The 57,671-nt window shown below is 66.5% G+C and carries 46 protein-coding genes and 3 pseudogenes; 26 read left to right on the top strand and 23 right to left on the bottom strand.

What is annotated here, in order from left to right; all coding sequences use genetic code 11:
* Window positions 1-79 precede the first annotated feature (79 nt).
* Genes BMY19_RS12970 through BMY19_RS12960 form a run of 3 tightly spaced genes read right to left on the bottom strand, consistent with a single transcriptional unit; the run spans window position 80 to window position 2,537 of the window.
* A complete protein-coding gene (locus tag BMY19_RS12970; protein ID WP_100251975.1) occupies window positions 80-676 on the bottom strand; it encodes a rhodanese-like domain-containing protein in 597 nt (198 codons plus the stop codon).
* Window positions 677-678: 2 nt separating this feature from the next.
* A complete protein-coding gene (locus BMY19_RS12965; RefSeq protein WP_020092327.1) occupies window positions 679-1,533 on the bottom strand; it encodes a quinoprotein dehydrogenase-associated SoxYZ-like carrier in 855 nt (284 codons plus the stop codon).
* 41 nt (window positions 1,534-1,574) lie between these two features.
* The gene (locus tag BMY19_RS12960) at window positions 1,575-2,537 is read right to left on the bottom strand and encodes a quinoprotein relay system zinc metallohydrolase 2 (RefSeq protein ID WP_020092326.1); all 963 of its coding nucleotides are present in this window, start codon (window positions 2,535-2,537) and stop codon (window positions 1,575-1,577) included.
* Between the two features lie 160 nt (window positions 2,538-2,697).
* Between BMY19_RS12960 and BMY19_RS12955 the strand changes: the two genes are divergently transcribed.
* Window positions 2,698-3,264, top strand: a complete 567-nt coding sequence (locus BMY19_RS12955) for a TetR/AcrR family transcriptional regulator (protein WP_042673639.1) — start codon at window positions 2,698-2,700, stop codon at window positions 3,262-3,264.
* Here the strand turns inward: BMY19_RS12955 and queC are convergent.
* The 4 genes from queC to BMY19_RS12935 all read right to left on the bottom strand — a co-directional run bounded on the left by queC (window position 3,251) and on the right by BMY19_RS12935 (window position 6,150).
* On the bottom strand, window positions 3,251-3,970 hold the full coding sequence (queC, locus tag BMY19_RS12950; RefSeq protein WP_100251974.1) for a 7-cyano-7-deazaguanine synthase QueC: 720 nt from the start codon (window positions 3,968-3,970) through the stop codon (window positions 3,251-3,253). The genes BMY19_RS12955 and queC overlap by 14 nt on opposite strands.
* The gene (gene queD, locus BMY19_RS12945; protein ID WP_020092323.1) at window positions 3,960-4,316 is read right to left on the bottom strand and encodes a 6-carboxytetrahydropterin synthase QueD; all 357 of its coding nucleotides are present in this window, start codon (window positions 4,314-4,316) and stop codon (window positions 3,960-3,962) included. The genes queC and queD overlap by 11 nt, the downstream gene beginning before the upstream one ends.
* A gap of 100 nt (window positions 4,317-4,416) precedes the next feature.
* Window positions 4,417-5,370 carry a dihydrodipicolinate synthase family protein gene (locus BMY19_RS12940; protein WP_100251973.1) on the bottom strand — a complete coding sequence of 318 codons (954 nt, stop codon included), beginning with the start codon at window positions 5,368-5,370 and terminating at the stop codon, window positions 4,417-4,419.
* 102 nt (window positions 5,371-5,472) lie between these two features.
* The gene (locus tag BMY19_RS12935; protein ID WP_042673644.1) at window positions 5,473-6,150 is read right to left on the bottom strand and encodes a GntR family transcriptional regulator; all 678 of its coding nucleotides are present in this window, start codon (window positions 6,148-6,150) and stop codon (window positions 5,473-5,475) included.
* A 117-nt stretch (window positions 6,151-6,267) separates the two neighbouring features.
* On the opposite strand from BMY19_RS12935, the gene BMY19_RS12930 reads away from it, so the two are divergent.
* On the top strand, window positions 6,268-7,860 hold the full coding sequence (locus tag BMY19_RS12930; RefSeq protein WP_100251972.1) for an ABC transporter substrate-binding protein: 1,593 nt from the start codon (window positions 6,268-6,270) through the stop codon (window positions 7,858-7,860).
* Between the two features lie 139 nt (window positions 7,861-7,999).
* Here BMY19_RS12930 and cobT read toward each other — a convergent pair whose 3' ends face one another.
* Complete coding sequence (gene cobT, locus BMY19_RS12925; RefSeq protein ID WP_100251971.1) at window positions 8,000-9,040, bottom strand: nicotinate-nucleotide--dimethylbenzimidazole phosphoribosyltransferase; 1,041 nt, start codon at window positions 9,038-9,040, stop codon at window positions 8,000-8,002.
* 86 nt (window positions 9,041-9,126) lie between these two features.
* Here cobT and cobS point away from each other — a divergent pair, with 86 nt between their 5' ends.
* The 3 genes from cobS to BMY19_RS12910 are packed head-to-tail and all read left to right on the top strand — an operon-like array spanning window position 9,127 to window position 10,914.
* Window positions 9,127-9,960, top strand: coding sequence for an adenosylcobinamide-GDP ribazoletransferase (cobS, locus tag BMY19_RS12920; RefSeq protein WP_100251970.1), 834 nt, complete (start codon window positions 9,127-9,129; stop codon window positions 9,958-9,960).
* Between the two features lie 52 nt (window positions 9,961-10,012).
* Complete coding sequence (locus BMY19_RS12915) at window positions 10,013-10,225, top strand: DUF1289 domain-containing protein (RefSeq protein WP_100251969.1); 213 nt, start codon at window positions 10,013-10,015, stop codon at window positions 10,223-10,225.
* Window positions 10,222-10,914 (top strand): retropepsin-like aspartic protease family protein, encoded by a 693-nt coding sequence (locus tag BMY19_RS12910; RefSeq protein WP_100251968.1) that lies wholly within the window; start codon window positions 10,222-10,224, stop codon window positions 10,912-10,914. Before BMY19_RS12915 ends, BMY19_RS12910 begins: the two co-directional genes overlap by 4 nt.
* A 21-nt stretch (window positions 10,915-10,935) precedes the next feature.
* Here BMY19_RS12910 and dusA read toward each other — a convergent pair whose 3' ends face one another.
* Window positions 10,936-11,994: a tRNA dihydrouridine(20/20a) synthase DusA gene (dusA, locus tag BMY19_RS12905; protein WP_100251967.1), complete on the bottom strand. Its 1,059-nt coding sequence runs from the start codon at window positions 11,992-11,994 to the stop codon at window positions 10,936-10,938.
* A 291-nt stretch (window positions 11,995-12,285) separates the two neighbouring features.
* Between dusA and motA the strand changes: the two genes are divergently transcribed.
* The 4 genes from motA (at window position 12,286) to BMY19_RS30475 (ending at window position 16,682) form a co-directional block, all read left to right on the top strand.
* The gene (gene motA, locus BMY19_RS12900) at window positions 12,286-13,149 is read left to right on the top strand and encodes a flagellar motor stator protein MotA (RefSeq protein ID WP_020092314.1); all 864 of its coding nucleotides are present in this window, start codon (window positions 12,286-12,288) and stop codon (window positions 13,147-13,149) included.
* A gap of 22 nt (window positions 13,150-13,171) precedes the next feature.
* Window positions 13,172-14,032, top strand: a complete 861-nt coding sequence (locus BMY19_RS12895) for a flagellar motor protein MotB (protein WP_056532644.1) — start codon at window positions 13,172-13,174, stop codon at window positions 14,030-14,032.
* A gap of 934 nt (window positions 14,033-14,966) precedes the next feature.
* Window positions 14,967-15,518, top strand: a complete 552-nt coding sequence (locus BMY19_RS12890) for a cache domain-containing protein (protein ID WP_244534911.1) — start codon at window positions 14,967-14,969, stop codon at window positions 15,516-15,518.
* Window positions 15,519-16,091: 573 nt separating this feature from the next.
* Window positions 16,092-16,682 (top strand): hypothetical protein, encoded by a 591-nt coding sequence (locus BMY19_RS30475; RefSeq protein WP_139215640.1) that lies wholly within the window; start codon window positions 16,092-16,094, stop codon window positions 16,680-16,682.
* A 231-nt stretch (window positions 16,683-16,913) separates the two neighbouring features.
* Here the strand turns inward: BMY19_RS30475 and BMY19_RS12885 are convergent.
* Window positions 16,914-18,264 (bottom strand): IS3 family transposase gene (locus BMY19_RS12885; protein ID WP_244534910.1). Its coding sequence is split into 2 segments (ribosomal slippage): window positions 16,914-17,927 and window positions 17,929-18,264, totalling 1,350 coding nucleotides; the frame shifts between segments, so codons are not numbered across the junction.
* A 363-nt stretch (window positions 18,265-18,627) separates the two neighbouring features.
* The gene (locus BMY19_RS12880) at window positions 18,628-19,479 is read right to left on the bottom strand and encodes a class I SAM-dependent methyltransferase (RefSeq protein WP_244534909.1); all 852 of its coding nucleotides are present in this window, start codon (window positions 19,477-19,479) and stop codon (window positions 18,628-18,630) included.
* 375 nt (window positions 19,480-19,854) lie between these two features.
* Here BMY19_RS12880 and BMY19_RS12875 point away from each other — a divergent pair, with 375 nt between their 5' ends.
* Together BMY19_RS12875 and BMY19_RS12870 are read left to right on the top strand one after the other, a co-directional pair.
* Window positions 19,855-20,553, top strand: coding sequence for a glyoxalase superfamily protein (locus tag BMY19_RS12875; protein WP_100251965.1), 699 nt, complete (start codon window positions 19,855-19,857; stop codon window positions 20,551-20,553).
* Window positions 20,554-20,782: 229 nt separating this feature from the next.
* Window positions 20,783-21,694: a phosphotransferase gene (locus tag BMY19_RS12870; RefSeq protein WP_100251964.1), complete on the top strand. Its 912-nt coding sequence runs from the start codon at window positions 20,783-20,785 to the stop codon at window positions 21,692-21,694.
* A 210-nt stretch (window positions 21,695-21,904) separates the two neighbouring features.
* Here BMY19_RS12870 and BMY19_RS12865 read toward each other — a convergent pair whose 3' ends face one another.
* The 7 genes and pseudogenes from BMY19_RS12865 to BMY19_RS12830 form a co-directional block, all read right to left on the bottom strand.
* Complete coding sequence (locus tag BMY19_RS12865; RefSeq protein WP_100251963.1) at window positions 21,905-22,894, bottom strand: phosphatase PAP2 family protein; 990 nt, start codon at window positions 22,892-22,894, stop codon at window positions 21,905-21,907.
* 509 nt (window positions 22,895-23,403) lie between these two features.
* Window positions 23,404-25,344, bottom strand: a complete 1,941-nt coding sequence (locus BMY19_RS12860; protein ID WP_100252055.1) for a methyl-accepting chemotaxis protein — start codon at window positions 25,342-25,344, stop codon at window positions 23,404-23,406.
* Between the two features lie 468 nt (window positions 25,345-25,812).
* The gene (locus BMY19_RS12850) at window positions 25,813-26,352 is read right to left on the bottom strand and encodes an HD-GYP domain-containing protein (protein WP_100251961.1); all 540 of its coding nucleotides are present in this window, start codon (window positions 26,350-26,352) and stop codon (window positions 25,813-25,815) included.
* A gap of 4 nt (window positions 26,353-26,356) precedes the next feature.
* Window positions 26,357-27,354, bottom strand: a protein-coding gene (locus BMY19_RS12845) for an IS630 family transposase (protein WP_244534907.1) whose coding sequence is annotated in 2 segments (ribosomal slippage) — window positions 26,357-27,009 and window positions 27,009-27,354 — 999 coding nt in all. Because the reading frame shifts where the segments join, the coding sequence is not laid out codon by codon here.
* 128 nt (window positions 27,355-27,482) lie between these two features.
* Window positions 27,483-27,944, bottom strand: a complete 462-nt coding sequence (locus BMY19_RS12840; RefSeq protein ID WP_100251960.1) for a Ros/MucR family transcriptional regulator — start codon at window positions 27,942-27,944, stop codon at window positions 27,483-27,485.
* 609 nt (window positions 27,945-28,553) lie between these two features.
* Complete coding sequence (locus BMY19_RS12835; RefSeq protein ID WP_100251959.1) at window positions 28,554-29,366, bottom strand: IS5 family transposase; 813 nt, start codon at window positions 29,364-29,366, stop codon at window positions 28,554-28,556.
* Window positions 29,367-29,456: 90 nt separating this feature from the next.
* Window positions 29,457-29,705: pseudogene (locus BMY19_RS12830) on the bottom strand (transposase); the annotation flags it as partial.
* 90 nt (window positions 29,706-29,795) lie between these two features.
* On the opposite strand from BMY19_RS12830, the gene BMY19_RS12825 reads away from it, so the two are divergent.
* From BMY19_RS12825 to BMY19_RS30880, 3 genes are all read left to right on the top strand, one after another.
* Window positions 29,796-30,722, top strand: a complete 927-nt coding sequence (locus BMY19_RS12825) for a GSU2403 family nucleotidyltransferase fold protein (RefSeq protein ID WP_139215639.1) — start codon at window positions 29,796-29,798, stop codon at window positions 30,720-30,722.
* Between the two features lie 651 nt (window positions 30,723-31,373).
* Complete coding sequence (locus tag BMY19_RS12820; protein ID WP_170862967.1) at window positions 31,374-35,504, top strand: peptidoglycan-binding protein; 4,131 nt, start codon at window positions 31,374-31,376, stop codon at window positions 35,502-35,504.
* The gene (locus BMY19_RS30880) at window positions 35,501-35,662 is read left to right on the top strand and encodes a hypothetical protein (protein WP_170862966.1); all 162 of its coding nucleotides are present in this window, start codon (window positions 35,501-35,503) and stop codon (window positions 35,660-35,662) included. The genes BMY19_RS12820 and BMY19_RS30880 overlap by 4 nt, the downstream gene beginning before the upstream one ends.
* A 22-nt stretch (window positions 35,663-35,684) precedes the next feature.
* On the opposite strand, the gene BMY19_RS12815 is transcribed toward BMY19_RS30880, so the two are convergent.
* Window positions 35,685-36,185, bottom strand: coding sequence for a P-loop NTPase family protein (locus BMY19_RS12815; RefSeq protein ID WP_100251956.1), 501 nt, complete (start codon window positions 36,183-36,185; stop codon window positions 35,685-35,687).
* 162 nt (window positions 36,186-36,347) lie between these two features.
* On the opposite strand from BMY19_RS12815, the gene BMY19_RS12810 reads away from it, so the two are divergent.
* The 10 genes and pseudogenes from BMY19_RS12810 to BMY19_RS31315 all read left to right on the top strand — a co-directional run bounded on the left by BMY19_RS12810 (window position 36,348) and on the right by BMY19_RS31315 (window position 51,860).
* Window positions 36,348-37,004, top strand: coding sequence for a sigma-70 family RNA polymerase sigma factor (locus tag BMY19_RS12810; RefSeq protein WP_139215637.1), 657 nt, complete (start codon window positions 36,348-36,350; stop codon window positions 37,002-37,004).
* Entirely contained in the window at window positions 37,001-37,600 is a 600-nt protein-coding gene (locus tag BMY19_RS12805; RefSeq protein ID WP_100251954.1) for a hypothetical protein, read from the top strand. Before BMY19_RS12810 ends, BMY19_RS12805 begins: the two co-directional genes overlap by 4 nt.
* A 4-nt stretch (window positions 37,601-37,604) precedes the next feature.
* Window positions 37,605-40,970 (top strand): UvrD-helicase domain-containing protein, encoded by a 3,366-nt coding sequence (locus BMY19_RS12800; RefSeq protein ID WP_100251953.1) that lies wholly within the window; start codon window positions 37,605-37,607, stop codon window positions 40,968-40,970.
* A gap of 86 nt (window positions 40,971-41,056) precedes the next feature.
* Window positions 41,057-41,782 carry a multiubiquitin domain-containing protein gene (locus BMY19_RS12795; protein WP_170862965.1) on the top strand — a complete coding sequence of 242 codons (726 nt, stop codon included), beginning with the start codon at window positions 41,057-41,059 and terminating at the stop codon, window positions 41,780-41,782.
* On the top strand, window positions 41,775-42,401 hold the full coding sequence (locus BMY19_RS12790) for a putative metal-binding protein (RefSeq protein WP_100251951.1): 627 nt from the start codon (window positions 41,775-41,777) through the stop codon (window positions 42,399-42,401). The genes BMY19_RS12795 and BMY19_RS12790 overlap by 8 nt, the downstream gene beginning before the upstream one ends.
* Window positions 42,402-42,466: 65 nt before the next feature.
* Window positions 42,467-42,886: a Mov34/MPN/PAD-1 family protein gene (locus tag BMY19_RS12785; protein WP_244534906.1), complete on the top strand. Its 420-nt coding sequence runs from the start codon at window positions 42,467-42,469 to the stop codon at window positions 42,884-42,886.
* A 2-nt stretch (window positions 42,887-42,888) separates the two neighbouring features.
* On the top strand, window positions 42,889-44,415 hold the full coding sequence (locus tag BMY19_RS12780) for an E2 ligase fold family C protein (protein WP_100251949.1): 1,527 nt from the start codon (window positions 42,889-42,891) through the stop codon (window positions 44,413-44,415).
* Between the two features lie 187 nt (window positions 44,416-44,602).
* Window positions 44,603-44,755: pseudogene (locus BMY19_RS30470) on the top strand (hypothetical protein); the annotation flags it as partial.
* Window positions 44,756-44,941: 186 nt separating this feature from the next.
* Entirely contained in the window at window positions 44,942-50,884 is a 5,943-nt protein-coding gene (locus BMY19_RS12775) for a DUF3320 domain-containing protein (protein WP_100251948.1), read from the top strand.
* A 7-nt stretch (window positions 50,885-50,891) separates the two neighbouring features.
* Window positions 50,892-51,860, top strand: coding sequence for a hypothetical protein (locus BMY19_RS31315; RefSeq protein ID WP_244534905.1), 969 nt, complete (start codon window positions 50,892-50,894; stop codon window positions 51,858-51,860).
* Window positions 51,861-52,338: 478 nt separating this feature from the next.
* Here the strand turns inward: BMY19_RS31315 and BMY19_RS12765 are convergent, their stop codons facing one another.
* The 4 genes from BMY19_RS12765 to BMY19_RS12755 form a co-directional block, all read right to left on the bottom strand.
* Complete coding sequence (locus BMY19_RS12765) at window positions 52,339-53,154, bottom strand: IS5 family transposase (protein ID WP_100251947.1); 816 nt, start codon at window positions 53,152-53,154, stop codon at window positions 52,339-52,341.
* Between the two features lie 48 nt (window positions 53,155-53,202).
* On the bottom strand, window positions 53,203-53,523 hold the full coding sequence (locus BMY19_RS30465) for a hypothetical protein (RefSeq protein ID WP_139215634.1): 321 nt from the start codon (window positions 53,521-53,523) through the stop codon (window positions 53,203-53,205).
* Between the two features lie 127 nt (window positions 53,524-53,650).
* On the bottom strand, window positions 53,651-55,183 hold the full coding sequence (locus tag BMY19_RS12760; protein ID WP_100251946.1) for a flagellin N-terminal helical domain-containing protein: 1,533 nt from the start codon (window positions 55,181-55,183) through the stop codon (window positions 53,651-53,653).
* Between the two features lie 718 nt (window positions 55,184-55,901).
* A protein-coding gene (locus BMY19_RS12755) for an IS3 family transposase (RefSeq protein WP_100251945.1) occupies window positions 55,902-57,139 on the bottom strand; the annotation gives its coding sequence in 2 pieces (ribosomal slippage) (window positions 55,902-56,779 and window positions 56,779-57,139; 1,239 coding nt in all).
* Window positions 57,140-57,239: 100 nt separating this feature from the next.
* On the opposite strand from BMY19_RS12755, the pseudogene BMY19_RS12750 reads away from it, so the two are divergent.
* Together BMY19_RS12750 and BMY19_RS30460 are read left to right on the top strand one after the other, a co-directional pair.
* Window positions 57,240-57,329, top strand: a pseudogene (locus BMY19_RS12750) (IS5/IS1182 family transposase); the annotation flags it as partial.
* Between the two features lie 5 nt (window positions 57,330-57,334).
* The coding region (locus tag BMY19_RS30460; protein WP_139215633.1) for an IS66-like element accessory protein TnpA at window positions 57,335-57,671 on the top strand (337 nt) is incomplete at its 3' end.

Here is a 57,671-nt window from a genome sequence, read left to right as displayed (position 1 = left end):
CTCTCCCGCCCGGGAGAGCGCGCGCCCCGCCACGCGAGCCTCGTTCCGCGGCGTCTCTTACAATGCCCGGCGATGCGGGTCAGCGCCCCGCCTGCGGCTCGGCGCCCGCCTTCCAGTCCGGATCGACCGTCAGGTTCGCGGTCTCGTGCATCTCCTGCCAGCCCTCGACGCCCTCGGGGAACCAGCGCACGCCGGTATAGCCCTTCAGCACCAGCCGCTTGGCGGCGTTCCAGCTGCCCCAGCACTCGACGTGGCAGAACACCACGACGGGCTTCGCCTTGTCGCCCCCGGTCAGCGCCGCGACGCGGGCGTAGAAGAGCGCCTCGCGCGCCGGCGCCAGGGGCTCGGCGCCGGCCTCCGGCATCCAGACGGCGCCGGGGATCGACGGATGCACCGGCAGCCAGAGGCGGCTCTCCGGGAAGTTCGACGGCTTGCGGTCCGGCGCCGCCACGTCGAGCAGCACCGGCTTGTCGGGGCCGGCGATCAGGGCGGCGACGGCGTCGGCGTCGACCACCGCGGCACCCTTGAGGGTCTGCGGCGTGTAGCCCTTCGGAGGGCCGGCGTAGAGCCCCTCCGGCTCGGGCACGTTCACCGGCGAATCGGCCGGCGCCGCGGCGAGGCAGAGGAGCGCGGCGCAGGCCGCCGCGGCCCGGCCGGTCAGGAGGAGGCGCCGCATGGTCAGTTCGTCGGGCTCGGCGCGGTGAAGCTGTGCTGCCACTGGCCGCCCTGGTTGTCGGAGGCCGCCACCTGGATCGGCTTGCCGTCCGGCTTGAACGCGAAGTTGATCACCGGGTTCGAGGCGATCGAGATGTCGCCCGTCATGGTGAAGACCTTCCGGTCGCCCGCCGAGACGGTGAGCTTGTCGATGTAGCGCGCCGGCGTGTAGTCGCGGGTCACCTGGTTCATCTGCATGCCGGAGAAGTTCGGGTGGCGGATCATCAGCGTCGCCTCCACGGGCTTGCCGGCCGCCGTCTCGGCGAACTTCATGCGCATGTCGCCCATGCCCTTCATGGCCTCCTCGTCGCTCATCCCCATCGGGGCCGAGCAGCCGCCGGAGGCCTTCACGAACTGCTTGGCCTCGTAGAGCTTGCCGTCCGTGGTCTCCACCACGGCGTGCATGTCGGTGTAGTTGTTGACCCGCACGCGCAGCTTCAGCTCGGCCGGGTCGGCGGCCGGCCCGAACTCGAACTTGGCCGCGTAGGGCGCCGGGTTGTCGTCGATGATCAGCGAGACCGCCTTGATCTGCCCGTCCTTGGGCATGGTCAGGGTGATCGGAACCAGGGCGGCGTCGAGCGCCCGGGCGGGCGCCTCGATCTTCACGAGGCTGTCGGTCGGGGCAATCTGGCGGTCGCCGAAGATCGACTTGGCGATCTCCTGCCAGCGGGCCGCCCGCTCCTGATCGGTGTCGGAGGCGCCGGCCGCCCGCGCGGCGCCGGCGAGCGGTCCCGACAGCGCCGTCGTCGCCAGGACGAGGCCGAGGGCGAGGCTGGAGAAGGTCTGTCCGATGAAGGTCTGTCCGATCCTGTGCGTCATGGCGTGCCTCCCGATTGGCTTGGATATGGGGATTCTGAAACCTATTCCCACTCGAGTTCCTGGTAGGCCACGGTGACGTTGCGGCCGTTGTAGGTGTCGAACAGGGCCCACTTGTCGCGCTGGTCCGCCGCGACGCTGGTCACGGCCTTCTCGATGGGCACGTCCTTGGCGATCGCCGCCCGGGTGCCGTCGCGCAGGGCGGCCAGGTAGCCGGAGAGGTCGGCGAGCGCCGGGGCGAGGTCGACCGCGACGGGGCCGTGGCCCGGGACGGCCCGGGCGGGACCCATGGCCTTCAGCCGCTCGATCTCGGCGAGCCAGCCCTTGAGGCTGCCGTCGAGGGAGGGGATCCGGTTCACGAACAGCAGGTCGGCGGGGAACAGCAGGCCGCTGCCGGAATCGATCATCGACAGGTCCGAGGTGGTGTGCGCCGGACCGTGCGCCGTGAAGGTCAGGCGGCGGTCGCCGAGGTCGATCTCGGCCGTGTCGGCGACGGTCATGGTCGGGTAGACCACAGGCCCGGTCCGGTCCTCGCCGAGCAGGTCGATCAGCCGCTTGCGGTAGAACTCGCCCCGGGCCGCCAGGGCCTCGGTGAGCTTGGCGTGGCCGATGAAGACCGGCTTGTCCTGGACGAAGGCCCCCGCCCCGAAGACGTGGTCCGGGTGGACGTGGGTCAGAACCACGTGAGTGATCGGCTTGTCCGTGCGCTTGGCGATCTCGGCGCGCAGCCACTGGCCGTCGGCGAGGCTGCCGCCGGACTCGGTCACCACCACGCCGGTCCTGCCGACGAGGAAGCCGATATTGGCGATGGCGTCGGCGTTGTCGGGGGTGGCGTCGGCGATCAGGCCCTTGCGCACGTACAGGCCCGGCCCGACCTCCTCCATCGTGAAGCTCTCGGCGGCGCGGCCCAGCGTCGGCAGGCAGCACAGGCAGAGCCCCGCGAAGAGGGCGTGCCGTCGCGTCGGCCCGGCGGTCTGCACCCGCGGATGGACGGCGCGTGCCGTCATGCCGAAACCTCCCGATCTTGCCCGTTCTTGATTGTCTACCATTAAGTAGGTAGATTGATCGTCCGTCAAGGGGTCGCCGGGAGCCGGTCCCCGCCGCGGCCGCACGTTCGCGTGACTTCGTGCGATGACGGGGGTGAGTTTTGGAGCGACGTTCGCCGCGATGAGGGATACCCGCGCCGAGTTGCTGATGCAGGCCGAGACCCTGGTGCGGGGCCGCGGCTTCGCCGGCTTCAGCTACGCCGACCTCGCGGCGGCGGTGGGCATCCGCAAGGCGAGCATCCACCACCACTTCCCCACCAAGGTCGATCTCGGCGCCGCCCTGGTGGCGGCCTACGCGGCGCGCTACGCCGCGGCCCTGGAGGCGATCCGCCGGGACGTGCCGGACGGGCCGGGCCGGGTCGAGGCCTACGGGCGGCTCTATCTCGGCGGCGTCGAGCAGGGGCTCGGCTGCCTCTGCGCGGCGCTGGCCATCGAGGGCGAGGCCCTGCCCGAGCGCCTGCGCCGGGACGTCGCGGCCTTCTTCGCGGACCATCTCGCGTGGCTGGAAGGCATCCTGCGCGCGGGCCAGGCGGATGGCAGCGTGCGCGGCGGCGCGGATCCGGCGGCGCTCGCCCGCTACGTCGTCGCCACCCTGGAGGGCGCGCTCCTGATGGAGCGCCTGTTCGCGAGCCCCGACGCCTTCCGGGGGACGCTGGCGGTCCTGGTCGACGGCCTCAGGCCGCAGTGAACCGGGCGTAGCCGTCCGCCCGCAGGCGGCAGGCCGGGCAGGTGCCGCAGCCGTAGCCCCAGGCATGCCGCTGCCCGCGCTCGCCGAGGTAGCAGGTGTGGCTCTCCTCGACGATCAGGTCGACCAGCGGCTGCCCGCCGAGGCTCTCGGCCAGCTCCCAGGTCTGCGCCTTGTCGAGCCACATCAGCGGCGTGTGCAGCACGAAGCGCCGCTCCATGCCGAGATTGAGCGCCACCTGCAGGGCCTTGATCGTGTCGTCGCGGCAATCCGGGTAGCCGGAATAGTCGGTCTCGCACATGCCGCCGACCACGTGCCGGAGCCCGCGCCGGTAGGCGAGCGCCGCCGCGAAGGTCAGGAACACGAGGTTGCGGCCGGGCACGAAGGTGTTGGGCAGGCCCGACGCCTCGTAGCCGATCGCGGCCTCCCGGGTCAGCGCCGTCTCGGAGACCTGCCCGAGGGCGTCGAGGGCGAGCGTGTGGTCCTCGCCGAGGCGGCCCGCCCAGGCTGGATCGAGGGCGGTCGTGCCCGCCCGCAGGGCCGCGCGGCGGTCGAGCTCGACCCGGTGGCGCTGGCCGTAGTCGAAGCCGAGGGTCTCGACGTGGTCGAACCGGTCCAGCGCCCAGGCCAGGCAGGTGGCCGAATCCTGGCCCCCGGAGAACAGCACCAGCGCGGCGCGGTCCCCCGGGATGGCGGCGTCACTCGCCATCGTACTCGGCCCAGGACATCGGGGTCTCGGCGACCCGCACGAGCGCGAGGCCCGGCAGGTCCGGCCGGAGGCGCTGCCAGATCCAGGCCGCGATGTTCTCGGCGGTCGGGTTCTCCAGCCCCTCGATCTCGTTGAGGCAGTGGTGGTCGAGCCGGGCGAGCAGCGGCCCGAAGATCGACTCGATGTCGTAGAAGTCGATCACCCAGCCGGTGTGGGGATCGACCGGGCCGGCGACCGTCAGCTCGACCCGGTAGGAATGCCCGTGCATCCGGTGGCAGCGGTGTGTCTCGGGCACGTTCGGCAGCCGGTGGGCCGCCTCGAAGGTGAAGGCTTGGGTGATCTTCATGGACGGTTCGCGGGTGTGGCCGATCTCGCCCCCGCCATAGCGCCGACGGGCGGTCCCGCGCAAAGGCGGGCTGCCCTGCGTTCGGCGGCGCGGCCGGGGATCAGGCCCCGGCGCCGGCTTCCGACCACTGCGCGTACCACGCCTTGAACAGGCGCAGCTGCGTCTCCGCGTAGTGGCGCTGACCGGCGCTGAGCGCGTCGGTGGCATTGAAGTGCAGCGCGTATTCCGGGTTCCCCTCCAGCACCATCAGGTGCTTGTAGTAGAGGACGAGGTCGGTCCCCTCGTCGAAGCTCGACAGGATCGCCAGCGCGGCGTCGAGTTCCTCGGCCCGGCGCCGGGCCCGGACGTCGCCCGCGGCGGCCTTCTCGCACAGGGCGACGAGGTGGAGCACTTCCCGCGGCAGGACGTTGCCGATGCCCGTGATGGCGCCCCGGGCGCCGCAATTGACGTAGCCGTGTACCACCTGGGTATCCACCCCGACCATCAGGGTGATGTCGGGCGACTGGCCGGTGATGTGCTCGGCCGCGTAGGTGAGCGAGGCCGCGCCGCCGAACTCCTTGAAGCCGACGAGGTGCGGGTGGCGGGCGCGCAGGCGGAAGAACAGGTCCGCCCGGGTCTCGAACCCGTAATAGGGGCTGTTGTAGATCACCGACGGCAGGTCGACGGCCGCCTCCAGGATGCCGCCGAAATGCGCCTCCTGGGCCGCGGCCGAGCTGCCGCGCGACAGGACCCGCGGGATGATCATCAGGCCGTGGGCGCCGGCCGCCTTGGCGTGCGCCGCGAGCGCCGCGGCCCGCTTCGGGTTCTGGGCGCCGGTCCCGACGATCACCGGGACGCCGGCGGCGAGCAGCCGCTCGACGCCCGCCATCCGCTCCTCGTCGGTGAGCAGCGGCCAGTCGCCCATCGAGCCGCAGTAGACGACCGCCGACATGCCGGCATCGACGAGCTCCCGCCCCTTGCGCGCCAGGGCGTCGAGGTCGGGCGTCCGGTCCGGCCGGCAGGGCGTCATCAGGGCCGGGATCGTGCCGGAGAAGATGTGTCGATCGGAGGCCATCGCCGGCTCGCCTGCTGGGGGTGGGATCGTCCCGGGCGGCCTTGGGGCCTCGCGGGGCGGCACGCCTCTCCATGGCAGCGCCGCGCGAGTCTGGCAAGGATTTTATACAATCGCCGTCATGGGGGCCGCGCCGGGCGCCGTGCCGAGGAACGCCATCAGCGCGGCGGCGACGTGGTCGATATGGTCGGTCAGGAGGGCACAGGCGGCCGAGACGTGGCCGTTCCGGCACAGCCGGACGATCTCGCGGTGCTCGCGGTCGGCCCGCTCCAGCTCGGCGCTGTCGGTGGAGAGCTGGAGGCGGGTGTAGCGGTCGCACTCGGCCAGCAGCGAGCCGACCAGACCGAGGGCGCGGGGCCGCTCCGCCCGGCCGTAGAGGAGGAGGTGCAGCTCCGTGTTGAGAGCGCCCCAGCGCGCTGTCGCGCCCGCTCGCAGGGCCGCGGCGTACTCCTCCAGCAGGGCGTCGGCCCGGGCGTAGTCGTCGTCGGTCAGGCGGGGCGCCGAGAGGGCCAGGAGGCGCGGCTCGAGGGCGGCCCGGAGCTCGAGGGCCTCGGCCGCGTCGGCCGCCGAGAGCGGCGCCACCATGGCCCCGCGATGGGGCAGGATCCGCACGAGGCCCTCGGCCTCGAGCTGGAACAGCGCCTCCCGCACCGGGATCCGGCTGGCGCCGAACTCCGCCGCGAGACCGTCCTGGCGGAGCTGCGAGCCGGCCGGATAGCGGCCGTCGAGGATGCGCCGCCGGATCTCGGTCCCGATCGAGCCCGCGATGGTCCGGTTCTTCATCGCCTCGCTCCCGGTCGACCCCGGATGCCCCGCAGGACCCTTGACGGCGGAGCTCCGGTGTTGAAATTGTATAAAATCAATCGGGCAACGGGCTCGATCACGACAAGGGTGCCCGCGATGACGCTCTCCCGCCGCCAGATCCTGGCCGGTACCGCAGGCGCGGCCGCCGGCCTCGGCCTCCCGCACCTGGTCCGGGCCCAGCCCGGCGGCGGCAGCGTGCTGCGCTTCATCCCGTCGACGCCCCTGCCGTCCCTCGATCCGATCGTCGCCACGAGCTACGTCATCCGCAATCACGGCTATCTCGTCTACGACACGCTGTTCGCCACCGACGAGAATTTCCGCATCCAACCGCAGATGGTGAGCGAGTGGCAGACCGCGCCCGACGGCCTGCGCTGGACCTTCCATCTCCGCGACGGCCTCACGTTCCATGACGGCTCCCCCGTCGAGGCCAAGGACTGCATCGCGTCCATCGCGCGCTGGTCCAAGCGGGACGCGTTCGGCCAGACCCTGGCGGGCTTCGTGGAGGGGTACGGCCAGGAGGACGCGCGGACCTTCACCATCGCGCTGAAGAGGCCGTTCCCCCTGCTCCCGGCGGCGCTCGGCAAGCTGTCCTCGAACGTGCCCTTCATCATGCCGGAGCGCGTCGCCCTCCAGGACGCGTCCAAGCCGATCGCCGACGCCACGGGCTCCGGGCCGTGGCGCTTCGAGGCGCGGGAATGGATCCCCGGCCAGAACGCGATCTACACCCGCCACGCCGGCTACCGACCCCGCGAGGAGGCGCCCTCCTGGGCCGCCGGCGGCAAGGTCGCCAAGGTCGACCGGATCGAGTGGCTCGCCATCACCGAGGCCTCGGCGGCGGTGGGCGCGATGATCCAGGGGGCGGTCGACTGGTACGAGCAGCCGGCGATCGACCTGATCCCCGTCCTCAAGGGCAAGCCGGGGATCGAGATCCGCAACGTGCCGCTCGGGCTGATCCTGCTGATGCGGTTCAACCACACGCAGCCGCCGTTCAACAATCCCGAGATCCGCCGGGCCGTGATGATGGCCATGAAGCAGGACGACTACATGCAGGCGGTGGTCGGCAGCCCCGAATATTACCGGGAGGCCAAGACCTTCTTCACGCCGGGCTCGCCGATGTCGACCGGGGCCGGCGGGGCCGCGGCCATGCAGGCGGACCTTGCCAAGGCCAAGGCGATGCTGGCCAAGGCCGGCTACAAGGGCGAGCGCGTCGTCCTGCTGGCCCCGGCCGACCAGCCGATCGCCTACAACCAGTCGCTGGTGACCCAGGACCTGCTCAAGCAGCTCGGCATGAACGTCGATCTGGTCTCGACCGACTGGGGCAGCTTCATCGCCCGCCGCGGCAACCGCGGGCCGGTCGATGCCGGCGGCTGGTCGCTGTTCCACACCCTCTGGTCGGGGGCCGACGTGCTGAACCCGGCGCTCCACCCGCTGATCCGCGCCAACGGTCAGGCGGCGTGGTTCGGCTGGCCGGACGACCCGACCCTGGAGGGCCTGCGCAGCGACTGGATCGCCACCAGCGACGAGGCGCAGCAGAAGGCGCTCGCCGCGCGCATCGAGGAGCGGGCCTTCGCGGTCGTGCCCTACGCCCCCGCGGGCCTCGTGCAGCAGCCGATGGCCGTGAGTTCGAAGCTCAAGGGCATGGTCATGGCCCCGGTGCAGTTCTTCTGGAACATCGAGAAGACCGCCTGAGTCCGGGCGCTCCCGAGGAAGGTTCGTCTTTGCGAGCGCAGCGAAGCAACCCAGGGCAGCGGGCCGCTGATGGGCGTGGCGCCGCTGGATTGCTTCGCTCCGCTCGCAAAGACGCGAGGGCGCAGGTGCCCGCGCGTCTTCAGCCCGCGCCCTTCCCCGACACGCCGGCCTGCGCGAAGGTCGCCATGCCGGTGTGGCAGGCGAGCGCGCCCTTCAGCAGGCCCATCGCCATGCCGGCGCCCGAGGCCTCGCCGAGGCGCATGCCGAGCGCCAGCAGCGGCACCAGCCCGAGCCGCTCCAGAACCTCCGCGTGGGCGCCCTCCGCCGAGACGTGGCCGGCGAGGCAGTGGTCGAGGGCGCCCGGGTCGGCGGCGTGCAGCACGGCCGCGGCGGCGGTCGCCACGTAGCCGTCGATCACCACCGGGATGCGCTGCAGCCGCGCGGCCAGGATCGCCCCCGCCATGGCGGCGATCTCCCGGCCGCCGAGGCGCGCCAGGACCTGGAGCGGGTCGTCGAGGTGGCCGGCATGGTGCGCGAGCGCCGCCTCCACGGCCGCGACCTTCCGGGACAGGCCGTCCCGGTCGACTCCTGTGCCGCGCCCGACCCAGTGGGCGGGATCGCCGCCGAACAGGGCGGCGTAGAGGGCGGCCGCCACCGTGGTGTTGCCGATGCCCATCTCGCCGATGCCGAGGCAGTCGGTGCCGGCGGCCACCGCCTCCATGCCGAACGCCATGGTGGCGACCGTGGCGCGCTCGTCGAGGGCCGGCCCCTCCGCGATGTCGCCGGTGGGCATGTCGAGGGCGAGGTCGAACACCTTGAAGCCGAGGCCGTAGGCCGCGCAGATCTGGTTGATCGCCCCGCCCCCGGCGGCGAAGTTGTCGAGCATCTGGCGGTTGACCGCGTCCGGGAAGGCCGAGACGCCGCGGCGCGTGACCCCGTGGCTGCCGGCGAAGACGCAGACCAGCGGCCGGTCGAAGGTCGGCGGCGCCTTGCCCTGCCACGCCGCCAGCCACGTCACGAGGCTCTCGAGGCGCCCCAGCGAACCGGCGGGCTTCGTCAGGGTCGCGTCCCGGGCCGCGACGGCTTCCTTCGCCTCCGCGTCGGGGCCCGGCATCGCCTTCAGCAGGTTGCGGATGTCGTCGAAGGGGCCGGGTTCGGGAGCGGTCGTCGAATCGGTCATGGCGGCGATGATTTCCTGTGGGCGCCTCCGGACGGGGAGACTATACGGGAGCGGCGCGCGGTGGCGGGCGGATGCGAGAGGCCGCGATGAACAGGCAGACCGGCGGGGAGGCCGACTGGCCCGGGCGCGGCGCCCTCTACGACCTCGCCGGGTGCCTGCGCTTCTACTCCCGCCTGCCGGTGCCGCAACTGCCCGGCGAGCCGGACCCGCACCGCAGCCCCGACTTCACCACCCTGCCGCGGATGCTGCCGCTGGCCGGCCTGATCCTGGCGCTGCCCGCCGCCCTGGTGCTGGCGGCCGGCTGGGCCGTCGGGCTCGGGCCGTTCCTGGCCGCGACCCTCGCGGTGGCGGTCGCCGTGGTGGCGACCGGCGCCCTCCACGAGGACGGGCTCGCGGACGTCGCCGACGGGTTCGGCGGCGGCGCCACCCGGGAGCGCCGCCTGGAGATCATGCGCGACAGCCGGATCGGGGCCTACGGCGGCGCCGCCCTGGTCCTGGCGCTGGCCCTGCGGATCGGCGCCCTGGCGACGCTCCTCGACCGGATCGGCCACGCGGCCGTGACCGGCCTGATCCTGGCGGCCGCCCTGTCGCGGGTCGCCGCCCTCGCCCCGATGGTGCTGCTCGCGCCGGCGCGGCCGGGCGGCCTCTCCGCCTCGGTCGGCCGCCCAGGCCGGGCGAGCCTCGCCACCGCGCTGGGCCTCGGCGCGGTGCTGGCGCTCGGCGCCGTGCCCCTCGGCCTGCCCCTCGGCGGCGTCGCGCTGATGATCCTGTGCGCCGGCCTCGCGGCCCTGGGCCTGACCCGGCTGGCGCGCGCCAGGATCGGCGGCCAGACCGGCGACGTCATCGGCGCCTGCCAGCAGGTCGCGGAGATCGCCGCCCTGCTGGCCCTGGTGGCGGCGACGGCGGGCGTGGCGGATTGAGGGAGGCCGCCGCGTCTTGACCCGGCCACGATCCCCCGGCCAAGGATCACCGATGCCGCCCGCGCCGAAACCCTCCTCGCCCTGCACCAAGGTCTGCGTCCTCGACGCCGCGACCGGCCTGTGCTGCGGCTGCGGGCGGACCCGCGACGAGATCGCCGCCTGGGGCTCGCTGTCGGAGGACCGGCGCCGCGCCGTGATGGCGGGGCTCGGCGCCCGGATGCGGGCCGCCGGCCTCACCCCCATGGAAGCGCCGCTGCCGTCATGATCTATCTCGGCCTCGCGGCCCTCGCCCTGGTTCTCGTCGCCCTGGTCCTCAGCGACGGCAGCGACAGCGTCGGCGGCGTGATCGAGCCCGACCAGTTGGCGAACTTCGCCTGGACCGGCACGATCCTGCTCCTGGTGGTGGCCGGGTTCTGGCGGCAGTTCACGGCCCGGCTCGGCGCGAACCTGCAGGCGCTCCTGGCCTGGGCGCTGATCGGCCTCGCCCTGGTGATCGGCTACAGCTACCGCGACCGGATCCAGGATGTCGGCGCCCGGGTGCTCGGCGATCTCCGGCCGGGGAGCGCGACCTCGAGCGGCGACGGCGCCGTCACGGTCACCCGGCGGGCGGACGGCGATTTCCGGGTCGACGCCTTGGTCAACGGCCGGGTGCAGCCCTTCCTGTTCGACACCGGAGCGAGCAGCGTCGTGCTCACCGCCGAGAACGCCGCCGCGCTGGGGCTCACGCCCGCGCCCGCCGAGTTCACCGCCCGCGTCTCCACCGCCAACGGCATCACCTACGCGGCGCCGACCCAGCTCGACTCGCTCAGCGTCGGGACGATCACCGAGCGGCGTGTCAACGCCATGGTGGCCAAGCCGGGCGCGCTCTCGGCGAACCTCCTCGGCCAGACCTTCCTGTCGCGGCTCTCCGGCTACGAGGTCCGGGGCGACCGCCTGATCCTGCGCCGGCCCTGACCGGGCCGCCGCGCAAGGCGCTCAGGCGGCGCGGGCCTCGGGGGCGGCGCGGGAGACCAGCGCCACCGCCTCCCGCAGGGTCGCGAGGTCGGCCTCCGGGCGCATCCCGTGGGTCGAGAGGTGGCGCCGGAAGGCCCGCGCGCCCGGCCGGCCGTTGAACAGGCCGAGCATGTGCCGGGTGACCGCGTGGAGGCGCTCGCCCCGGGCGAGGCACGCGGCGATGTAGGGCTCGAACGCCGCGACCGCCGCGAAGGCGTCGGGGGCCGGGGCCGGCACGCCGAACAGGTCGGGATCGACCCCGAGCAGGAGCGCCGGCTCGGTGTAGGCGGCGCGGCCGACCATGACGCCGTCGACCTCGGCGAGCCGCGCCCGCGCGGAATCCAGGTCGCGCAGGCCGCCGTTGACCGCGATCGGCAGGCCGGGAAGCCGCCGCTTCAGCCGCGCGGCGCGGCCGTAATCGAGGGGCGGCACGTCCCGGTTCTCCTTGGGCGAGAGCCCCTGGAGCCAGGCCTTGCGGGCGTGGACGATCAGCCCGTCGACGCCCGCCGCCACCACGGCGTCGGCCAGGGTGTCGAGCGCCGCCTCGGGGTCCTGGTCGTCGACGCCGATCCGGCACTTCACCGTCACCGGCACGGAGACCGCGGCCTTCATGGCGGCGACGCAGTCGCCGACCAGGGCCGGCTCGCGCATCAGGCAGGCGCCGAAGCGGCCCTCCTGCACCCGGTCCGAGGGGCAGCCGACGTTGAGATTGACCTCGTCGTAGCCGAGATCCGCGGCGATCCGGGCGGCCCGCGCCAAGTCCGCCGGGTCCGAGCCGCCGAGCTGGACCGCCACCGGGTGCTCGATCTCCGCGAAGCCGAGCAGGCGCTCCCGCGGCCCGTGCAGCACCGCGCCGGTCGTCACCATCTCGGTGTAGAGGCGGGCGCGCGCCGAGAGGGACCGGTGGAACGCCCGGCAGTGGCGGTCCGTCCAGTCTATCATCGGGGCGACGGAGAAGCGCCATCCACTGAGAGTTCCGGGTTCTTCCGTTGCGGCAATCACTTGCTGTCGCTCTCGTGCTGTACCTCGGCGATGCCCCATCGGGCGTCGGACTGCTCGGAATCCGGCTGTGGCGTGCCCGCTCGGCCCCGTCCGGTCCCACCGCGGGGGCGCGATGGGGCGCATCGTCGAGTCCGCCGGGAAGCACGGGACGACGGGGTATCACGCCCGGACCGTCGTCAAAAGAGACGGCACGGTCCACCGCGGGGCCCGGACCGTCGACCGGCGCGCCCGCCGCGGCTCTAAACGCGCCGTTAACCAAGATCAGTGATTTCCCAGGTCATTGGTAGCGTCGCGCGGGCTGTACCTGCCGCCGCGCAAGGATGGCACATCATGCGGCTGATCGTCGGCACAGTGATCGTCTTCGCCTGCGTCTTCGGCAGCTACGCGGCGATGGGCGGCCATCTGCTGGTCCTGTGGCAGCCGTTCGAGTTCGTCATCATCCTGGGTGCGGCGATCGGCGCCTTCGTCATCGGCAACACCGGGCCGGTGCTCAAGGCCGTGCCCGCCATGCTGGGCACGCTGATCAAGGGCCCCAAGTACAACCAGCAATCCTATGTCGAGCTGCTGGGAATGCAGTATTCGTTGTTCAAGCTCGCGAAGCAGAAGGGTGCGATGGCGCTCGAGCCGCACATCGAGGATCCGGGCGAGTCGACGCTGTTCAACGCTTTCCCGACCTTCGCGGCGAACCACCACGCGGTCGAGTTCGTCTGCGACTACATGCGCATGGTGACGCTGGGCGCCAACAACGTCCACGAGATCGACGCGCTCATGGATGAGGAACTGGAGACGCACCATCAGGAGCAGGAGCGCGTCGTCTCGGCCATGCAGTCGCTCGCCGACGGGACGCCGGCGCTCGGCATCGTCGCCGCCGTGCTCGGCGTGATCAAGACGATGGGGGCGATCAAGGAGCCGCCGGAGGTGCTGGGACACCTGATCGGCGGCGCGCTCGTCGGCACCTTCTTCGGCGTCTTCGTGGCCTACGGCTTCTTCGGGCCCATGGCGCAGTCGCTCAAGAGCCTCTTCGAGGCCGAGTCCAAGTACTATCTCTCGCTCAAGGCGGGGCTGCTCGCCCACATCGCCGGCCAGCCGCCGGTGATGGCGGTCGAGTTCGCCCGCAAGTCCCTGATGAGCGACGTCCGCCCGACCTTCAACGAAGTGGAAGCGGCGACCGCCGCTCTGCCCGCCCAGAGCTGATCCGACATCCGGGAGGGAGTCCATGGCGACGATCATCATCAAGAAGGTCAAGAAGGCCGCCCACGCCCACCACGGCGGGGCCTGGAAGATCGCCTACGCGGACTTCGTGACCGCCATGATGGCGTTCTTCCTGCTGATGTGGCTGATCAGCATGACGACGCAGGAGCAGAAGATCGGCCTGGCGGAGTACTTCTCGCCGGCGGCTCTGAGCCCTGCGACCAGCGGCGCCGGCGGAATCCTGTACGGGACCGCCCTCGACACGTCCGGCAACAAGCCGTCCACGCCCCGCGACGCGGAGCGGGGCTCCGCCGAGCGGGAGGAGATCACGCGCCCGACCAGCCCGGGGCGCGTCAGCGACGTCGATGCCAGCCGCCCGGTCGCCAACGTGGAGGCCAATTTCAGCGCCATAGCCAGCCTCCGGCAGGCGCTCCAGACGATGCCCGACATCGCCGAACTGTCGAAGAACATCGTGATCGAGCAGACCAAGGAGGGCGTGAACGTCTCCCTCGTGGACCAGGACGGCCGCTCCATGTTCCGCGAGGGGTCCGTCGAGCCCTACGACCGCACCCGTCGCGTGCTGGAGGCCCTCGCGCCCGCCATCCGGCGGCTGCCCAACCGCCTGTCGATCACCGGCTACACGGCCGTCGCGCGCCCGGGCTCGACGCGGGCCGGCGAGCCCTGGAACCTCTCCGCCGGGCGTGCCCTCGCCGTGCGCGAGGTCCTGTCGGGTGCCGGGGTTCCCAACGACAACTTCTCCTCCGTGTCGGGACGCGGCGACACGGAGCCGGTTTTCCCGGACAATCCCTATCTCGCGCCGAACCGGCGGGTGACGATCACGCTGCTCAACGCGAGCCCGCCGGTGCCCCCGAACCTTCTCCGCTGACGCCGGAGCGGCGCGCCGCGTGGGACCGCGACGCGGCGCGCCGTCGATGCCGCCTCACGTCACCGCGGCGCGTCACGCGCTCCGCGCGGGACCGCGCGCCGCCGCGTCGCTTCCGGCGCGCGGTGTCGAGGCGGCGCGGGTGGCCCGCGACCGGGCCGAGCGCCCGCGCCGCGCCGAGGCGGTAGGCTGACGGCGCGGCGGCGCGCGCGTCGCCCGCGAGCGGCACCGCGATCCCTGAGCTCGCCGCGCTCGGAGCCTCCGGGTTCGAGGCCGCACCGGCGCGATCCGGGTCAGCCCCGGGCATCCTCTCGGCCGGGACGCCGGAAATCGATGTCGCGGTCGGGCCGCGCGCCTCGCGCTCCACGGGGCGCGACAGCGTCCGACGATTCACCGCCGGGACCTGCGCGCAACCCGCCTCCCCCGCCCTGACTCCCGGAAGCGGACCGGCTGCAGGCCGCCCGGAGCAGCCGGTCGAGCGCGGCCGACGGGCGGGCGTGGACGACCGGCGGCTCGCTGGCCCGCCGCGTGTCGCGCGGCGTGCACCTCTCGAACGTCGTGTTCCTGCCTCGCCCGCTCCGGCGCCGCGATGCGCGCGTCCGTCGCCGCCTTCGACTGGCCTGACCGCTCGCGGTCCGGCCCGCCGATCGGCGCCCGCGGGCCGTGCGACGGCGGCACGAGACCGTCCGCGACGAGGTCGATCGTCCCGGCCGACCGCTCCGCCGGGAGCGCGATGAAGCATATCTCGCATGTGTGGCCGGAATGGAATTATTCCAATGTTCGGCAGATGATCGGCGGGCGCGGCGCTGAAGGACAGTCGATTCGATCCGCGAGCTTCGCGGTATGATTTTATTTACAATCGGGAATATTTGAGATGACGATCGGTAGAAAGATATTTTGTCTTATCAGTTGCATCCTACTTGCATTCATATCGATCGTGGGCGTCCAGGTCTCGTCCGTCGGCGCGGTGATGATGGAGGGGCGCAAGGCCGCCATCCGCGCCCAGGTCGAGTCGGCGCACGGCATCGTGGCGGCGTTCGCCCGGCAGGCGGAGGCCGGCGCCGTCTCGGCCGACGAGGCGCGGCGGCGCGCGGCGGAGGCGCTGCGGGCCATGCGCTACAACGGCGGCGACTACGTCTTCGTCTACAGCTCGGAGCCGGGCAACATCGGCCGCAACGTCGTGCATCCCGATCCCAAGATCGAGGGCACGCGGTCCCGCGACGACGCGGCGATGAAGAAGACCTTCGTCTGGACGATGATCCAGCACGCCCGGGAGGGCGGCGGCTTCACCGAGTACCGCTGGGCCCGCCTCGGCGAGACCGAGCCCGCCCCGAAGGTCGCCTACTCGCTCGCCTACGAGCCCTGGCAATGGGTCATCAATTCGGCCCTGTACGTGGACGACATCCACGCCCTGGACCGGGCGCGGATGGTCACCACCCTGCTCTGGCTGATGTACCGACCCTCAAGTTCACCCGCAAAAGACCGGTAGTCTGTCCGCAGAATGACCCATAGTAGGCCCGCAACGTCCAACGGGTTGCCGTCATCGGCTTAGGCCAGCGGAACAACGCCAGCATGACGGGCTCCCGGACCGGCGGTTGCTCGAGGCGAGCAAAGGCCCCCCTCCCCGCTCTGTGAGGTGGGGCGGCGGTCGGGCCTATCAGCCGCTTGGCCGGGAGCCCCAGCACGACGCCACGTCGCGCGGTCTACGAAATGGGTCGTCTTTTCAGCGGTTTTAGCGATAAGGGACAAAATATTTACCGCGCACCGCGCTGCTGGTCGATGCATTGAAACGTTTATGGGTGAGGGCCTGGCTGGTGCTCAAGCGCCCAGCATCACTGAGAGACGCTGTGTTGCCCCCGGACGCGGCCTGACAACGCGCATGCGTGGTTGGTTTGGTCTCTGCCTTCCCCGAGAGGACGGTAACGCATTTAGATGCGAAGCTTAAACTATACGCGGCGATCGCCACGGCTCCGCCGCATCATACCACTGCGAGAGGACGCCGATTAAGCAGCCTGAAACCCCCGTCGACGCGATAATGGTTGCGTGATGGGAGGATATTTCGATGGGTCAAGCCAAGCAAAAACGCCGGGCGCTTGAGGCTGAAGGTTTTACGGTTCGGCCTGCAAAAATTTGCGAGTATGAACTTTGCTCTCCTGGACCACTTGGTGAACAAACGAAAGAATGGATCTGCGCCGCTCTGCCAGAGGAGAGTGATCTCGACATTGCTAGGAGAGCTCTGGGCGCACCGATCACGCGGTTTACAAGTACGTGGGACGGCGCGCGCGTTGATGTCTATATGATCGAGGACTGGAACAGAATTTCTCCGGACGAGCGAATCGTCAACGCTGATGCAACCTTGGCATGGCAGGCAGCCTTGGCCAAACGTGGCGTTTCTCGAGCGCGCGTATTGCAGGAGTCCCCGATGATCGGGCCTAATGTGGCCCGCTATACGGAAGATTGTACGCTCGTTCAGGTTCGTCATGCCCGAGCCGTAGAGCTCGAAGGGTCTTGGAAAGCACGCGACGAAGCGACAGATACCTTCACTCGTGTGACAAAAGCGGACACGGTAGAGTTCTATCTGAAAGACGAAGACGATATAACGCTGCTCAGAGAACTTTATGATGGGTTGCGAGATTTGAACGAAGCCGCTTGAGAGAATAGCCGTGGCCCGCGATGCGAGTTTCGCATCTGTTAAAAGCAATTGAGCGCGTGATCTATGTTTCGCAGGACCAGCAGTAGGGCGAACTTCCGACGCTCCGGCTGTGGAACTTGCGGGACGAGAGCATGCGCAAGTCGCAATGCGATTCGATTGTCCGTCGTCAGATGATTTGAGACGACTTGAGGCGCTCAGGAACGGAGGCTCTGGTCCCTCTGGGTTGAGAGGTTAGGCAGCCTGCGCATGGTAGCGCAAGCGGCGATCGATGAGGGTCTGGCGCTTGATTCGCGCCCGCTCCTGCAGGATGGCCTCGCCGCGGCCGAAGTAGACGTCGGCGGGAGTGAGGTTGCCCAGGCTCTCGTGAGCCCGGAGATGGTTGTAATGCTCGACGAAGGCGGCAACCCGCGCCTCCAGTTCGCCGGGCAGGTAGGCGTGTTCGAGCAGGATGCGGTTTTTGAGCGTCTGGTGCCAGCGCTCGATCTTGCCCTGCGTTTGAGGATGGCGGGGTGCGCCGCGGATATGGGTCATGCCACGGCTGCCGAGCCAGTCGGCCAGATCACCCGCGACGTAGCTCGGCCCGTTGTCGGAGAGCAGCCGCGGCCGATGCGCCACCTGCACATGATCGAGCCCGGCCGCCGCCAGCGCGAGGTCGAGCGTGGCGGTGACGTCGCCGACCTGCATCGTCGCGCACAGCTTCCACGCCACGATGTAGCGCGAGAAGTCATCAAGCACCGTCGACAGGTAGTACCAGCCCCAGCCAACCACCTTCAGGTAGGTGAAGTCCGTCTGCCAAAGCTGGTTTGGCGCGGTGGTCTTGTCGCGGAACTCGTTGGCGGCTTTGATCACGATGTAGGCCGAGCTGGTGATCAGGTCCTGAGCTTTGAGCAGACGGTAGACGGTCGCCTCGGAGACGAAGTAGCGCCGCTCGTCGGTGAAGCGCACCGCCAGCTCGCGCGGGCTAAGTTCCGGCTCCTCCAGCGCGAGAGCGACGATCTGATCGCGAACCTCGGCGGGCAACCGGTTCCAGACCCGGCTGGGTCGGGACGGGCGATCCGCCAATGCCTCGAGGCCGCCACGCTGGAAAGCGTCGTACCACCGGTAGAACGTCGCCCGGGTGACGCCGAGCTTGTCCAGGGTGGCGCGCACCGGCAGATGGGATTGCTCGACCAGCCGGATGATCTCCAGCTTCTCAGAGGCCGGGTACCTCATGCCTCGTCGCCCCCAGCCCCGGTCATACTTTTTTCAACAGGCGGTTTTCCAGGACGAGATCGGCCACGACCTCCTTCAGCGCACCCGCCTCGCGACGCAGGTCCTGGACCTCGTCGGCGGTCGCGGCACGGGCCGTGTCGCCGGCCAGTCGCTTCTTGCCGGCTTCCAGGAACTCCTTCGACCAGCCGTAGTACATCGAGCTGGCGATGCCCTCGCGCCGACACAGCTCGGCGATGCTGTCCTCGCCGCGCAGGCCATCCAGCACGATGCGGATCTTCTCCTCGGCCGAGAACTGCCGGCGCGTGGCGCGGCGGATGTCCTTGATCACGGCTTCTGCCGGCTTCCGCGCCGGCCCGGACGTCTGTTTCATCTTCGCTCCTGGGGGCTACGATGAACCAGCCATCCTCCGTTCGTGAAGACCCTCGATCTGTCTCAGGAGTGCTGACGGCGGACAATCCAGGGCTACCTAGTCGGGCGGCCGCAGCGATTGGTTGAGAGAACGGTACCAATGGCCTTGTCGGCATAGATTCGCGACTGGACGTCATGACCGTCTGGTTTCGGGTCTCACTGACGACCATCTGGATGGCTGCGTTGGGTCGAAAGCCGAACGGCGGCTAAGGGTGGGTTCCTGCCGGTCTGCTTCTGGACAGGGGATGCATCAAGCGACATAGCCGTGGGGATCACTAACGACCCCGAGCAGCCGTCGCGGTTGATGATCTGTGCATGACCGCGGTCACGAGGCGCGGGCCGTCACGATCCAAACTGACGCTGTAAGGCTGACCTGCGCGGGGTCGCCGAGCTTCGCCAATGCCGCCCGCAAGCGCGGTTCTACCTCCGCTCGCCGGGCGGGGTGCTCGCGCACGATCTTCCCAAGCAAGCCGACCTTGAGCAGCACCTCGGTCATCGCGTCGAGATCGCCGCTCGACACCCTGGCGTTGTGCGCGCGAACCCCAATCCCCTCGAAACCTGCTCGCCCCAGGACTTCGTCGATGACGCGCGGATCGGCGAAGCTGAAGGGAGCATCATCGCCGACGCCCGAGATGCCAGCGGCGGTGAGTGGCAGGTGATCCAGTTCGTTCTCGGCCAACGCCCGCCAGCAGACGAAGGCGAGCCTCCCACTTGGACGGAGCATCCTGCGGAAGTTGGTGAAGGCCGCGACGGGATCGGCAAAGCCCATGACACCGAAGCGCAAGTAGATCGCGTCCACGCTCTCTGACGGTAGGTCGATCGTCTGGGCGTCGGCCTCGATCACGCTGACGTTCAGAAGAGCGCGCATACGTTGGGCGGCGACGGTCAGGAGTGGTTCCGCCACGTCGATGCCGATGATCCGACCGCTCGCTCCCACGATCTCGGCAAGTTGGCCAAGGGTCTGGCCAGCCCCACAGCCTACGTCGAGCACTGTGGCCCCTGGCGAGAGTGCAAGAGCCGCCATGGCCTCCAACCCCAGCGGCGAAAGCTGTCTGTCGATGAGGGGATAGGCTTCGACCCACGCCTGCGCATGCAACGAGCGGGACCGCGGACCGGCAAGCGTGCAGGGATTGAGCGTGAAGCTTAGCGTAGCAGGAAGCAAGCGGAACGTCTGCAAACCACCCCGAGCCTATGTTTCCTGAAGGCCAACGAATGTCTCCTTTCGGGTAAGGCCGGACAGCCGTCTGCATAATTGGCATGGGTTGGGAGCGGCAGGACCGCGACGGGGGGCCGCCTGTCCGGCTTCGGGCAATAACCCAATGGAACCGGACGTCGCTGCCCCCAGCAGCTCGCGACCCGACCACTCCAGCCACGCTCCGCTTGACAGAGACCCCTACCGACGCTTTTCTGGCTGCGGTCAGTGCAGCCTGCCGCTCGCGCCGCAAGGTCTGGTGAATGCACTCATGCGCTCGAACAGGTCTGACCTTCTGGGCGGTCCCGTCGGCAATGCGAGCCCCGATATCCGCGATCGCCCGGTTCAAGGATCGGACGCATGCATACCCCCCGTGACCCGAAGGCGATGGCGAAGAACCTCCGCCAGGCGCTTGCCGAACGGCGTATCGAGATAACCCACAGCGACAGCTTGGAATGCGTGGCTCGCCAGTTCGGTTGGCGTGACTGGAACACGCTCGCGGCCCAGCTCGACCGACCAACCCTACGGATACCGGTGGGGTGGAACATCAGCGGCTCGCGCAGCGACGACTATGAGATGGGGTTCGATCCCAAGGAGAGCTGCGCGCTCATCCGTTACAGAGCCGATTATGCGGAGCCGATACCGGGCAATCGTGGATCCGGCTTCGGAACGCTGATGCAGCATTTCCGGGCAGGTGCCTGCCTCGGTAAACGCCTTCGACTCCAGGCCGAACTCAAAGCTGATGCGGTGACGGGTGCGGCCACGATCTGGCTTCGCGTCGACGGCGACAAAGCCCGCGCTATCGCCTTCGACAACATGGAAGGACGCGCAAGCGAAGGGCCGCTCACCGGCACCGTCGATTGGCAGGATCGGTCCATCGTTCTCGATGTCCCATCCGACGCTCGGTCGATCCACTTCGGGTTTTATCTTCGAGGAGGCGGAAGCGTATGGGCGCGGCGGTTTCGCTTCGCGGAAGTGGATGCATCCGTGGACGTGACCGATGATCTCACGCCACGAAGGGTCGCCCCGATGAACCTTGATTTCGCAGCCGTGGCGTAGAACTCGCATCGTCGGCTTGGCGGTTGCCGCGCCAAGCCGATCCGGCTATGCTGATGACCTGTCTCGGAAAGCGCTCATGACAACCAGGACGACTGGCATGGGTGGCTTCCTACCCGTCGGCGTCCGGGCGGCCATGCATAGAAACAGACGTAGACTCTGCGACTTCCTCGGACCCGGAGCAGAGATAGGCGATGTCGTCTGACCGAGTCGTGCATGGTATGCCGAATAGATGCGCGACATCCACCTCCCTGCCCTCTCCGAGAGCTACGGGCGCTTGTTCGCTGGTTGCGAATTGGTGGTCCCCGGCGTCAACCGAACCTACCGACTGACTGACGGCACTGACACCAGCTACCTGCGCCTCTACCGCCTCATCGGCCGATCCGCGGCCGAGATCGCGTTCGAGATGCGCCTCCTGCGCGACGTCCGGCCGACGCCGGGCATCGACGTGGCGCGACCGTTACGCACCGTCGACGGAGCGGATTGTGCGTGGATCACGTTCGAGGGTGTGGAGCGCGCCGCCGGTCTGTTTCAGGGCCTCGATGGTCGGCCGATCGCCGACAACCCGGAAGAGGTGACGCTGTTCGGCTCGGGTTTGGCAAAACTGCATCGGGCTCTGGCCGCGATTGAGGTCGGCAGTACGCGCCCGCTCGATCCTGCGTCGCTGTGCGCGCAATGCGTTACCTCGCTGGCACGGATATCCGAGAGTAGGGATGCTTTGCACGCGGTTGATCGATTCCGGGCAGAGATGGTCGGCGATCCTGCGACACACGATCTGCCGTCGGGAAACTGTCACGGGGACGCCCGGCTGGCCAACGCCGTCATCCGGGATGGCACGGTCGGCTTTTTCGATTTCGATGATTGTAGCTACGGCCCCTATTTAATTGATATTGGGACTGCAGCTTGGCATTTCGTCCGCGGCAACCCGGGAAAAACATCGGCGCTCGTCGCCGCACTGTTGGCAGGCTACGAACACATACGCCCCTTGTCCGGGAAGGAGCGACAAGCCTTGCCGCACTTCGTCAAACTGGCTGAGGTTCGCGCGCTGCTGTTCTTGGCCGAATTCTGCGTCCTCGCGGACGATCTCTGGCTGCGGGTCCTCGACCAAGCGACGAACTTGCTACATCGCGAGTTGGCGTTCTGACGCTGCGCTGCCCGCGCGATCATTTGCATTGCACTCCGATTTGAAGCTGGCGGATTGCCGACGAACGGCCGCTTTCAGGGAGTGCCAGAGACGGCCTGAGTAGATGAGTTGGGTTGATAGCTGAAGAGCCGCTGAAGGTGACCTTGCGACGGTGGCTTTTTAGCGGCAAGAGCATCGAAGCGGACCCCAACGTCCGGCCCAATTTCGATCCTAAGCTATCTCTGGCGATCCTGCGTCTCTTTGGACATTGGAACGTGAGATTGGCTTTATATGGTTCAGGAGCGTGTACCCGAGATTTGAGCCTCGCACGGCCAGCAGGATCGAGCACGTGGCGACGAAGAAGCCCGCCAGCACATCTGCGACGTAGTGGCCACCACATCCCACGGTGGCAATCGAGACCGTACTGTTCAACGCCACGGCGGGACATCGCGCCGGCCGCCAAGCCCAGAATGCCCAAGTTGCCAAAACCGCCGACGCAGCGTGGAAGCTTGGGAATGAGACGATGCCCAACTTCGGTACACCAATAAGATCGCGCAGTGCTCCTGATCTGAGAGCGTCGTAAGTCGCGATATCTGTTGCAGCAAACGGCCAACCGGGCAAATTCCGCAGCGACGGGTCGAGGATAGAGATGATGCCGCGGGTCGGCAATAGAATGCTGAGCGCCGAGGTGAGAATAATTGCTATGGCAAAGGCGCACAAATAGCGGTCGAGATGCCTGATGCGCCCCGTCATCAGACACAGGATAATGATCAGGGCCGTCTGGGGTATCATAGTATTATAGACAATACCGAGCCCCCACGCGACATCTGGCTGCCCGTTGAGCCATCCCATCCATGTGACGTGATCGAAGCCAATAGATAGATCAAAGGCATGGACGACGTCATCTATCAGTGGCAACCCGAACGCTTGCGCCTGCCAGGGAAGGATCAACGTGAAGTCGAGGACCACAACGACGACTGCAAAGACATCGAACGGGATAGTCAGCCATGGTCTCGCCCGGAGGGCAGGCGAAAACCGTAGTGCGATGCAGAGCACGATTAGAATTAAAACGGATCCTGGATCTGTGGCCTGCGTTTTAAATTTGAAGTGCAGGGACATGCCTTCGACTAGACAAGCTCCAGCAAAGCATAGGGCTGCGGTAAAAGGAGACAGTGAAACAACGCGCATTACTTTCGTCTTTGCTGCTTCGACGCTCGCCATGCCGGAAAGCCTCCGTGCACGGCATGAAGCCCGATGCGAGTTAAGATCGCTTTAGGCGACCGCCGGCAGGTCGCTGCGCTGAAGTTGGCCAAGCGGATCACCTGTGCGAACCTGCCCAGGGTACATCAGACCCACACTTGCATCCCGAGCCGATGACGCACAACAACCTACTAACGCTCGGTTTTAGGAAATCCTGATACGCTTCAGGCCGCCCAGGATGGATCGATGGCAAAAGAGCGCTGAGGGTGGTTTCGCTACGATCCGCTTTGGGGATGCAAACTGGTTAAAGCGGACACGGTGAACCAGTCTAATCCTTGCAGTCCGCCGTCAATGGAAATGGCCAAGGCCTGAGCCATCTTGGAGGACATGATGAGTGGCCTCGCTGCCAATCTCGTGCGCGCGTTTCCACCCGTCGCTCACATCCACTTGGGGGATTGATGGAAGCGGGGGGAGAGCGCGTCGCTTGGTCCATCGAGAGAAAAGCCGACTGAGCGGCTCTCACCCTACCATCACGTCACGCGTGTCATCCCATCGGGGATGCCTGGGCGAAACTGCACGTTGATCCGGGTACCGGAGCGGTGCCGGATCTCACAGCCGAACCGCCGCCCGTCGGCATCCACGGTCAGATCGAATCGATCCGGAACCTGAGCGTACATCCGAACGTGGAGCCGTGCGCCGCCATCCGAGAGGTCGCGGATCGAGCAAGCGATCGGGCCGCGGCCAGGCACTTGGATGCTGGCCGGCATGAGAACGCGGGTTCGGCGCTCGTTGCGCCGCTCCTCCATGCCGACGGTCCAGTTGTCCAGGCTTGTGCTGATGCTCAATACACCGCGGGCCGCCTGGCGCATGCTCGTTAGGATTTCCCCCGACGCACGCGCCTGCTCGTCCATCGAGCCACTGACGCCATCAACGTGGGCGCTAATCGTATCAATCGCCGCGGTGATGGTCGTCAGGTTGGCTGCAACCTCGGAGGATACGGCTTGCATGCCGGCAACCTCTCCGCTGATCCGGGCTGTGGCCGCGGCCGCCTGACCGGCTAGCTCCTTAACCTCGGTTGCGACTACCGCGAAGCCCTTGCCGGCCGCGCCGGCCCGTGCCGCCTCAATCGTGGCGTTCAGAGCCAGCAGGTTGATCTGTTGGGCGATGCCCGCGATCACAGCACCGACGCCGTCCATCGCGCTGGCGGCAGCCTGCAGGCGTTCCGTGGCGGCATTGGCTTCGCCCGCACGTCCGTGGATGTCGTCGACGACGGTCTTCGATTGCGCCATGCTGCGCGAGATTTCTCGCGCAGCCGCATTCATGGTCTCGGCCGCATCGGTGACCGCCTGGACGTTGTCGATGGTCTCCTCGGCCGCCGCTATGGCGACCGAGCGGGCTTCCATGTTGGCGGTGACGTCGTTGGCGTACTTGACGATCTTGGTCAGTCGACCATTCGCGTCGAAGATCGGGTTGTAACTCGCCTGGATCCAGATCTTTCCACCGCCCTTGCCGAAGCGCTGGAACATGCCGGTGGCGAACTCACCGTCTCGCAGCCTGTCCCAGAAGGCCGCATAGTCCGACGTCTGCGCGTAGCCGGGCTCGACGAACATGGCGTGGTGCTGTCCGCGGATCTCCTCGATTTTATAGCCGACTGCCCTGAGGAAGTTCTCGTTGGCATCGAGCACCGTTCCGTCAGGGGCGAATTGAATCACCGCTTGTGACCGGTTGACTGCGGCGAGCTGCCCCATCGCGTCGGTGGTCTTCAGCTTCTGCGCCGTGATGTCGGTCGCGAACTTGACCACCTTCAAAGGCTTACCATCTCGATCGCGGATCGGGTTGTAGGTCGCCTGGATCCACACCTCGCGACCGCCCTTGGCGATGCGCCGATACTCGCCAGAGGCGAACTCTCCCCGCGCGAGCCGCGCCCAGAAATCGCGGTAAGCTGCACCTGCTCGTTCGGTGGCCTCGACGAACAGGCCGTGATGGCGTCCCTTCACCTCATCCAAACGGTAGCCGACAGCGTCGAGGAAGTTTTGGTTGGCTGTCAGGATAGTACCATCGAGGGCGAACTCGATCACTGCCTGCGATCGGTGCAGGGCGTCGAGCTGTCCATCATGATCGATATTGCGTAGTACCTGCGCCGTCACGTCTGTAGCAAGCTTGACGACTCGAGTGACACGCCCGACGCGGTCGAGCACGGGATTGTACGTTGCCTGAATCCAGACGGTACGACCGTTCTTTCCGATGCGTTTGAACTCGCGCGTCTGCGCCTCGCCACGACGCAGGGCGGCCCAGAACGTGCGGTATTGCTCGCCATCACGCTCGTCAGCTGGGACGAACAAGGTGTGATGCTGCCCTTTCACCTCTGCGAAGCGGTAGCCCATCAGCTCGAGGAACAGGTCGTTGGCGGCGAGAACCGTCCCGTCAGGGGCGAACTCGATCCGAGCCCTGGACTTGTCGATGGCCGCCATCAAGGCACGTAGGTTGGCGTCGAAGAACGGCACCGCAGACGTCTCCACGTGCCACAACGGCACGGGTGCGATGTATGAGGTCTTTGGTTAAGTGAGCGTCACAACAACGATGAGACGCTTGATCGCACCCATCACAACCTTGCCGCCCTCCATAACAAGCTCTGGTAGCAGGCTATTGCACGTGAGATGGTGAGCTTCATCTTCGGACGGACGCCGCACCGGATGGCAAAAGTGCCGGGCTCCCTGAGGACCAAGATCGCCTGCTTGCTCGCCCACCATGCCGGGCCGAAGTATCTCGACAATCGCTGCATGGTTGCTTTTGGGCAGCGCCAACAGTGGTCCGAGAGGCTGGGTTGGGTCCACACCGGGAGGACCGCTGAGGGTCGGCTTCGGACTGTCCCCTTCCACAAGGACAACTCGCAGAAGCAGACGTTCAAAGCTTGATCGATTTTTGGATGCTGCTTAGCTTCAACACGATACGAATTCGGCTAAACGAGTAGCAGTTTGACCATGGATCAGCGAAGTCGCGAACTCTTCGACCAGGGCCGTCTCAAGTCGGTCCGGCGTCATGCGCCTCAGGATCGCGAGCGCCTCCCCCTGCGTCATGGCCAGGCGATAAGGCCAATGCTCGATCAGAGCAGCATAGATGTCACAGATGGTCAGGAGCCGGACCGGATCGGAGATCGCTGCGCTGCTCAATCCATCCGGATAGCTTGAGCCATCCAGCATCTCGTGATGGTTGCGAGTGACGGCCAGGGTGAGCGCGTCCGTCATCCCTGCGGTCATCAACATGTCATGCCCGAGCGCGGTGTGCGTCCGCATCACCTGCAACTCATCGTCGTCGAGAGTGCCCGGCTTGCGCAGGATGGTCAGCGGGATCTTCGCCTTTCCGACGTCGTGCACCAAAGCCGCGCGGACGAGCGAGGTCCGATCGTCAATCGACAGGCCAAGATGGAGCGCGAAGTGGGCCGCGAGCCCCGCCACCAAAAGGCAGTGCCGGACAGTCATGTCGTCATGTGGCCTGACCGGCTGGTTTTGGACCGAGCTGATTGAGAGGATCAGCCAGGACCGAAGGGGTCGGACATGCGGCGAGGTAGGCTCGACATTCAGCTGGCGCGAAGCGGGTCAGACTGCGCCGTATGGCATCCCAGAGGTCTGGGATGGTTCGCGCCGCCGCACTGCGCAGCAGAGCTTTCAGCTTCGCGAAGGCCAGCTCGATCGGGTTGAAGTCGGGCGAGTAGGCCGGGAGGTAGAGGAGCCGGGCTCCCGCCGCCTCGATCCGCTCGCGGATGCCGCTGACCTTGTGCGCGGGCAGGTTGTCCATGACGACTGTGTCGCCGGGCTGGAGGGTGGGGGCGAGCACGTCGGTCACGTAGGTGCGAATGGCTTGCCCGTTCATCGCCCCATCGAGCAGCCAGGGCGCGATGATGCCGCTGGTGCGCAGGCCCGCCGTGACGGTCGTGGTTTTCCAATGGCCCTGGGGCACGCTCATCCGGCAGCGTTTGCCCCGTGGAGCGCGCCCGTAGCGCCGGGCCATGGCGGTGTTGGCTGCGGTCTCGTCGATGAACACGAGGCGGTCCGGATCGAGGTCGAGTTGGCCCTCGAACCATGCCTCGCGTGCGGCTTTCACGTCCGGCCGGTCCTGCTCGGCCGCATGGCCTGTCGTTTTTTTCGCGAGATGCCGTGGCGCTTGAAGAAGCGCGAGAGGCTGCTCTGAGCCACATAGACGCTCAGCTCAGCCAGAGTCGCACGGATTTCGTGCAGGTAGATGCTGGGTTGCGCCTCGTAGAGGGAGAGGATCAGGTCGGCATGAGCCTCGATCCGGTACGAGCGCTGATCCCCACCCATCGGTTTGGGCGCGACGTGGCCCACCCGGGCGAACTGCCGGCACCATCGACTCGCACTGGCAAGGCTGACCCCAAAACGCTCGGCCGCTTGATGCCGCGACCCCCCGGCCTCGACGGCATGGACTACGCGCTGGCGCAGATCGACGGACAGGGCTGAGGACATCGGCGCTCTCCTTCGCCGACCAACCCCTCTTCACTATGGTCGTTTCAGCCTGCTCGGATGATGCTCTAGCTACAGCAAAAGGCCCACCCGCCGTGCGACCAGCGGACTTTTCGCTGCAGAACATAGATTCAGGCAGCCTCGGTGCCTTTGACGGCGCGCTTCGCCTGCGCACCCGGCTGGCCGAGGCCGATAGACCGCGCCAATGCCGAACGCATCTCAGCATAGCTGGGGGCGACCATGGGATAGTCGGCCGGAAGCCCGAAGCGCTGGCGGTAGCTGTCCGGCGTCAGCCCCTTTGAGGTGAGATGGCGCTTCAGCGTCTTGTACGTCTTCCCGTCGATGAAGCTGACAATGCCTTCCGCGTGAACCGACTTGCGGATCTGCGCGGACGTGACCTTCGTCACCTCAGAAGCGGGATCCGCGGCAGCAGAGGCTCTGCCAGCCCCGAGGTTGGCGATCGTCTCGTGCACCGCCCGGATCATCCCGGGCAGCTCGTTCACTGGCAGGGAATTGTTCGAGATGTATGCTGCAACGATCTCGCCAGTGATCTTGACAGCATCGAACTCTTGGGTGTCATCTTCTAGAATCATATCAGAAATTGCTCAGATTTAGACTAGGGGGGGCGCTGTAGGGCCGGTTAATCTAGATCAGTATTGCGGGGGCGGATCAACCCCAAATAGTTCAATGGCGCAAAGAAAAACCGCTGGCTTGGGGCTAAGCGGTGGCGATTTAGATGCGTAGCGCAATGCGAGAGATACTTATCGCCCTACATCTCCGGCAGGCGATTGACTCCAGGCCGCTCCGGTCAGCGGGGCGACGAGGAGCGGGTCAGCTGCGGGATCGGTGACGTTGGGCCATAGAGGATGTTATCCGGCGGCAACAGGGTGTGTCGCCGGAAGGCCACGATGACGGCCTCCTCCGGAATCCCAGCGACCGATGGGCTGCTTTCGGCCCCATAGCGGCGTCGACTGGCGTCTGCCAATTTTGCCACGCCTAGCTCGTTGTCTGGCCGACGCCGCAGCGCGTAGCGGAGACTCACAAGCTCTCTCGCCGTAACTGTGTTGCGCGACGGACCGCCTCCTTCGTGCGGGCGGTGTCGTAGAGAATTTGGCCCATAGCGCATCCGACCAGGCGTCTGAGCGTTTTTGCGAGCACGTCCACAGGATGTGCTTCTCGAGACCCAGAGTCCGTCCGAGAAGTCAGGCTGAGCGGGCCAGTCGCCTGACGAGGATCATGACGGCTGCTGCGTAGAGGAATGCTCTGGCCGAGGCGATAGTCGCCTCTGGGTCCTTCCAGAGGCGGCGATTGCGGCTGATCCAGGCGAAGAACCGTTCGACCACCCAGCGGCGTGGATGCACGGCAAAGCCGACTTGATGGGGCGGCTTGCGCACGATCTCGACCGTGATGATCGTGGCGGTCGCCGGTCTGTTGCCGGCATAGCCTGCATCGGTGAAGGCTTTGGCGATGAACGGGAAGGTCCGACGCGACAGGCGCAGCACCGGCACGGCTCCGTCGCGGTCCTGTACGTCGGCAGGCTGAGGATCGAGGACGAGCGCGCGCCCGTCCATGTCGACCAGCGCTTGGCGCTTGCGCCCCTTGACCCTCTTGCCGGCATCGTAGCCGCGCGGGCCGCCGCTCTCCGTCGTCTTGATGCTTTGGCTGTCGAGGACCGCGGCAGATGGTGAGGCTTCCCGTCCGACACGCTCGCGATCGGCCATGACCAGGTGGTGGTTGATCCGGCCAAACAGCCCTGTGTCGCGCCAGCGGCTGAAGTAGCCGAACGTGGTCGAGCGCGGCGGTAGATCCTTGGGTATCAACCGCCAGGAGATCCCACCCCTCAGAACGTAGAAGATGGCGTTCAGGACCTCCCGTGTCGTCCAGAGCGGAGGCCGGCCACAGGGCGCTGGCCTCGGCATCAGTGGCTCGATCACCGCCCACTCGGCGTCGGTAAGGTCGGTTTCATAGCGAAGGCCCACGCGGCTATGCTGCCGCCGGGTGGTCGGGGTCCACATGGCGCTTCCAGGTCAGGCTTCAGCACCCTCCTGGAATCATCGCCATCCCGGCCACTCAACCCCGCCTCAGACCCTTACCGGACGGGCTCTCAGATCGGCCACGAATTGCTTGAGCTTGCGGTTCTCGTCCTCGAGCTGCTTCAGCCGCCGCAGCTCGCCTGTGCCCAAGCCGCCGTAGAGCGACCTCCAGCGTGAGACACGTTTGCTCGGAGATGACCATCCGGCCAGCGCCTCCGCGACCGGTGTCCCGGTCTCGGGCTGCTTCAGCGCGAAGGTGATCTGCTCCTCGGTGACATTGCCCTTCTTAACGGACCTGCTCCTCCCATCAGGGTCTTGCACAATTGAAAGTTCGCACTGACGTCGGGCCAAAGCGATGAGGGGACGGCAATCGCAGGGTGCGCCCGCCCGTTCACTGTGTTGTATGTAATCTTGATTTTTGCATACATCGTCTTTATGATGATCCGGCCGCTCTCGCTCGCACAGCACACGCTGTACGCCGATCTCCTCGACCAGGGGGGCGACGACCTGTTCGATCCGGACTTCCCGGAGAACGGCAGCCTCCTCATCAGGGGCAATCGCGCCGGCGCGCCGGCCGACCACGTCTATTACCAAGGCTATCGGCGCGCCGCCGGCGATGCTGGCCGAGGCCAGCGCTTCAGCCGCTACCTCGGGCGCTCCGACGATCCCGAGGTCGCGGCGCGGATCGCCCGGTTCCGGCGGGTCAAGGCGGTTAGGGAGGAACGAACCACCACCGTGCGCGCGCTGATCGGAGCCGGGATGCCGCGGCCCAGCATCATCACCGGGCGGATCATCGAAGCTGTCGCGAGGGCGGGGCTGTTCCGCGACCAAGCTGTCTTGCTCGGCGATATCGCCTTCCAAGCCTACGGAGGCATTCTCGGTGTGCGCTTTGCCAAAGCCCGATGTACGCCAGAGAGCGACCGACCTAATATCACGCTCGCCGTCCGGAATAGTGACAGACTCGGACAATTGATCGATGCCTTGCAGACGATTGATCCGAGCTTCGCTGCAGAGCCGTCGTCAGCGACAACGTATCGCTCTGCAAGCGGTCTAGAAATCACCGCCAGCGCTGACAACGCTTGCGGTACTCCATCCAACCTGGTCAACTTCGTTATGGAGCGCGCCATCGCTGCCCTGGTCCTTCACGGTCCTGGCATTCCCGTGCTGGTGCCCGCGCCTGAGCGATACCTCGCTTACACGCAACTTCGACAGAACGACGGCCCCCCTGCCGGAGAGGCCGAACTGGCTGCCGCATTAAAATACGTGGGACGCGAGCATGCCGTTACGCAAGCCCTCGCGGACGCTGGTGCGATGTTGAGCCGGTTGACCTCACCTTGACGCGCCTGCGGCGTAAGTTATCCTGACGTTACAATCGCGATTCAGGCGGCGATCAGATTATGCTGCGGCGGGGCTGATTCCGGGGTAGCCGGGCAGTTATGCCATGCTCTAGTTGATTGCGGAGAGAACGCGCTTCGGGAGGGAGGTGATCCTCCTTGAGGATGTGCAGCGTACAGACGACGCGCCAAATTTCGCCGTGGGCCGAACCCGATATCACGGAAAGGCAATGCCAAAGCGATAAGATGATCGCGTTACACTGTCGGAACCCACCGAACACCTGATTAATCCGTTGCGGCGGATTTGACTTGCGTGGCGAGACGATTCTCTTTTTTGCGGCCAGCATCCATCGATGCGTAGTCTTCGGATCGGTGCTTGTCGTCCTCGTGGCACTCGCGGATGCGTTGCTCGACAGGAACTTCAAAAGGCAACCGACGATCAGCCTTCGCGAGTTCCGCCCTACAGGCCAGAATGCGTTCGGTGCACCGCATCGTAGGGGCGAGGTCACCGTCGCTGCCGATTCACCCTGGAGCGACAAACCCCGAGTGCGTGTCTTTTGCAACCTTGAATAGGGATCTGGAACCGGCGACACAGCTCGGAACGAAGCTGTCGGGTATCGCCATGGCACGGGGTGGATGGTGTGGGTCTCTGCTGGTGGCAGCCCTTGCCTCTACAGTGCCAGCTCAGGCACAGGTCTCACCGGTCGACATCTTCGGTACCCTGATCGGGGCCGCTCAGGCACAAGCAGCGCGCGAGGCCTGGGCACGGCTGCCAAACCAAGATCGTGCGTGCCTGGATCGAGCCCTCGCCCGTCAGAATGCCGATATTGCCAGTTTGACCCAGCGCGGCATTGGTCCGGACGATGGCAGGTTGAGCGGGGTGTTCGCCCAGTGCCGGCGCTTTACCGAACCGAACCTCAAGCGTGGGTTCAGCTGCACGGTGCCGGACGATAGCGGATGGTCGATCGCGACAACCTGCAATCAATCGTTCGCCTACCGCGATGGCGATGGCCGCGTCCAACCCGTCGAGGCACGGGACGCGATCGAGCTGCACTTCTCTGGCACCCGGATTATCGTCGCTGACGTCGAGACCCGCGAGGCACGTGAGACGCGTCGCGCCCGTGCCGAGGCGCAAGGCCGCGCCGACCAACTGCAGGTGCTCAAGGGATCACTGGCGACCTATCAGCGAGACCCCTCCCCCATCGTTCGGTCTGAGATCGCTCGGATCCAGAACCGGATCGATCAGCAACTCGTTGCACGCACCGGACCGTCCGCACCCGATACCGAGGCGATCCAACGCGAGATCGCTGGATTGGCCGCACTGTCCCAGGGTGAAACCGTGCGCATGGCTGCGCTCGATCGGATGAGCGGGCTGCGCGCCCAAGCCGAGGCCCGCACCAAATCCGATGTCCCTGAGAGACTGCGCAAGCGGCTGGCGGATCTGCGCAAGGATGCCGTGTCGGTTTCCGAACCGCCCCGGCTGGTCGCGACCCCGAAGGTGACGGGTCCGACGTCCGACCTTGGGCCCTCGTTCGATTGCGAGCGTGCGAACACGCCCCTGCCGACCCTGATCTGCGAGGATGCCGGGTTGCGGCGCGTCGATCTCGACATGGCCCGGGCGTTCTACGCACTCCGGCAGCTTCGCCCTGAGGCCGCGGCCGAACTCAAGGAGGCCTCGAACGACCTCGTAAAGCGTACTCTCGCCTCTTGTCGGATCCCAGAAGCCGGTAAGGTCACGGCGGCTGTTCGGAAGGCCATCCCCTGTATCGCCGCAACCTACCAGCGTCAGCGGGACGCGTGGTCCGCCCGCGTCGGTCGTGAAGGGCCGGCCTCGGCCCGACAGGAAATCTCCCGGTCGCTGGAGGAACACGTTCGCCTCCAAGACGCGCTGCGCAACGCGGGCTATCTGCCCGCCGACGCATCCGCAGACGGCGTCTACGGCGGTGTCACGCGCAAAGCACTCGTCGCGTTCGCCGAGGCTGAAGGCATGACCGCCGACGGTTTTCTCGGTGACGGGCTCGCCTCCAAGCTCGGGCGTGGTTTGTCCCCCGCACCGAGCGTCTCGCTAATCACCGATCCGAGCCTCCCCGCGCGCATCGACGCCGTCGCACGGCGCTACGAAGGCTACCTGGCCGACCTCGGCGTAGAGGAGCGGGATCGCAGCACGCGCCTGCAGGCGCAGCGCCAGATCGACGAACAGCGCAAGCGCGTCGAAGCCCTCCTGGCCGGACCCGTACCAGAGGACCTTCGGCCGGAACTCGCCGTGCTGGTCCAACAGTTCGACGGCACTACGCCAAAAGATCTACCGAAGGCCGCCGAAGCGATCCAACAGCGCTTCTTACAGATCGAGCCACGAGTGCGGGAGGCCGAGGCGATCCAGCGCGCCGTCACCGACAAAAACCGCTTTCTCGTAGACGGTGAACCCGGCGATTTGCTGCTGCTCTACAATAGCTCCCCCCGCGCCGTCGCCGTCGTCCGCGGTCTCGACGGCAACCTCGTGTTCGACCCCGAACGCACTGTCGCCTGCGCGGTGCCTGAAGCGCTGGGCGACCGCATCGCTCTGGAGCAACTCGTCGCCAAAGCGCGAAGCCTCGGCGCACCGGTTAAGGAGACGCTGCCTCCGTGCAGCGGCGCGCAGCAGCAGAGCGCCGATCTCGTCGTGTTCGAGCGCGGCGCTCTACGCACGCAGGTTGGGGTGTTCCAGACCATCGCCTCGGCCGTCGACACGGGCGTGTTCACCCTCGGCGGTACAGTGCCGAAGTCGGACATCGAGGCCGCACGCCAGGCGGAAGGGATCCGCGCCGCCGAGGCCGAGAGCGAAGTGGCGCGTGGAACGTCGGACGGCTTGGCAGTCCTCGCTTTTGGCCCTGGGTCACGCACGATCTGCCGCATCGCGGCAGGGGATAAGCCGCTTCACGATCAACTCCTGCAACCCTACGAGGCCTTGCTGAAGGCGGAGCTACGCGGTGTGACGACGACGGTCACGGCGACCGCCGACGGGGCCTTCCTGTCGATCAAGCGCGGGCAGTGCGGAGCCGTCTATGGGACCGCCAAGGACTTGGCCACGCTCGTGACGGGGCTCACCCGCGACGGCGTCACGTTCCGCTACCTGCCGATCTGGATCACGCCCGAGGCCGTCGGCAAGGTGCAGGCCGCGCTGACGGAGCAGCAGGCTTCCAAGCAGCGCGATCGCGAGCAGGACGAGCATCGACGCGAGCGCGATGCGGCCGCGCGTAGCCGTGTTGCGCTCGTCGACCGGCTCAAGCGTGATCAGGCCGAGGCCGAGCTCACTCTCAAGGGCGGCATCCCGCAGGATCTTCAGACGTTCCTCAGCGGCTTCGTCGCCGAGGTCGCGGCTATAGCGCCCGAGACGACCGATGCCAGGCTTGGGGAGCTGACCGACGCCTATGCCGGGAAGCGCGCCCGCGTCGACGAGGCGGCGCGGCTCGCCCGGGCGGTCACGGCGAAGAGCCGCTTCCTGATGGACGGTGATCGCGGCGACCTGATCATTCTGTACAACGACAGCGGCAAGGCCCCATCGGTCGTGCGCAATCTGCGCGGCGAGTTGGTCTTCGAAGACGGACGCGCCACCGCATGTCTGTATCACGCCCCGCTGTCCGACGTGTTCATGAACCGACAGATCCGCGACCGGAGCGCAGCGCTCGGAGCCAAGCTCGACCTGCCGCTCGGATCCTGCGGCGCGAACGGTCTCGCCCAGCAGGATCTCGTGTTCGCCGAGCGCGAACGCCTCCTGCGCGAACCGGTCGACCGCGTGATCGGCTTGGTCGAGGCGGTCAATGGCAACCTGTTCGCCCGGCTCGATGTCGTCGCGGCAGGCGCGCTCACGGCCGCCAAGCAGGCCGAGGCGGCGCGAGCCAGCGAGATCGAGGCTCGGGTTCGCGGTCGGGGGGGAGATGGGTTCGGGATCGTCGTCGTACCCAACGCATCGAGCGTGCTGTGTCGGATCGCACCGAATGATGCGGAGGCGCATACGGCCATCCTGGCGCGTCTCGACGACCGGGTCGGGGACGAGTTGCCCAGCCAGCCGGTGATGACCCCGACCTCGGCCGACGGCGCATTCATCGCGATCAAGCGCGGCGAATGTGGTGCGGTCTACGCCGAGACGACTGACCTCGCCGCGCTCGACGATGCCATGAACCGCGACGGTATCGCGCACCGCTACCTGCCGATCTGGATCGAGCCCGCCGAGATCGCACGGACGCAGGACGCGATCGAACAGGACAAGACGCGTAACGCCGAGCAGCAGTTCAAACGTCAGCAGGAACTCGAAGATCGGAAGAAGCTCGATATAGAGAAGCAGAACGAGGCGAGCGTGCGCCGTGCCGCCCAGGAACGGGCGCTCCGCGCGCAGTACGGCGAGCGCGCCCGGTTCTTCGAGCAGGCGCTCGGTGAGGAGGTCCGCGCCTTCGCCACCGGCACTCAACCGGCCGCCTTCGTCGATCGGTACCCAAAACTCGCCCGGCACTATCAGGGGCAGCGCGACGACCGCTGGGAGTTCATGGCGGTCGAGACCCAAGTGCTCGACTACGGCACGGCCCTGTACAAGGATCGCCCGCTGGAAACCGCCCTAGCGACCACGCGGATCAAGATGCGCAACCGCATCAAGGGCGAGTATCAGGACGTCTGCTACGTCACCGGGTTCATCAACGACGCCGAGTTCGGCGTCATCCGTGATCCGTTCGGCGAGCCCTGCGATGACGTCGGGGGCAAGCTCGCACGGTATAAGCTGGGCGAACACTTCACCAGCCGCTGGATCGTACCGTGAGCGACACGATGATCGAAGCCGATGGCGAGATGGCGGTGCAGCGCGGCGTGCGGATCACGTGCGCGGCCACCGAGCACGTCAGCCACGCTTATCACGTGAATGCGATCCCGGTCGTCCGCGAGATCGTCGTCACCAATGCGACCGAGGCGGATCTCTGAAACCAACGAAAGCGTTTTGGGCTCAATCCACGGCATCCTCACTCAAGGCCGCCTTGAAGAAGGCATGTGGCGTCTCGACTTCGGTCAAGCAGCCACGCTCGATCTGCCAGAAGCGGTTGCCAACCCTCTCGGTGAAGCGACGGTCGTGCGAGACGAGATGGCAGGCCGCTTCACCATTCATCATCTCGGCTTCCAGCGCCTCCTGGCCATCGATGTCGAGGTGGTCCGTCGATTCGTCGAGGATGTAGAGGCTGGGCTCCTCCAGCCGGAGAATCAGCACGGCGAGACGCGCAAGCTGGCCGCCCGACAGGATGCGGATGCTCCTATCCTGCCGCTCTACAGGAAAGCCGGCCCCGGCAAGCAGGGCACGGATCCGCGCATCGCTGAGGTTGAAGCGCTGGGAGATCGCCCCGGATACGGTCTCGCTCGGACCCAGACGACTCAAGGTCTGGTCGCAGAAGAGTCTCACGATGACGTCCCCCTCACGCCCGACCCGGTCATGCTTGCCGTCGCGATAGTGCACGTTGCGGCATGTGGTGGCGGTGCCTCAACGCCTCGGAAACCGGTCGTTCGCCCCAACCTAGGGTAAACCTTAGCCTTGGCGAAAGCGATCCGATCGGCGTACTACCGGATCGCAGCCTGCTCGTTCGCTGAGGAAGCAGGCTCTCGGAGGACGGGAGCAGACGTGGACGCTCAGGCCAGTATCTCGCAAGAGGAACTGCGCGCGGTTTGGACAAGGATCGTCGATGGAGCTGGCCTGCCCGAGCATGATCCACGGACGATCGTCGCAGCCTGCCGCGGCCTTGACCATGGTCCCGATGCCCGCCTCCGCGGAGCGATGGTGGTCCATCTCACGCAGGTGGCCCAGCAGATCCTGCGTCCTCAGGTCGCCGCACATTACCAGAATCGTTCACGAGATCCCGTGGACGAGGTTGTGGAGGCTATGGTCGAGGCCGTCCTCAACCCGAACTCGGCTGATGGCGTCGGCTTCGAGAGATCCTTTCGCGGCAAGCTCGAGAAGCGCCTCATCGACCGAATCCGACAGGAAAAGAAGCGCCGTGACGTGTTCCCGCTCGTGGAGAGAGATGTCGAAGAGCCACCTGTCGAACCCCTGGATTGGAATTCGCTCGGCCCGGAGGACGTCACGGTGATCTGCTCGATCTTGGAGAGTCTACCGGGCAATCATCGCCGCGCATTTCTGCTCCACTGGAAGGGCTTTGGCTTCACCGCGAACGAGGGAGAGAGCATCGCCAGCATGCTGGGCGTCACGCCCAAGACGGCCAAGGACTGGGTCACTCGCGCCGAGACGCGGATCCTCGAAGCGCTCGGCCGATCCCGATGACAAATCCGGAGAAAAGCCTCGACGAGGTTCTGATCCAGTTCCACGAGGCGGTGGAGCACGTCACGCCTGAAAGCGTGCGGGCTTGGACGATGGCCTACCCGCAGTATGCCGACGAGATTCGGGCGCACGCGGTCGAGAAGCTGGACATGGAACACTGCCGTCGTAGCGCAGCATCCAACATCGAAACGCGCGACTATTCGGCCCTGGTCCACGCTGCGGCACAACGATTGGCGGCGGTGCCGGGTACGGCACCAGTCCCGGATCTGCGAGAAACGCTGGCCGCACAAAACTCCGATGTCCGCACTTTCGCCGCCGCGATCGGCATCGCGCGCGCCATCGTCGCCGACATCACGACAGGGCAAATCCTCGTCGACACGATCCCGCGCCGATTCCTGCGCCTCGCTGCGGAGCTGATCGGTTGCGACCTCGCGCAGTTCAAAGCCATCGTCGAGAACTCGCGAGCCGCTCCTGTGGCCGTGGCCTTCAAAGCATCCGGCAAGCCCACGGCTGGACGGCCTCGAACTTGGGAGGAGGCCGTCCGCGCCTCCAGCATGACCGAAGACCGAAAAGCGTTCTGGCTGGCGGACGAGGATTGAGCTCGTGGATACGTGGCGCGAGGTTCGGGTCAAGGCTCGCCGGTGCCACGCGCAGGCCGCAGCCCGAGCCAGTGACGGCACAGCCGGGGCGCTTGTGGCGGCGGCGCTCGCGATTGCGGACCTCGAAGTCGATCTGTTCGATCCTGGCACCATCCATGGTCCTGAGGTCGTCGGTGCTCTCGATCGAGGCCCCGGCTTTGTGCGCCTCGCGACGACGCTGGACGACGGGCAGAAGACGATCGTCAGTGCCCATGAGATCGGCCACTTCTATCTCCACGACGAACAGCAATCCTTGGTGCGATCGACGGAGGCCGCCTTCGGCGGACAGCCCTTTGAGACCGGGGGCGAGAAGGTCGTTGCCTACTCGCCACGCGAGCGTCGCGAGATCCAGGCAGACGTCTTCGCCCAAGAGTTTCTTCTGCCCGCAGATCAGCTCCGGCAGCGCTTGGTCGCCGATCGCTCCACGCCGTCGCAGATTGCCGCAGACGTAGGATTGCCGGTCGCCTTCGTGACCATGCAGGCGATCCGGGCGATGCTGCTCCCGCCTCTGCCCGAACAGGGTGAGGACGAGGAGTCGTCGCCCGCGATCCCGCTGGACGCCGATCAACGTGTGGCGGCGGAATGGGGCGACACCCCGCTGATCGTTGATGCCGGCCCCGGCACAGGCAAGACGAGCACGCTCGTCGGTCGCGTCGAGTACCTACTCGCCCAAGGGGTCCAGCCTTGGGAGATCCTGGCGCTGACGTTCTCCAATCGCGCCGCGGCCGAAATGCGGGAGCGGATCGAGCGCATCGACGGCGCGGCCGCGCAGCAGATCTGGATTGGGACCTTTCACGCTTTCGGTCTTGAGATCCTGCATCTCTACGGGAAGGAATGCGGCCTACCCGACAAGCTCGACATCCTCGACGAAGCCGGCGCGCTCGGAGTGCTCGAGGGCTTGCTGCCGGGCCTGACCCTGCATCATTTCCAAAACCTCTGGGACCCAGCACTTGAGCTGCGTCCGATCCTGCGCGCGATCTCCCGCGCGAAGGACGAGATGATCACGCCTGAGATGTATCTTGCGGCGGCTCAGGCCGCGTTGGCATCCGCCGAAAAGCCGGAGGCCATCGAGCGTGCCGAGAAGGCCGTCGAGGTCGGCGGCGTCTACACGGTCTACCAGAGCGCGCTCGAGGCGTCGGGCAAAGTCGATTTCGGTGATCTCGTCGGCACGGCCGCGCGGCTGCTAAAGGACCATGACGCCGTCAGGGCTGCGGTTCAGGCTCGACACCGCTACGTCCTGCTCGATGAGTATCAGGACGTGAATTCCGCCAGTACGGCCTTGCTCGACCAGATCGCGGTGGGCGGACAGAGAGTCTGGACCGTCGCCGATCCGAGGCAATCGATCTATCGCTTCCGCGGGGCCGCACCGAGCAATGCAACCGGGTTCACCACCCGTTACTCGGGCGCGCAGAGCCGCCCGCTCACAACGAACTATCGTTCGGGCTCGGCCGTGGTGAAGCTGTTCGAGTGCTACGGCAGCGCGATCGCGGCTGCGCCGAAGCCGGCCGTATCGTGGCATCCGAAGCGCGGTGCCGTCGGCTTCGTCGATCACATTCAGGCCGAGGATCTGCGCTCCGAGGCCAGCGCCGTGCGCGATCAGATCGAACGTCTCGCCGAGAAGGGGATCGCGTACGATCAGCAAGCGATCCTGGCACGGACGCATCTGTGTCTGGCGCGATTTGGACGCCTGTTGCAGGAGTTCGACGTACCGATCCTGTATCTCGGCGACCTGTTCGAGCGGCCCGAGATCCGCGATCTCCTCTCCCTCGTGTCACTCGGCGCGGACGCCGACGCGACCGGCTTGCTCCGCGTGGCCCAGTTTCCGGAATACGGCGGCACGCGCGAGGATGCACTAGCAATCATCCGCGAGGCGGCAGCGACCGGCGAAAATGTCCTCGCGATCTGTGCACGCGCGGCGGCGATCGATGGCATAACCGGGCGCGGGGGCGCGGGGCTGCAGCGCCTGGCCGAACACCTCGCCGATGTCGGCTGGACCACGACCGTCTGGCAGGTGCTGGTGCGCTATCTGTTCGAGTCGAGCGGCTATCTGCAGCGCTTCGTCGAAGATCCGAGCGTTCGCGCGCAGCAATGCCTCATCGCGATCTATCAGCTCCTGAAATTCGCGCGTGAACACGCCGACGCGACCCGCGGCCGTGGCGGCCGTCGCCCGTTTCTGGATGCGATCCGTCGGCTCGAGCGCCTCGATGATGACCGCGCCTTCCGGGTCGTTCCGCCCGAGGCCGACAGCATCCCCGCCGTTCGCATGATGACGGTGCATGCGGCCAAAGGCCTCGAGTTCAGAGCGGTCCATCTGCCGCAGGTGGCCACGCGCTACGTGCCGAGCAAGCGTCATCCCATCCGATGTCCAGCCCCCGTCGGGTTGGAACACCTTGAGGTTCAACAGGCCGACCACGACGCAGAAGAGGAGTGCCTGTTCTTCGTCGCCTTGTCCCGGGCGCGCGACGTACTCTCAATCAGTAGCGCGAAGCGCTACACCGCGAAACTGAGCTGCAGCCCGTCCAAGTACTTGAAGGATCTCGCCGCGGTTCTCCCGAAGCCCCGTTTGGCCTCGACGATCGCGCCAGCGATCTCCGTCACGCCCGTCGTCCCTGTGCGCACGTCCGGCGCGACCTACGATGAACGGCATCTGCTGATCTACGTGAAGTGTCCGGCGCGCTACCGCTACGAAGTTCTCGACGAACTGGGTGATCGCAGCGCGGGGAGCGCATACTTAGCCTTCCATAGCTGCGTACGCAGCACGATCGCGTGGATCTCCGCGCAGCGATCCGAAGGCGCGCGAGTCGAACTCTCTGACGCGCGCGAGTACCTTACGGAGGTCTGGGACGAGCGCGGCCCGTGCGGCCACGGGTTCGAACCGGTCTATCGCGCCGCCGCTGAGGGGATGGTCGCCAACGCCGTGACCGCTCTCGCCGATGACGGACAGGTGATCGATCGGCACTGGAACGTCGTCGTCGGCGGGCGCACGATCCATCTGCGGCCCGATCGCGTCGTCGAGATGCCGGACGGCACCATCCTCGCACAGGTCTTCAAGACCGGTCGCAAGTCGAAGAGTGAGCGGACCAAGGCGGTCTGGGAGTTCCTCGGAGAGGCTGTTCGTCAGACGCATCCCGGGCGGCCATTCGAGCTGCAGGCTGTCTACCCGGCGATCCCGGAAGCCGTGCCGATCGACCCGGACCAGGGCGGCAAGGGCATCGCCGAGTACGGCACGGCCCTCGAGGGCATCGAGGCTGGCCGCTTCGAACCGACGCCGTCGACCGATTGCCCGACCTGCCGGTTCTACTTCGTCTGCACCGCCGAGGATTCTTTCTGACCGGGCTACCGAATCGCCGCGTGCCGCTTCGCTGAAGGTTGCAGAAGGGCGGCTCGATCGTGCCGCCCGCGATGCGAGGCTTGGCGATGCACGAACACGAGACGGACGGCGAGAAGATTCAGATCGGCGACGAGAACCTCGCGTTCCAGGACTACATCCTGCCCGATCCGATGCCGACGGGGCGGCAGATCATCAAGGCCGCCGGCAAGCACCCGATAGACGACTACGTCGCTGTGGCGGTACCGCCCGACAGCGTTCTCAAGATCCTGCACCTCGACGAGACCTTCGACCTGCGCCCCCACGGCGTCGAGCGGTTCCTCGTCTGCCCGAGCGAGACCACCTACCGGATCTTCATCGACGGGCAGGATCAGCAGTGGCCGGTCCGTCGGATCACCGGCGTCGTCCTCAAGACGCTCGCCGGGGTCGATCCGGCCGGGTTCGACGTATTCCTGGTCCTTCCAGGCGAGGACGACATTCTAGTCGCCGATCACGACTTGTTCGACCTCGCACGGAAAGGCGTCGAGCATTTCCAGACGGTGCCGCGCAAGGCTCCCGCCGAGCATGGCATCACCCTGCAGGTCGTGGTCAACGGCACCGAGACCGAGCTCAAGGTGCACGCGGAGACGCCGCTGACGCAGGTCCGCACCGAGGCGCTGCAGAAGTCCGGGAACGTCGGCCGGCCGGACGACGATTGGGAGTTCAAGGACGAGGGCGGCAACCTCCTCGACTTGTCGCAGACGGTCGCCGGCGTCGGCCTGCACGACGGTGACTTGGTGTGGCTCAGCCTCAAGGCGGGAGTCGCCGGTGCCTGAGCCGCAGACGGTCGATCCTGAGGTCTCGCGCGCGAAGTTCGCGCGGGAACTCGCTGATTACCGCGCCCTGGAGGAGACCTACCGCAAGCGCGGCCAAATCCTCCTCGACGCCACCTTCCCGCAGGTCTGCGTGATGTTCGCGGTTCCCAAGCTGCGCCCGTCACCGATCCTCGCCTGCGTCGTCGTCGATTTCACCGACTACGACGTCCAGCCGCTCTCGGTCCGCTTCGTCGATCCGTTCACCCGAGAGCCGGTCAAGGCGAAGGACATGCCCCTTCCGATGCTGCGTCGGCCGCCGGTGCCGTCCGGCATGCCAATGGAGATATACCTGCAGCACCTGCAGCAAGGCCAGATGCCGGTGAACCTGCTGCTGCAAAATCACGGCCCCGAAGAACCACCTTTCCTGTGCTTACCTCGCGTCAGGGAATACCACGAAAACCCCGCGCACACAGGTGACTCATGGTTTTTGCACCGTCGTTCTGGCGAAAGCTCTTTGGCTTTCATCCTCGACACGATCTGGAGCCACGGGATCAACCCGATCGAGCATTACCAGTTCGTGGTGCAGGCCCAGATGCCGATGATCGGGGTGGGGGTCAACTTCGAACGCGTGCCGGAGTGAGCGGCCTCGCGGCAGTGCGGCGCGTGATGCTGCCAAGGTCGTGCGCAGACGCAGCGCAGCAGCACATGCGATCCGTCGGTCGCGACGGGCACGAGGGGTTAGCGCTCTGGGTCGGGCGTCAGGACGGCGAACGGTTCCAGGTCGAGCAGACCTGGATCCCGGCCCAGCGACACATCAGCACCGACGACGGCGTCTGCGTGTGCATCGAGGCGGACGAGCTCCACCGCATCAACGTCCGGCTACACCGCGAGAAGCTCACGCTGCTCGGGCAGATCCACAGCCACCCGGGCCGGGCCTACCATTCGGACACCGACGATGCATTCGCGATCGCTACGGCGGTCGGGAGCCTGTCGCTCGTCGTGCCCGACTATGCGGCCCGCCCGTTCGCGCTCGCAGAAGCCGCCGCTTATCGCCTCGATGCCCGCGCGCGATGGGCACGGGTGCCCGGAAACGCGCTGACGCAACTCATCACAATTACGGACTGAGCATGGCCCTCGCAAACTTCTTCGACCGTGCCGCCACGGCCGCGTCGCAGGTCCTGGCCGGCTTCGGCGTGGCTGCCTTCTCTGATCGGCTCCAAACGCAGGTCGTCGGAATCGCCTTCGACGGGGCCGCCGCCCGCTCGCCGGAGGGCGCAGCTCTTCTTGATCTCACGGTCCGCCTGCTCGCCCGCCTTTACCCGACCCTCGCGATCCACGCCGCGGACGATCAAGCCCGCGAACGGGCCGCCGAACTCTTCGGCGTCGCCCGTGCCATCAATCCGGCTATCGACCTACAGGAGGATGCCGGGCGGGCGACCATCACCGTCTGCGTCGGGCAGACTGTCCCAGAAATCGCGGGCACAAAAACCTTTGCCGGTTCTGACGGCTGGATCGCCCGTTTTTCGTCTACGGGGCCGGTCGGGTGCAGGACGAGCGCCAACCCGTTCGGGGCAGGTGCTGCGGCTTGCATCGCCGTCGCCAACGTCTTCCGCGCCGTGTTCGCCGATCAGATCCCCGCCGGCGGCCTCGACGGTGACATTGCCCTGGACCTGCGGAGTTACTGCTCGACCGCGATGAGCGCGACAGGCGGCGAAGTCGGCCCGGTCGATCTCGGAGAGACGCACCTCGTCGGCCTCGGGGCCATCGGCAACGGTGCCGTCTGGGCGCTTGCGAGGCTGCAGGCGTTGTGTGGCACGCTGCACCTCGTCGATCACGAGACCGTCGACCTGTCGAACCTGCAGCGCTACGCGATGATGGTGCAGTCCGACGTCGATACTGCGAAGGTCGAAGTCGCCGCAACGCTGCTCGCCGGCACGGGCCTGCGCGTCGTGCCCCATCGTGCGACGTGGGGGGCATACCTCGCCGCCCGGGATGATTGGCGGCTTGAGCGCGTCGCCGTCGCCCTCGATACGGCGCGGGATCGCGTCGCCGTTCAGGGGGCTCTTCCCCAATGGATCGTTAACGCCTGGACGCAGGAAGGCGACCTCGGCGTGTCCCGCCACGGCTTCGCTGATGGTCAGGCTTGTCTCGCCTGCCTCTACCTGCCGACCGGGGAGGTCATGGACGAGGACGACCGCATCGCCGATGAGCTTGGGCTGCCAGAGGCTCAGCCCGACGTGCGGCGCATGTTACAGACCTCTGAGCCGGTCCCTATCGCGTTCATCGAACGGATCGCCACCGCACTCGGCGTGCCCATCGATGCGCTACGTCCCTTCGCCGATCAGCCGCTGCGGAGCTTCTATCAGAACACCATGTGCGGCGGTGTCGTGTTTCAGCTGACCAACGGTACGCGGCCAGTTGGGACCACCGTCCCTATGGCTTTCCAATCCGCGCTCGCCGGCATCTTGCTCGTCGCCGACCTCGTCAAGCACGCTCGAGGCGAGCTCAACAACACCACGACCGCAACGCGCATCGATTTGTTGCGGCCGCTCGGCACCTACCTCAACGACCCCCGTGCCCGTGATGCAACCGGACGATGCATCTGCGGGGATCGCGATTTTCAGCAGGCCTATCGAACGAAATACCGGGGCTGAACAATTCACGATGCTGACACCCGCCCCGCATCAAACACTTGGGGATTCCCCTCTCCAAAGAGTCTCGAGAGGTAGGAGATCAGAAAACGGCGACCTTTTACATTATTGCAATGAGCCCGAAAGAAGCGAGCAGCCACATCAATTCCAAATTTAAGACTTCGTCCAGGGGCAGACGCGCGACGGGCGGAGCTTGCGCATTCCGCGCCTGTCCATCGGCGTCATCGGCAGCGTCCAACCGGATCCGCTGCGCGACGTCGTCACGAAATCCGACGACGGCCTCGCCCACCGCCTCCTGTGGATGTGGCCCGAGGCCCCGACCGGCTTCAAAATTATATGCTGATCGGACACGCATGAGAAGGCCGATGACGACCGGGCTGACGAACTCGGTGGGCGGACCAAGTCGCCGCGGCATTCGCTGCTCGGGAATCCTAAGGTACTCGATTTAGGCTGGGTCGCCCGCGTATCGCCGGCCTTGCGCTACTTGAGGCTGTCCCCATACAGTCCAGCTCAGGACAGGGGGAAAGCCGTGCAAGACGGTATCCAAATCACGTGCTCGGTCACGGAGCACGTCAGTCTCGCGTATCACGAGAATGCGGTTCCGGTGATCCGCGAGGTGGTGGTCGCGAACACGTCCGAGCAGGAGCTTTCCGATGTCCGCGTGCGGATCGAGAGCCGGCCGGCTGTCGTGCAGCCGCTCACGCTGCGCATCGATCGCATCCCAGCGGGATCGAACCACCACATCGAATTGCCCGACGTTCGGCTCGATGCGGCCCTACTCGCCGGCTTCACCGAGGCAAGCCGTCTCGAACTGACGGTCATCGTCGAGGATGCCGCCGGCGAGAGAGCTCGGCATCTCGAAGAGCTTCGGGTCCTGCCGCCCTCGCACTGGGGTGGCGGCCGAAGCGCGCCCGAACTTCTCGCTGCGTTTGTCCGCCCGAACGACCCCGCCGTCGATGTCGTCCTACGCGATACCGCGACCAAGCTCGGTGAAGCCGGGCGTGAGACAGGTCTGAACGGCTACAAGACCGCCAAGAAGTCCCGCGCTTGGGAGTTAGCCGAGGCAATCTGGGCGGCGATCGCGGACCGGCGGATCGCCTACGTCCTGCCGCCCGCGAGCTTCGAGCGGGCCGGCCAGAAGGTCCGCGGTCCGAGCGACGTGCTGGAGCGGAAGGTCGGCACCTGCCTCGATCTCTCGCTGCTCTACGCCGCCTGCCTTGAGCAGGCCGGGCTGAACCCCGTGCTTGTCCTCACCGTGGGACACGCCTTTGTCGGCGTCTGGCTGCAGGACGACGACTTCGCCAGCGCGACCGTCGACGACATGCAGTTGCTCCGCAAGCGGCGCGACCTGCAGGATCTCGTGTTCGTTGAGACGACCCTGCTCACGCCCGATCCGCCGGCGACGTTCAAGGTCGCGACCACCCAGGGCAGCGTCCAAGTCGAGGACGAAGCCCCCGCGGCGCTGGAAATTGCCATCGACGTCCGGCGCTGCCGTCGGCGTGGGATCCGTCCGATGGATCTCGGCGAGGGAAAGCCGACCGGCATCGCGCCTGCGCCGACGATCCCGCTGAACCAGACGCTGTCCGCGCCGCCGAGCTTCGAAGAGGAAGCGCGCGCGCCGGTCGACGAAGCTCCCGAGACGCCTGTCGGCCGCGTGGAACGCTGGAAGCGCAAACTTCTCGACCTGACGCTTCGGAACAAGCTGCTGAACTTCAAGCTCGGCAAGGGCTCCGTCAGCCTCGAATGCGTCTCGCCCGGGGCGCTGGAAGACGGCCTCGCAGCAGGGACTGAGTATCGCCTGAAGCCACTCTCGGACGTACTGACCGGATCCGACGAGCGCAGCGCGGACCTCTATGCCCGCCGCCATCATGACGATGGCCGCCGCGCCTACCTGGAGGCCGCGCTCGCGCGGAAGGAGATCTACACGACCTCGACCGAGGGCGATCTCGAGCGTCGCCTGCTCGATCTCTATCGGCTCGCCCGCAACGGCTTCGAGGAGGGCGGGGCCAACATCCTCTTCCTCGCCGTGGGCTTCCTGTCATGGACGAAAAAGGAGGGCGAAGCCGCCTATCGCGCCCCGCTTCTGCTCGTCCCCGTCACCCTCAAGCGGTCGAGTGTGCGGGCTGGCTTCAAGCTCGCCCTCCACGACGAGGAGGTGCGGATCAACCCGACCCTGCTCGAGATGCTGCGCGAAGACTTCAAGCTCCGGATGCCGGAGTTGGAAGGGGATCTCCCTCGCGACGGCTCCGGGTACGACGTCGACGGCATCTTCCGGATCGTCCGCCAGCACGTGAAGGAATTGCGCGGCTGGGAGGTGGTGCCGGACGTCGTGCTCTCGGCTTTCTCCTTCACGAAGTACCTGATGTGGAAGGACTTGGTTGACCGCGCGGAGGTGCTGAAGCGCAACCCCGTCGTGCGCCACCTCATCGACACGCCCAAGCACTCCTACGGCGACGGTACGCCCTTCCCGGAACCAACACGCCTCGACCGGGAGCACCCGCCCGAGACCGTGTTCGCGCCGCTGTCGGCCGATTCCTCCCAGCTCTCGGCGGTTCTCGCCGCCGCCGGTGGCAAGGACTTCGTGCTGTTCGGGCCGCCCGGGACCGGCAAGAGCCAGACGATCGGCAACATGATCGCCCAGTGCCTCGCGCAGGGGCGCACCGTGCTGTTCGTCTCGCAGAAGACCGCCGCCCTAGAGGTCGTGCAGCGCCGCCTTCAGGAGATCGGCCTCGGCGACTACTGCCTGGAGGTCCATTCGACCAAGGCCCAGAAATCGGCTGTCCTCGGCCAGTTGCGCCGGGCCTGGCACGAGCGCTCGACGCCGTCACAGGGCACCTGGGATGCGGCCACAAGCGAACTCGCGAGCCTACGCGAGGAACTGAACGGCCTCGTGCACGCCCTGCACCGGCGACGCGAGAACGGGCTTTCCGCCTACGAGGCCTTCGGGCGCGTCATCGCGACCGGCGGTGGGAAGCCCCCGCTCGTCCTCACATGGCCGGATCACCTCGCCCACGACGAGACGACGCTCGCCAATCTGCGGACGGCCTGCCGCGAGCTTCGCCCTGTCCTCGCCTCCGTCGGCACGCTGGTGGATCACCCGCTCCATGGTGTTGAAGCCATCCGGTGGTCGCCGGTCTGGCGCGACGACATGGGAGCCGCAATCCGAGTCGTCGAGCAGACCCTCGGCGCGCTCCGAGTCAGCGGGCAGACCTTCGCCGAGGCGATCGGCCTACCCTCCCTGCTGGCGACCTATGCCGGCACGCGCGGGTTGGTGGTGCTCGGCAACTATCTCGTGCGCTCCGAGGCGCGCTGCGGAGCCGCCTTCCTCGCCGACGAAGCTGGCGACCTGCGCCGAGCCGTCGCCGCACGCGAGCGCTTTCAGACGACGAAAGCTCAGCTGCTCAGCCGGCTCACCGGCCGGTACGGACCAGGCATCCTCGATCAGAATCTGAGCGCGTTGCTGGCCGAATGGGTCGCCGCGCAAGGGGCGAACTTCCTGGTGAAGGGCGGCAAGCTGAAGAAGGTGTCCGCCCAGGTTCAGCCCTACGCCGAGGGCCCGTTGCCACCCGATCTCGGGCCGGATCTCACGGGACTGATCGAGGTTGCCAAGCACGTTAAAGCCGGATGCCTGGAGGAGTTGATCCTTGCTCGGCTCGGGCTACCGTGGAGCAATCCGGACTGCGCAGCCTCTGAGTTCACTTCGGCGATCACCTGGGCCGAGAAAGTCGACCACCTACTCGACATCCTCGGCCCCTTGTCGCTCGGGATCGACGGCCTGCGCGATCACCTCGTGCACCTCGTCGAGCGGCAGGGCCGTGCGCTGGCCGACGGTGGGCGCATCGCGCAGAGCTATGCCGCCTTCGCGGAGGACCGGTCCCGGGCAGACGACGCGATGAAAGCGCTCGGCGTCCTGGCCGGGCGCGCCAATCCCGAGGAGCCGTTGGCCGCCGATGCCGACTGGATCGAACAGAGCCTCGCGCTCGTCCGACGGTGGTCGTCGGGGCTTGGACGCGCCCAAGGGTGGTGCGCGTGGCAGTCCGCCGCCCAGAATGCGCGTCAGACCGGTCTTACACCGCTGATTGACGCCCTGGAGGACGGCCGCGTCGCCTCTGACCGCGCGGAACTGGCCTTTGAGGCCGCCTATGCGCGCTGGTGGATCGACCGCGTCGTCAGCGACGACCCGGTGCTGCAGCGCTTCCTGCCCGAGCGGCATGAGGATGCGATCCAGCGTTTCCGCGCCACCGATGCCCGCGTCACCGAACTCTCGAAGCAGGTCGTCCGCTCGCGCCTCGGCGGCGGCATCCCCGGAGCGACCGCCTTCGGGGCCGACCCAGAATGGGGAACGCTCTCGCACGAGCTGACGAAGAAGACGGCGCACATGCCGTTGCGGAAGCTGTTCGGTCGGATGCCGACGGCCCTGACCAAGCTCACCCCCTGCGTGATGATGAGCCCGCTCTCGATCGCGCAGTACCTGCCGCCGGACAAAGAGCCGTTCGACGTCGTCATCTTCGACGAAGCGTCCCAGATCTCGCCCTGGGACGCCATTGGCGCGCTCGCCCGAGCCAAGCAGGTCGTCATCGTCGGGGACCCCGAGCAGCTGCCGCCGACCAACGTCGGCGATCGCGGCGTCGATGACATCGAGGACGGCAGCGACGTCACCGACCAGGAGTCCATTCTGGACGAGTGCCTCGCCGCCAACATCCCCCGGAGAAACCTCGACTGGCACTACCGGAGCCGCCACGAGAGCCTGATCGCGTTCTCGAACAGCCGCTACTACGGCGGCCGGCTCGTGACCTTTCCGTCGCCCGTGACCGACGACCGGGCCGTCCGGCTCACCCTCGTGCCGGATGGGGTCTACGAGCGAGGTTCGGGCCGCGTGAACCGGCCTGAGGCCCGCGCCGTCGTCGCGGACATCGTGCGTCGCCTGCGCGACCCGAGCTTCGCAGAAGAGCGCCGCTCGCTTGGCGTCGTCACGTTCAACGGCGAGCAGCAGCGCCTGATCGAGAACCTTCTCGACGAGCAGCGGCGGTCCTATCCCGACCTGGAGCCCTTTTTCGACAAAGACCGCTGGCACGAGCCTGTGTTCGTGAAGAACCTTGAGAACGTGCAGGGCGACGAGCGCGACGCCATTATCTTCTCGGTAGCGGTCGGCCCGGATCAGAGTGGGCGTCCGGTCAGCACGGTGTCGTCGCTCAACAAGGACGGCGGCCACCGCCGCCTGAACGTCGCCATCACCCGCGCCCGGCGTGAACTCGTCGTGTTCGCCTCTATGAGGCCGGAGCAGATCGATCTCGGCCGCACGCGGGCGCGAGGCGTCAAAGACTTCAAGCACTTCCTCGAATTCGCCGAACGCGGCGCGCGGGCGCTGGCCGAAGCCTTCGCGCCGACGGGGGGCGATGTCGAATCTCCCTTTGAGGCCGCGGTCATGGCGGGGCTCGAAGCGAGGGGCTGGACCGTCCACACGCAGATCGGCGTGTCCGGCTTCCGGATCGACCTCGGCATCGTCCATCCCGACGCCCCTGGCCGCTACCTCGCCGGCGTCGAGTGCGATGGCGCGACTTACCATAGCTCGGCCACCGCGCGGGACCGCGACCGCCTGCGCGAGCACGTGCTGACCGACCTCGGTTGGCGTATCCGCCGGGTCTGGAGTACCGAGTGGTGGATGGACGCCGAAGGCGCACTCACCAAGCTCAATCAGCGCCTGGTCGAGGACCTCGAAGCCGATCGCGCCAAGGCTGCGCCGGCAGCGCCCATCGACGTGGCTGTTGAACCCGAGGCGGTCGAGCACGGAGGCGATGAACCGACGCCGGAGCTCGAGAGCGCTTCCCCCGTCGCGGACACGCCGAGCGAACCGGCGAATGATCTGGAGCCCATCGACGAGCCGCTCCCACAGCGCCGCTACGCGGATCAGGCCACGTCGATCATGCAGCCAGCCGCGAGACCGGAAGTTCATGACGACGTGCGGGACTACAGAATCGCGAATCTGAATGACTTGGAACGGCCGGTCGAACCTGGCCGGTTCTACGATGCCTCCTACCGCCCGGCTCTCAGCGCCATGGTAGACCATGTCCTCGTCGTGGAAGGGCCGATCTACGAGGAGTTGCTTATTCGGCGCATCGCTCGCGCTCATGGCCTCCAGCGCGTCGGTCCTCTCGTGCGAGAGGCCATTGCTGCCCAGATCGATGCGGCCATCGCGCGAACCGACGATGAGGGACGTCTCCTTCTATGGCCGCGTGGCAAGGAGCCCAGGACGAGCTATCCATACCGACCGGCCGACGCGACCGCCCGCAGTCACACCGACACGCCCATGCCGGAACTCGTCGGGATCGCGACGACCCTGCCATCCAACGCCTCTGAAGCGGAGCGCGCGAGGATGATCGGTCAGCGTCTCGGGCTGTCACGCATCGAAGCGTCCGCGCGGTCTCGGTTCGAGAAGGCGAGCGAACTCGCCCGCCAGTCAGCCGTGTCGTGAGACGGGGATGCGCGTCGGGATCGTCACGACTCTAGTTTTGCTCGGCAGCTTCGAGGCTGCGGTCGCACAAGGTGTTCAGGACGATCCACGGCGTAGACGGCTCGTCTTGCCGTCAATCCGAGAGGCGACCGACTGCATCGCACGTGAGACCCTGAACGAACCCGGCATCGAGGGCGCGACGAGGCCTGGCCAGCTCCGGGCCGCTCTAGCTCAGCCCATGCGTCGATGCGCTGACGAAGTCGACGCAATGATCGCGGCGCATGACCAGGTTTACTATCCCGGCTACGGCGAGGCCTTTTTCCAAGGGCCTTATCTCCAGGACCTCGTGCGGGCCATCCAAAAACGGATCGGTCCCGAACTCGCGCGCCGCGCTTTGGAAGCCGCGGAACGCGCTGCAGCTGCACAACAATCGAACCCTGGCTTCCAGGTGGCCCAGCCGGCACCGAAGCCCTTCGATCAGAGCGCCGAGCAGGCCAAGCGCGAGACTGAAGAGCGCGAGAAGCGCGAAGTCGACGCAATGTGGCAACGGGCCCGCCAAGCGAATGCGGCCCCCGCGCCTACACCTGCGACTGCACCGACGATGAGCACGCCGGCTGCCCACTCGACCCAGCAATCCACCTCGACGGATCAGTCAGGAGGTGGAGGGTCCGCGCTCGGCGGGTTCGTCGCGCTGGTGATCGGAGTCTTCGTGTTGCGCGAGGCGGCCAAGCGCCGAGCCAGGAAGCGCCGCTACGAGCGCTTGATGGCGAAGTATGGCGACGCTTCGATCGTCGATCGGATCATGGCCTATGAGATGTGGCAAGGCATGACCGCAGAGATGTTGACCGATTCGTGGGGATCCCCTGTCGGACGTGATCGTGAGGTCTACAAGACCCGAACGACTGAAACCTGGAAGTACGGTCAGACCGGGAAAAATCGCTTCAAACACCGTGTTTTGGTCGAAAACAGCATCGTCGTTGGTTTCAAGCAGAGATAGCGCACTGTTGGCCTTGAGGGAGCGTGGAGAGGGAGGCTCAGGGCGAGAGGTAGCTAATCTCCGTTCCTGGCCTCCCCGCAACACAGACACCCGTCACGGACGCACCTGGGCGGATGAGGCCTCCGTCCGAAGCCGGCGGGCAGTAATTGGGCGTCGCGTCACTGCCAATCGGCAGACCGTTCGAAGGTTGGATCATGCTGCGCCGAGCTCGGCAGCGCTCGACATTGAAGCTACCCGCGTCGATGCGATTGGCGCGAGAGGGGACAATGTCCGACGGCTGTAAGCCTTCAGGTCAATTGGCCAAATTTTCTGAGATGGTGGTCGCGTGGATATTAGCCATTCTTCCGGCACGCAACCCCCGATCGACGCGAGCGACAATTCTAAGTTTTGCGGCCATCGCTCGTGAGCCACGACGCCTATTGGACTGCCATGGCATGGTGTGCTTCGGTGACACGCCGCTGCATCCGACATCCGCAACCTAGAGGCTGTTACGAACTGCAGCGTAGTCGGCGGCCCTTCGGAGGAGCAGGACGCTGAAGGCGACGAGGTGCAATCCGGCCAAAGTGGCTGGCAGGCGCTCGTAGTCGCGAGCCAATCGGCGGAAGCGGGCCATCCAAGCGAAGGCACGCTCGACGACCCATCTGCGTGGCAGCAGCACGAAACCGCGCTTGGCCTCGGGTAGCTTCACGACCTCCAGAGCGATGCCGTGATCGGCTGCTGCCTTCGCCGCACGCTCGCCGGTGTAGCCTTGATCGACATAGGCGAGGTTCACGCTGTCGCCGGTCGCCTCCTGCACGGCATCAGCCAACCTCGCCACGGCGGCGCGGTCGTCGGCATTGGCGGGCGTGACGTGCAGGGCCAGGACCTGACCGAGCGTATCGACGGCCGCGTGCAGTTTCGAACCCCGGGTGCGCTTATGTCCGTCCCAAGCGGCGCGGGCACCACTCTCGGGCGTCGAGCGCAGCGTCCGGCTGTCGAGGACCACGGCCGAAGGTTCCTCGGTCCGGCCCGAAGCCAGGCGCAGCACGGCGCGCAGGTCGTGGACCAAGGTCTCGAAGCAGCCCGCCCTCAGCCAGCGTTGGGCTTGATCGTACACGGCGTGCCAGGGCGGCAGATCGTGGGGCATCGCACGCCAAGCCACGCCGTATCGCACCACGTAGCGCAGCCCATTGAACACCTCCCGCAGGCTATGCTCGCGCTGGGAGGCCGTCTCAGGCAGCAAGGTCAGGTAAGGCGCGACCAGCGCCCATTCTTCATCGCTGACATCGGACGGATAGGCACGGCGGGAATGCATCCTGCCAAAACTGGCGCAGCCGCAGGTCCGTAACAGCCTCTAGCGAATTCAGTGACGCTCGCTCGCTCGCTGATCCGCGCGTCCCGCAGTTGAGCGCATCAAGTTGTCTTCGTGGGTAACCATGGCGCGTGCGACCTGGAGAGCGCCTGAATAATCGCCTTTGTCCAAACGCTCATCGAGTGCGAGGATGAATGGATTAAGCAAATCGGTGGCGTTCATCGCCAAGCTTGCCAAGCGCGTGATCGCGTCATCAAAGCGTCGATGGCTGCCATCCCGGTGGGCTTGATCGACCAAGGCATGGATTGCCCGAGAAACGGTATCGACGCGCGGTCCCTCGTCCCGTTCAACGCTCTGTGCGATGGTCGACATACAAGGAGCGCCCAATTCTACAATTTGGAAATTCTGGCTTACGATGATATGCGCCCGATGGTTTACGAAGCTTAAACAGAAAACGGCCGAGGTTGCCCCCGGCCGTAATCCGACGAAAGCGATCCAATCAGCGCAGCAGCTGCAGGATGCCCTGGTTCGCGGTGTTCGCAAGAGACAGCGCCGAGATGCCGAGGGACTGACGGGTAGACAGCGCCTGCGAGTTCGCAGCCTCCTGGTTCATATCGGCGTTCGTCAAGTTGCCCGAGCCGGTCGTCAGAACGTCGATGATCTGCTTGGTGAAATCCTGACGTGTCTGCGTCAGCGACAGGGCGCTACCAAGCTGGGACGACTGCGTCTGGATCGTGCTGAGAGCACTCGTGAGCGAGTCGGTAATCGCGTCGAGATTGTCGTTGTTCGTGAAATCGTTCGTGGTTCCGTCCGCCTTCGTCGAGGCCTGCGACAGCCCGAGCGAAGTGTAAGACAGTGCACCGAACGCCGTACCGTCAGGATTCTGCGTCTGCACGTTCAGAGTGCTCGCGTCCTTCCCGGTCTTCTCATTGAAATTCAGCTTGAGTTTATCGCCAGCCAGAAGGTTGGTACCGTTGTAGCCGGCGTCCTTGGCCATCGAGTTCAGCTGGTCGAGCAGGCTGTTGAACTGATTGGCCGCGTTCTGCCGAGTGGCGCTGAGGAACGGAGTTCCAGCTGTCAGTGTCTTTGTAGCCGTGCCGCCATCGAGATTAGCACCCGTGAAGCCGGTCAGAGTAATGTCTTTGCTGGTGGCGTTCTGAAGCTGAAGATTGCCGCTGGCGTCTTTCGAAGCGGTCACTTTACCGGAAAGCGCGGCGTTGTTGTTAATCGACTTGAGAAGGAGATCGGTCGTCAGGACCGCCGTCGCGCCGGTTGCGGCCACCGGTGCGCCGAAGGCAGCGGCTGTCGTACCGGCGGTATTGTTGCTGGCATCGGTGGCACTAACGGCGTTGCCGTTGAAATCCGTCAGGACAACTTTGCCGGTGCCGTCCTTCGATGCGCGCACATTGGCACCGTTGGAGTCCTTGTCGAGCGCAGCGTTGATCTTGGTGACAATATCGTCAGCCTTATCGGCATCAGCCAGCGTCACCTTCACCGTGCCGCCGCTCAGGCTGCTCGACGAAATCTGGATGTCGCCGCCCTTACCCGTACCCACGCTGCCACCGGTACCAGCCGGGACGGCCGAGGCGGTGAGCGTTGCGGCCTTCGTAGTGGCAAGGTCGACATTGACGTTGACACCACCGGAGAGCCCGACCGTGAGCTGCTTTCCGGCAGCTGTCGCCTGGTTCGTCCCGACCGACAACGTCGCGCCGAGGGTCACCGAGGACGAGTCTTGCCGAGCGGTCTTGACGGTCGACTGCAGCTGTTGAATCACGCTGGTGATCGACGTCAGGCCCTTGTTCGCCGCCTGCATGACCTGAATGCCATTGGACATCCCGTCGAGGAGGCCCGACAGCTGACTGGAACGACCATCCAAGCCGGCAGCCGTGAAGAAGTTGACCGGGTTGTCCAGCGCGCTCGAGACCTTCTTGCCGGTCGCGAGATGCTGCGTCGTAATTGCCTGCAGCGACGACGTATCCTGCAACGACAGCAGGCCCTGACGAACGTTCGCGGCGAGATTGATGGACGACATCGAATGATCCTTGTTCTAGATCAGCAAGCCACCTTACTGGGCGGTGACACGGTGTGACACGGAACATCCTACCGAGCGGTTAAGCGGATTTGGTAAAAATCTGCTCACGCAATCGCTAGTATTTGATAAAAATCTCGATCTCGAATTTGTAGTTTCACCTCTCACAGATGGTGGTCGCAAATTGATTTCAATCGGACAGTTTATATAAAAATGTATCGCGTGACCGTTCGTCAGAATGCAAATTATACAGAGAATACAGGTAGATAGATCGTCGACGTGGTCCCGAAAGAGGCGGATTGGAAGCTCGCCGTCCGCTCAACGTTGTCAACCGCTGATTCGGCGGAGGGCGGTACGAAGCGGGTTGACTTCACGATGATGGTCTGCCGTTACAAACGCCACATGGACATCGATTGCCACCACCGGCTGATCCGGATTGGGTAGCGACCGGCGCGGCTTGCCAAGACGGTACGCAAATTCTCAGTCACAAGCCGTAGGCGGACCCCGCCAGCGGCGTTTAGTAGGATACCGCTGATTGCTTGAAGGCCAATGACGTGCACTTCGCACCCTATGCCTTCGGCTTCTGCATCATTGCAAGACATAGCTGGGCAAACCGTCGGTGGGGGACCTAGCGCCCGGGCCCATAAAGGTGGCGCGGATGGCTGAGGTGTAATTCACGGTGGAGTGCACCCTGTTTGACCGGACAGGCAGCGGGGCGGGTTTAGGCAGTCCGGCTGAAGTACTCTCGGGGCGAGAGCATGCGCAGGCCGGAGTGCGGGTGGATCGTTTTGTAGTCCTCGAACCAAGCCGGCAGAAGCCGCATCACGGTCTCGGCGTCGGCCAAGATAGCGAGGCGGGCATAGTCGCGCTTGAGCGTCTTCACGAACGCCTCCGCGATGCCGTTGCTCTGCGGCGAACGCACCGGGGTGAACAGCAGCCGTAGGCCGAGCGCGGCGGCCGTTTGCGCTGTCTCCTTGGCGATGTAGGCGGAGCCGTTGTCGGACAGCCACTCGACCGGGTGCGGGGTCTTCGTCGCGCCGAACCGGCGCTCGCAGCAGGCGATCATCAGGTTGCAGACCATCTCGGCCGAGACGCCCGTCGTGGTCGCCGACCACGCGATGATCTCACGGTCGCACGCGTCGATGGCAAACAGCACGCGGACGACCGCACCGTCCCGGCAGCGCAGTTCGAGGTGATCCGAGCACCAGCGCACGTTCGAGCGCAACGCCACCACGGTGCCGTCGTGGGTGCGGCCGGGCCGCCGGGCGGTGTGCGGCGCGAGGGTGAGCCCGTTCGCCCGCAGGATGCGCAGCACCCGCTTGGCATTGACGCTCGCCTCGCCGCGCGAGTGCAGTGCCCGGTTCACCAGTGCGGTGACGCGGCGATAGCCGTAGCTCGGGCGGGCATCGACGACCGCGCGGATCGTCGGCAGCAGCTGCGCATCCTCGGGCTTGCGGTAGGGACCGCGCGGCTGGGCGGGGCGGCTCAGGCGCTCGGCCAGGTGGGAGCGGGCCACGCCGAGCGTGTCGGCGACCGCCTTCACCGCGAACCGCCCGTCGAACCGCTCCAGGAGCTGAGCGGCGAGGTCGGTTTTTTTGTGCGAGCGAGGTCGAGCGCCTCCTTCAGGATCTCGACCTCCATGGTCTTGCGCCCGAGCAGGCGTTCGAGGTCGCGCACGCGCCGCTCCAGCTCGCGAACCCGGCTGGTTCCGACGACCTCCTCGTCGGCGTGCACGGCCTGATGGCCGCCCTCCAGCATGCGCCGCTTCCACGAGAACAGCAGGCTGGGCGAGATGCCGTAGCGGCGGGCGACGAACGACACGGACGAGCCGGGCTGCTGGCTCTCCTCGACGAGGCGGATCTTCTCGGTGGTAGACCAGCGCCGTCGACGCTGAACGCCGGTCAGGATCTCGCCGTGCACCGGTGGGGCGGTCGGATCGGATGACATAGCCTTACCCATAGGCCAACGCCTATGCCTTCGTGAGCTATGCCACCTGTCCGGTCAAAACGGGGTGCAGTTCATACGGCTCCTGCGGGAGGGGCCGAAGGATCCTTCCTGTCTGACGGACTGGCAGTTTGCGAGGATCGCACCGCCCTTGCCGAAGGACACGCGGGGCAAGGAGCGCGTCGACGATCGGCGCGTGATCAGTAAGCGATGTTCCGGCCCCATCTTCTGTGGGGCGACCTGACCGGGCAGTTTGACGATCCGCCACGAGAGGATCGTTTTGTGTCTCGACTTGACCGTAGACTTGAGCCGGAGGGGACGGTCCGGCGTTTTGAGGTGATCGACGGCGCGGTCGGCCGCAGGCGCTGGAGCGCGGACGACCGGGCGCGGATCCTGGAGGAGACGTTCGTTCCGGGCGCGGTGGTGTCGGTGGTGGCCCGCCGGCACGGGTTGACGCCGCAGCAGCTGTTCACGTGGCGACGCGAGGCGCGCCAGGCCGCCGCCGCGCTGCCGGCTTTCGTGCCGGCGGTGACCGCACCCGAGCCCA

It is taken from the genome of Methylobacterium sp. UNC300MFChir4.1, assembly GCF_900110155.1.
GTDB lineage: Bacteria > Pseudomonadota > Alphaproteobacteria > Rhizobiales > Beijerinckiaceae > Methylobacterium.
The sequence above is the reverse complement of the archived record's forward strand: the minus strand, read 5'-3'. Positions and strand labels throughout refer to the sequence as shown.

Coding starts and splice junctions, on each gene's coding strand:
- BMY19_RS12970 (WP_100251975.1), bottom strand. CDS start 676: ATGCGGCGCCTCCTCCTGACCGGCCGGGCCGCGGCGGCCTGCGCCGCG.
- BMY19_RS12965 (WP_020092327.1), bottom strand. CDS start 1,533: ATGACGCACAGGATCGGACAGACCTTCATCGGACAGACCTTCTCCAGC.
- BMY19_RS12960 (WP_020092326.1), bottom strand. CDS start 2,537: ATGACGGCACGCGCCGTCCATCCGCGGGTGCAGACCGCCGGGCCGACG.
- BMY19_RS12955 (WP_042673639.1), top strand. CDS start 2,698: ATGAGGGATACCCGCGCCGAGTTGCTGATGCAGGCCGAGACCCTGGTG.
- queC (WP_100251974.1), bottom strand. CDS start 3,970: ATGGCGAGTGACGCCGCCATCCCGGGGGACCGCGCCGCGCTGGTGCTG.
- queD (WP_020092323.1), bottom strand. CDS start 4,316: ATGAAGATCACCCAAGCCTTCACCTTCGAGGCGGCCCACCGGCTGCCG.
- BMY19_RS12940 (WP_100251973.1), bottom strand. CDS start 5,370: ATGGCCTCCGATCGACACATCTTCTCCGGCACGATCCCGGCCCTGATG.
- BMY19_RS12935 (WP_042673644.1), bottom strand. CDS start 6,150: ATGAAGAACCGGACCATCGCGGGCTCGATCGGGACCGAGATCCGGCGG.
- BMY19_RS12930 (WP_100251972.1), top strand. CDS start 6,268: ATGACGCTCTCCCGCCGCCAGATCCTGGCCGGTACCGCAGGCGCGGCC.
- cobT (WP_100251971.1), bottom strand. CDS start 9,040: ATGACCGATTCGACGACCGCTCCCGAACCCGGCCCCTTCGACGACATC.
- cobS (WP_100251970.1), top strand. CDS start 9,127: ATGAACAGGCAGACCGGCGGGGAGGCCGACTGGCCCGGGCGCGGCGCC.
- BMY19_RS12915 (WP_100251969.1), top strand. CDS start 10,013: ATGCCGCCCGCGCCGAAACCCTCCTCGCCCTGCACCAAGGTCTGCGTC.
- BMY19_RS12910 (WP_100251968.1), top strand. CDS start 10,222: ATGATCTATCTCGGCCTCGCGGCCCTCGCCCTGGTTCTCGTCGCCCTG.
- dusA (WP_100251967.1), bottom strand. CDS start 11,994: ATGGGGCATCGCCGAGGTACAGCACGAGAGCGACAGCAAGTGATTGCC.
- motA (WP_020092314.1), top strand. CDS start 12,286: ATGCGGCTGATCGTCGGCACAGTGATCGTCTTCGCCTGCGTCTTCGGC.
- BMY19_RS12895 (WP_056532644.1), top strand. CDS start 13,172: ATGGCGACGATCATCATCAAGAAGGTCAAGAAGGCCGCCCACGCCCAC.
- BMY19_RS30475 (WP_139215640.1), top strand. CDS start 16,092: ATGGGTCAAGCCAAGCAAAAACGCCGGGCGCTTGAGGCTGAAGGTTTT.
- BMY19_RS12875 (WP_100251965.1), top strand. CDS start 19,855: ATGCATACCCCCCGTGACCCGAAGGCGATGGCGAAGAACCTCCGCCAG.
- BMY19_RS12870 (WP_100251964.1), top strand. CDS start 20,783: ATGCGCGACATCCACCTCCCTGCCCTCTCCGAGAGCTACGGGCGCTTG.
- BMY19_RS12865 (WP_100251963.1), bottom strand. CDS start 22,894: ATGGCGAGCGTCGAAGCAGCAAAGACGAAAGTAATGCGCGTTGTTTCA.
- BMY19_RS12860 (WP_100252055.1), bottom strand. CDS start 25,344: ATGGCGGCCATCGACAAGTCCAGGGCTCGGATCGAGTTCGCCCCTGAC.
- BMY19_RS12850 (WP_100251961.1), bottom strand. CDS start 26,352: ATGACTGTCCGGCACTGCCTTTTGGTGGCGGGGCTCGCGGCCCACTTC.
- BMY19_RS12840 (WP_100251960.1), bottom strand. CDS start 27,944: ATGATTCTAGAAGATGACACCCAAGAGTTCGATGCTGTCAAGATCACT.
- BMY19_RS12835 (WP_100251959.1), bottom strand. CDS start 29,366: ATGTGGACCCCGACCACCCGGCGGCAGCATAGCCGCGTGGGCCTTCGC.
- BMY19_RS12805 (WP_100251954.1), top strand. CDS start 37,001: ATGACAAATCCGGAGAAAAGCCTCGACGAGGTTCTGATCCAGTTCCAC.
- BMY19_RS12795 (WP_170862965.1), top strand. CDS start 41,057: ATGCACGAACACGAGACGGACGGCGAGAAGATTCAGATCGGCGACGAG.
- BMY19_RS12785 (WP_244534906.1), top strand. CDS start 42,467: ATGCGATCCGTCGGTCGCGACGGGCACGAGGGGTTAGCGCTCTGGGTC.
- BMY19_RS12780 (WP_100251949.1), top strand. CDS start 42,889: ATGGCCCTCGCAAACTTCTTCGACCGTGCCGCCACGGCCGCGTCGCAG.
- BMY19_RS31315 (WP_244534905.1), top strand. CDS start 50,892: ATGCGCGTCGGGATCGTCACGACTCTAGTTTTGCTCGGCAGCTTCGAG.
- BMY19_RS12765 (WP_100251947.1), bottom strand. CDS start 53,154: ATGCATTCCCGCCGTGCCTATCCGTCCGATGTCAGCGATGAAGAATGG.
- BMY19_RS30465 (WP_139215634.1), bottom strand. CDS start 53,523: ATGTCGACCATCGCACAGAGCGTTGAACGGGACGAGGGACCGCGCGTC.
- BMY19_RS12760 (WP_100251946.1), bottom strand. CDS start 55,183: ATGTCGTCCATCAATCTCGCCGCGAACGTTCGTCAGGGCCTGCTGTCG.